This window comes from Phreatobacter sp. (assembly GCF_052440005.1).
Taxonomy (GTDB): Bacteria; Pseudomonadota; Alphaproteobacteria; order Rhizobiales; family Phreatobacteraceae; genus Phreatobacter.
The window spans coordinates 1-43,302 of record NZ_JBQVQL010000034.1 but is presented as its reverse complement, the minus strand read 5'-3'; the positions used below and the strand labels follow the sequence as shown (position 1 = coordinate 43,302).

The 43,302-nt window shown below is 69.8% G+C and carries 45 protein-coding genes and 1 riboswitch; of the genes, 15 read left to right on the top strand and 30 right to left on the bottom strand.

Annotated features, from left to right (window positions below):
* Nucleotides 1-95: 95 nt before the first annotated feature.
* Nucleotides 96-914: a 2-keto-4-pentenoate hydratase gene (locus ACT6XY_RS10490; protein ID WP_444748284.1), complete on the top strand. Its 819-nt coding sequence runs from the start codon at nucleotides 96-98 to the stop codon at nucleotides 912-914.
* A gap of 210 nt (nucleotides 915-1,124) precedes the next feature.
* On the opposite strand, the gene ACT6XY_RS10485 is transcribed toward ACT6XY_RS10490, so the two are convergent.
* From ACT6XY_RS10485 to ACT6XY_RS10455, 7 genes are all read right to left on the bottom strand, one after another.
* On the bottom strand, nucleotides 1,125-2,915 hold the full coding sequence (locus ACT6XY_RS10485; protein WP_444748283.1) for a glucan ABC transporter ATP-binding protein/ permease: 1,791 nt from the start codon (nucleotides 2,913-2,915) through the stop codon (nucleotides 1,125-1,127).
* Between the two features lie 90 nt (nucleotides 2,916-3,005).
* Nucleotides 3,006-4,199 (bottom strand): phosphopentomutase, encoded by a 1,194-nt coding sequence (locus tag ACT6XY_RS10480; protein WP_444748282.1) that lies wholly within the window; start codon nucleotides 4,197-4,199, stop codon nucleotides 3,006-3,008.
* Entirely contained in the window at nucleotides 4,199-5,539 is a 1,341-nt protein-coding gene (deoA, locus tag ACT6XY_RS10475) for a thymidine phosphorylase (RefSeq protein WP_444748281.1), read from the bottom strand. Before deoA ends, ACT6XY_RS10480 begins: the two co-directional genes overlap by 1 nt.
* Nucleotides 5,536-6,273, bottom strand: coding sequence for a deoxyribose-phosphate aldolase (gene deoC / locus ACT6XY_RS10470; RefSeq protein ID WP_444748280.1), 738 nt, complete (start codon nucleotides 6,271-6,273; stop codon nucleotides 5,536-5,538). Before deoC ends, deoA begins: the two co-directional genes overlap by 4 nt.
* Complete coding sequence (locus ACT6XY_RS10465) at nucleotides 6,266-7,066, bottom strand: purine-nucleoside phosphorylase (protein ID WP_444748279.1); 801 nt, start codon at nucleotides 7,064-7,066, stop codon at nucleotides 6,266-6,268. The genes deoC and ACT6XY_RS10465 overlap by 8 nt, the downstream gene beginning before the upstream one ends.
* Nucleotides 7,063-7,464: a cytidine deaminase gene (gene cdd / locus ACT6XY_RS10460; protein ID WP_444748278.1), complete on the bottom strand. Its 402-nt coding sequence runs from the start codon at nucleotides 7,462-7,464 to the stop codon at nucleotides 7,063-7,065. Before cdd ends, ACT6XY_RS10465 begins: the two co-directional genes overlap by 4 nt.
* A 101-nt stretch (nucleotides 7,465-7,565) precedes the next feature.
* Nucleotides 7,566-8,306 (bottom strand): MBL fold metallo-hydrolase, encoded by a 741-nt coding sequence (locus ACT6XY_RS10455; RefSeq protein ID WP_444748277.1) that lies wholly within the window; start codon nucleotides 8,304-8,306, stop codon nucleotides 7,566-7,568.
* Between the two features lie 269 nt (nucleotides 8,307-8,575).
* Between ACT6XY_RS10455 and ACT6XY_RS10450 the strand changes: the two genes are divergently transcribed.
* Together ACT6XY_RS10450 and ACT6XY_RS10445 are read left to right on the top strand one after the other, a co-directional pair.
* Nucleotides 8,576-10,921 carry a penicillin acylase family protein gene (locus ACT6XY_RS10450; RefSeq protein WP_444748276.1) on the top strand — a complete coding sequence of 782 codons (2,346 nt, stop codon included), beginning with the start codon at nucleotides 8,576-8,578 and terminating at the stop codon, nucleotides 10,919-10,921.
* A 115-nt stretch (nucleotides 10,922-11,036) separates the two neighbouring features.
* Nucleotides 11,037-11,237 carry a hypothetical protein gene (locus ACT6XY_RS10445; RefSeq protein ID WP_444748275.1) on the top strand — a complete coding sequence of 67 codons (201 nt, stop codon included), beginning with the start codon at nucleotides 11,037-11,039 and terminating at the stop codon, nucleotides 11,235-11,237.
* Between the two features lie 4 nt (nucleotides 11,238-11,241).
* On the opposite strand, the gene ACT6XY_RS10440 is transcribed toward ACT6XY_RS10445, so the two are convergent.
* Complete coding sequence (locus ACT6XY_RS10440; protein ID WP_444748274.1) at nucleotides 11,242-11,706, bottom strand: Lrp/AsnC ligand binding domain-containing protein; 465 nt, start codon at nucleotides 11,704-11,706, stop codon at nucleotides 11,242-11,244.
* Between the two features lie 130 nt (nucleotides 11,707-11,836).
* Between ACT6XY_RS10440 and putA the strand changes: the two genes are divergently transcribed.
* Nucleotides 11,837-14,929, top strand: coding sequence for a bifunctional proline dehydrogenase/L-glutamate gamma-semialdehyde dehydrogenase PutA (gene putA / locus ACT6XY_RS10435; RefSeq protein WP_444748273.1), 3,093 nt, complete (start codon nucleotides 11,837-11,839; stop codon nucleotides 14,927-14,929).
* A gap of 3 nt (nucleotides 14,930-14,932) precedes the next feature.
* Here putA and dapE read toward each other — a convergent pair whose 3' ends face one another.
* The 4 genes from dapE to dapD form a co-directional block, all read right to left on the bottom strand.
* Complete coding sequence (dapE, locus tag ACT6XY_RS10430; RefSeq protein WP_444748272.1) at nucleotides 14,933-16,093, bottom strand: succinyl-diaminopimelate desuccinylase; 1,161 nt, start codon at nucleotides 16,091-16,093, stop codon at nucleotides 14,933-14,935.
* Nucleotides 16,094-16,106: 13 nt separating this feature from the next.
* Complete coding sequence (locus ACT6XY_RS10425; protein WP_444748271.1) at nucleotides 16,107-16,562, bottom strand: DUF805 domain-containing protein; 456 nt, start codon at nucleotides 16,560-16,562, stop codon at nucleotides 16,107-16,109.
* Between the two features lie 79 nt (nucleotides 16,563-16,641).
* Nucleotides 16,642-17,109, bottom strand: coding sequence for a DUF805 domain-containing protein (locus tag ACT6XY_RS10420; protein WP_444748270.1), 468 nt, complete (start codon nucleotides 17,107-17,109; stop codon nucleotides 16,642-16,644).
* A 22-nt stretch (nucleotides 17,110-17,131) separates the two neighbouring features.
* The gene (gene dapD / locus ACT6XY_RS10415; RefSeq protein ID WP_444748269.1) at nucleotides 17,132-17,974 is read right to left on the bottom strand and encodes a 2,3,4,5-tetrahydropyridine-2,6-dicarboxylate N-succinyltransferase; all 843 of its coding nucleotides are present in this window, start codon (nucleotides 17,972-17,974) and stop codon (nucleotides 17,132-17,134) included.
* Between the two features lie 190 nt (nucleotides 17,975-18,164).
* On the opposite strand from dapD, the gene ACT6XY_RS10410 reads away from it, so the two are divergent.
* Together ACT6XY_RS10410 and ACT6XY_RS10405 are read left to right on the top strand one after the other, a co-directional pair.
* Nucleotides 18,165-19,442 (top strand): hemolysin family protein, encoded by a 1,278-nt coding sequence (locus ACT6XY_RS10410; protein WP_444748268.1) that lies wholly within the window; start codon nucleotides 18,165-18,167, stop codon nucleotides 19,440-19,442.
* Nucleotides 19,443-19,566: 124 nt separating this feature from the next.
* On the top strand, nucleotides 19,567-20,103 hold the full coding sequence (locus ACT6XY_RS10405; protein WP_444748267.1) for a VOC family protein: 537 nt from the start codon (nucleotides 19,567-19,569) through the stop codon (nucleotides 20,101-20,103).
* 4 nt (nucleotides 20,104-20,107) lie between these two features.
* Here the strand turns inward: ACT6XY_RS10405 and ACT6XY_RS10400 are convergent, their stop codons facing one another.
* Nucleotides 20,108-21,118, bottom strand: a complete 1,011-nt coding sequence (locus ACT6XY_RS10400) for an NADP-dependent oxidoreductase (RefSeq protein ID WP_444748266.1) — start codon at nucleotides 21,116-21,118, stop codon at nucleotides 20,108-20,110.
* 243 nt (nucleotides 21,119-21,361) lie between these two features.
* Here ACT6XY_RS10400 and ACT6XY_RS10395 point away from each other — a divergent pair, with 243 nt between their 5' ends.
* From ACT6XY_RS10395 to ACT6XY_RS10385, 3 genes are all read left to right on the top strand, one after another.
* On the top strand, nucleotides 21,362-21,943 hold the full coding sequence (locus tag ACT6XY_RS10395; RefSeq protein ID WP_444748265.1) for a hypothetical protein: 582 nt from the start codon (nucleotides 21,362-21,364) through the stop codon (nucleotides 21,941-21,943).
* Nucleotides 21,944-22,334: 391 nt separating this feature from the next.
* Complete coding sequence (locus tag ACT6XY_RS10390; RefSeq protein WP_444748264.1) at nucleotides 22,335-22,994, top strand: hypothetical protein; 660 nt, start codon at nucleotides 22,335-22,337, stop codon at nucleotides 22,992-22,994.
* Nucleotide 22,995: 1 nt separating this feature from the next.
* On the top strand, nucleotides 22,996-23,412 hold the full coding sequence (locus ACT6XY_RS10385) for a hypothetical protein (protein WP_444748263.1): 417 nt from the start codon (nucleotides 22,996-22,998) through the stop codon (nucleotides 23,410-23,412).
* Nucleotides 23,413-23,503: 91 nt separating this feature from the next.
* Here the strand turns inward: ACT6XY_RS10385 and ACT6XY_RS10380 are convergent, their stop codons facing one another.
* From ACT6XY_RS10380 to rph, 8 genes are all read right to left on the bottom strand, one after another.
* The gene (locus tag ACT6XY_RS10380; protein WP_444748262.1) at nucleotides 23,504-24,121 is read right to left on the bottom strand and encodes a class I SAM-dependent methyltransferase; all 618 of its coding nucleotides are present in this window, start codon (nucleotides 24,119-24,121) and stop codon (nucleotides 23,504-23,506) included.
* 37 nt (nucleotides 24,122-24,158) lie between these two features.
* Nucleotides 24,159-24,467 carry a hypothetical protein gene (locus ACT6XY_RS10375; protein WP_444748261.1) on the bottom strand — a complete coding sequence of 103 codons (309 nt, stop codon included), beginning with the start codon at nucleotides 24,465-24,467 and terminating at the stop codon, nucleotides 24,159-24,161.
* A gap of 115 nt (nucleotides 24,468-24,582) precedes the next feature.
* The gene (locus ACT6XY_RS10370; RefSeq protein ID WP_444748260.1) at nucleotides 24,583-25,095 is read right to left on the bottom strand and encodes a hypothetical protein; all 513 of its coding nucleotides are present in this window, start codon (nucleotides 25,093-25,095) and stop codon (nucleotides 24,583-24,585) included.
* Nucleotides 25,096-25,162: 67 nt separating this feature from the next.
* Complete coding sequence (locus ACT6XY_RS10365) at nucleotides 25,163-25,675, bottom strand: hypothetical protein (protein ID WP_444748259.1); 513 nt, start codon at nucleotides 25,673-25,675, stop codon at nucleotides 25,163-25,165.
* 318 nt (nucleotides 25,676-25,993) lie between these two features.
* Nucleotides 25,994-27,892 carry a phosphomethylpyrimidine synthase ThiC gene (gene thiC, locus ACT6XY_RS10360; RefSeq protein WP_444748258.1) on the bottom strand — a complete coding sequence of 633 codons (1,899 nt, stop codon included), beginning with the start codon at nucleotides 27,890-27,892 and terminating at the stop codon, nucleotides 25,994-25,996.
* Nucleotides 27,893-27,913: 21 nt separating this feature from the next.
* A complete protein-coding gene (locus tag ACT6XY_RS10355; protein WP_444748257.1) occupies nucleotides 27,914-28,315 on the bottom strand; it encodes a hypothetical protein in 402 nt (133 codons plus the stop codon).
* Nucleotides 28,309-28,433: riboswitch (TPP riboswitch) on the bottom strand. Its footprint overlaps the gene before it by 7 nt.
* Nucleotides 28,434-28,490: 57 nt before the next feature.
* A complete protein-coding gene (locus ACT6XY_RS10350) occupies nucleotides 28,491-29,126 on the bottom strand; it encodes a non-canonical purine NTP pyrophosphatase (protein ID WP_444748256.1) in 636 nt (211 codons plus the stop codon).
* Nucleotides 29,123-29,836, bottom strand: coding sequence for a ribonuclease PH (rph, locus tag ACT6XY_RS10345; RefSeq protein WP_444748255.1), 714 nt, complete (start codon nucleotides 29,834-29,836; stop codon nucleotides 29,123-29,125). Before rph ends, ACT6XY_RS10350 begins: the two co-directional genes overlap by 4 nt.
* Before the next feature lie 193 nt (nucleotides 29,837-30,029).
* Between rph and hrcA the strand changes: the two genes are divergently transcribed.
* Both hrcA and ACT6XY_RS10335 read left to right on the top strand, forming a co-directional pair.
* Nucleotides 30,030-31,109, top strand: a complete 1,080-nt coding sequence (hrcA, locus tag ACT6XY_RS10340; RefSeq protein ID WP_444748285.1) for a heat-inducible transcriptional repressor HrcA — start codon at nucleotides 30,030-30,032, stop codon at nucleotides 31,107-31,109.
* Between the two features lie 102 nt (nucleotides 31,110-31,211).
* On the top strand, nucleotides 31,212-31,589 hold the full coding sequence (locus ACT6XY_RS10335) for a VOC family protein (RefSeq protein WP_444748254.1): 378 nt from the start codon (nucleotides 31,212-31,214) through the stop codon (nucleotides 31,587-31,589).
* Between the two features lie 119 nt (nucleotides 31,590-31,708).
* On the opposite strand, the gene ACT6XY_RS10330 is transcribed toward ACT6XY_RS10335, so the two are convergent.
* A complete protein-coding gene (locus ACT6XY_RS10330) occupies nucleotides 31,709-32,329 on the bottom strand; it encodes an alpha-ketoglutarate-dependent dioxygenase AlkB family protein (RefSeq protein WP_444748253.1) in 621 nt (206 codons plus the stop codon).
* On the bottom strand, nucleotides 32,326-33,222 hold the full coding sequence (locus ACT6XY_RS10325) for a hypothetical protein (RefSeq protein WP_444748252.1): 897 nt from the start codon (nucleotides 33,220-33,222) through the stop codon (nucleotides 32,326-32,328). Before ACT6XY_RS10325 ends, ACT6XY_RS10330 begins: the two co-directional genes overlap by 4 nt.
* 373 nt (nucleotides 33,223-33,595) lie before the next feature.
* On the opposite strand from ACT6XY_RS10325, the gene dnaK reads away from it, so the two are divergent.
* Nucleotides 33,596-35,491, top strand: coding sequence for a molecular chaperone DnaK (dnaK, locus tag ACT6XY_RS10320; protein WP_444748251.1), 1,896 nt, complete (start codon nucleotides 33,596-33,598; stop codon nucleotides 35,489-35,491).
* 78 nt (nucleotides 35,492-35,569) lie between these two features.
* On the top strand, nucleotides 35,570-36,706 hold the full coding sequence (gene dnaJ, locus ACT6XY_RS10315) for a molecular chaperone DnaJ (protein WP_444748250.1): 1,137 nt from the start codon (nucleotides 35,570-35,572) through the stop codon (nucleotides 36,704-36,706).
* A gap of 7 nt (nucleotides 36,707-36,713) precedes the next feature.
* Here dnaJ and ACT6XY_RS10310 read toward each other — a convergent pair whose 3' ends face one another.
* Nucleotides 36,714-37,622, bottom strand: coding sequence for a DMT family transporter (locus ACT6XY_RS10310; RefSeq protein WP_444748249.1), 909 nt, complete (start codon nucleotides 37,620-37,622; stop codon nucleotides 36,714-36,716).
* A gap of 176 nt (nucleotides 37,623-37,798) precedes the next feature.
* Between ACT6XY_RS10310 and hisE the strand changes: the two genes are divergently transcribed.
* On the top strand, nucleotides 37,799-38,137 hold the full coding sequence (gene hisE, locus ACT6XY_RS10305; RefSeq protein ID WP_444748248.1) for a phosphoribosyl-ATP diphosphatase: 339 nt from the start codon (nucleotides 37,799-37,801) through the stop codon (nucleotides 38,135-38,137).
* 7 nt (nucleotides 38,138-38,144) lie between these two features.
* Here hisE and ACT6XY_RS10300 read toward each other — a convergent pair whose 3' ends face one another.
* The 6 genes from ACT6XY_RS10300 to ACT6XY_RS10275 all read right to left on the bottom strand — a co-directional run bounded on the left by ACT6XY_RS10300 (nucleotide 38,145) and on the right by ACT6XY_RS10275 (nucleotide 43,016).
* Nucleotides 38,145-38,762 (bottom strand): DUF167 family protein, encoded by a 618-nt coding sequence (locus tag ACT6XY_RS10300; protein ID WP_444748247.1) that lies wholly within the window; start codon nucleotides 38,760-38,762, stop codon nucleotides 38,145-38,147.
* An 11-nt stretch (nucleotides 38,763-38,773) separates the two neighbouring features.
* A complete protein-coding gene (locus tag ACT6XY_RS10295) occupies nucleotides 38,774-39,064 on the bottom strand; it encodes a YggT family protein (protein ID WP_444748246.1) in 291 nt (96 codons plus the stop codon).
* Nucleotides 39,065-39,151: 87 nt separating this feature from the next.
* Complete coding sequence (locus ACT6XY_RS10290) at nucleotides 39,152-40,033, bottom strand: ABC transporter permease (RefSeq protein WP_444748245.1); 882 nt, start codon at nucleotides 40,031-40,033, stop codon at nucleotides 39,152-39,154.
* 10 nt (nucleotides 40,034-40,043) lie between these two features.
* On the bottom strand, nucleotides 40,044-40,835 hold the full coding sequence (locus tag ACT6XY_RS10285) for an ABC transporter ATP-binding protein (protein ID WP_444748244.1): 792 nt from the start codon (nucleotides 40,833-40,835) through the stop codon (nucleotides 40,044-40,046).
* Between the two features lie 118 nt (nucleotides 40,836-40,953).
* Nucleotides 40,954-42,003, bottom strand: a complete 1,050-nt coding sequence (locus tag ACT6XY_RS10280) for an ABC transporter substrate-binding protein (RefSeq protein ID WP_444748243.1) — start codon at nucleotides 42,001-42,003, stop codon at nucleotides 40,954-40,956.
* 200 nt (nucleotides 42,004-42,203) lie between these two features.
* Nucleotides 42,204-43,016, bottom strand: coding sequence for a DUF3108 domain-containing protein (locus ACT6XY_RS10275; RefSeq protein ID WP_444748242.1), 813 nt, complete (start codon nucleotides 43,014-43,016; stop codon nucleotides 42,204-42,206).
* Nucleotides 43,017-43,060: 44 nt separating this feature from the next.
* Here ACT6XY_RS10275 and ACT6XY_RS10270 point away from each other — a divergent pair.
* Nucleotides 43,061-43,302, top strand: a 242-nt coding sequence (locus ACT6XY_RS10270; RefSeq protein WP_444748241.1) for a hypothetical protein, incomplete at its 3' end; no start/stop codon positions are given.

Genomic DNA, 43,302 nt, shown 5'->3' with positions numbered 1-43,302 from the left:
CCGTCGCGCTGAGGCCCTGCGCTTCTTCCAGCCTTCTCAGAACCCCGGCCCACGCGCCGGGGTTTTGTTTGTCCGGCCCCGCCGAGGATCGCGCCATGTCACTCTGCTCCTCCCAGACCCGGATGTTCGCGGACGCGGTGCTCGCCGCCTATCGCGGCCGACGCCAGATGCCGCCGCTGACGCAGGCGGAGCCGACCTTCGCGGTGGCGGACGGGGAGAAGGTCGGCCACGAGGTGGCGCGGCGCCGGGTGGCGGCCGGCGAGAGGATCATCGGCCGCAAAATCGGCTTCACCAACCGCACGATCTGGGCCGAATACGGCGTGTTCTCGCCGATCTGGGGCCCGGTCTACGACAGCACGTTCCACGACGTGGACGGACCTGCGGAGGCGGCCATCGGCCATCTGGTCGAACCGCGGATCGAGCCGGAGATCGTGCTGGGGTTCAAGGCTCCGGTGACGGCGGACATGGACGAAAGGGCCATCCTCGGCGCCGTCGGCTGGGTCGCCCACGGCTTCGAGATCGTCCAGTCGCTCTATCCCGGCTGGGTGTTCCAGGGCGCCGACTGCCAGGCGGCCTTCGGCCTGCACGGCGCCCTGTTCTGCGGCCCGCGCACGGCGGTCGCGGGTGATGCGGAGAGCTGGATGGCGGCGCTGACGGGCTTCGCCATCACCCTGTTCCGCAACGGCGAGAGGGTGGACCGCGGCATCGCCGCCAACGTGCTCGACGGTCCGCTCTCGGCGGTGCGCCACCTCGCCGGGGTGCTGGCGGCCGATCCGCAGGCGACGCCGATCGCGGCGGGGGAGATCATTACGACAGGGACGGTGACGCGGGCCTTTCCCATCGCCCCCGGCGAGAGCTGGTCGACCGAGGTCGAGGGGCTGGACGTGAAGCCGATGAGCCTCAGCTTCGTCTAGGGCACGTCCCGAAAACGGCCACACCCACGACCCGGCGCAGATCCCGTCATCCCCGGCCGAGCGCAGCGAGGGGAAGAGGAGCCACGGGTTGCCGGGCACTTGCGACCTGCGTCGCCGCCTCGGGAGCCCTCGACCCCCTTCCCTCGGCCTTCGGCCTCGCCGGTGATGACGGACAGCGCCCTGGGCGCCCCCCTGGAGACGTTCAGTCGCTCAGCCCGTGACGACCGGCTTCGCCGCCGGGACATCCTCCGCCCCGGCCATGAACTGCGCCCTGGCGAGGTTGGCGAAGATTCCGCCCCGGGCGACGAGCTCCTCGAAGGTGCCGCTCTCCACCACACGGCCCTGGTCGAAGACGAGGATGCGCGAGGCGTGGCGGATGGTGGCGAGGCGGTGGGCGATGACGAAGGTCGTGCGGCCCTTCATCACCTCCTCCAGCGCCAGCTGCAGCTTCTGCTCCGTGGTGGCGTCGAGGGCGGAGGTCGCCTCGTCGAGGATGAGGATGGGAGGGTCCTTGAGGAGGGCGCGGGCGATGGAGAGGCGCTGCCTCTCGCCGCCCGAGAGCGAGCGGCCGCGCTCGGCCACCTCGGTGTCGAGGCCTTCCGGCTGGCGCTTGAGGAAGTCGAGCGCCTGCGCCCGCTCGCAGGCCTGCCAGATCTCCTCCTCCGTCGCCTCGGGGCGTCCGACCTGGAGGTTCTCCTTGATGGTGCGGGCGAACAGCATGGGCTCCTGGAAGACGACGCCGATATTGCGCCGGAGCGAGACCAGCGCGATGTCGCGGATGTCGTGGCCGTCGATGAGCACGCGTCCCGACTGCGGATCGAAGACCCGGTGCAGCAGCGACAGCGTCGTCGACTTGCCCGAGCCGGTGGAGCCGACGAGGGCGATGGTGTCGCCCGGCTTGGCGACGAAGGACAGGTCGAGGACGGCCGTGCGCTTGCCGTCATAGGAGAAGGAGACGTTCTCGAAGGCGACCGTGCCCTCCACCCGGCCGATGTCGATGGCGTTCGGCCTGTCGTGGACCTGCGGCGCGGTGTCGACCACGTCGAAGAAGTCCTTGATCTTCGGCCCCTCGAGGAAGACCGCGTTGATGAAGCCGACGAGGGCCTCGAGCTTGCCGATCAGCATGGTGGCGAAGCCCATGAAGGTCACGATCTCGCCGATGGTGGCGAGGCCGTTGATGTGCAGCCAGGTGCCGACGAGGAAGATCGAGAGGACCGTGAGCGTCGCCGAGGCGCGGGAGGCAACCGCGGCGATCGCCCACCAGGAGAGGACGGGGATCTGGGCCGCCAGCAGCGCGTCGACGGTGGCGCGCATGGCGCGCACCTCGGCCTCGATGCGGGTGAAGGACTGGATCACCGGCACGTTGCCGAGGGCATCTGTGGCGCGTTCGGCGAGGGCGTTGTGATATTCCTGCACCTTGCCCTGCAGCGTCTCCGTCTTGCGCAGCACCCAGCTGGTCAGGATGAAGAAGAAGAACACCATCACGACCAGCAGGCTGCCGAGGCGCCAGTTCACCCAAAGCGAGACCGGCACCAGGATCACCAGGGCGATGAGCGAGGCGCAGTGCTCGCGCAGGAAGGACAGCAGCAGCCACGCCATGGCGTTGGAGCCTTCCAGCATCTGCTTCAGCAGGCGGCCGGAATGGGCCCCGGAGTGGTAGCTCAGCGGCAGGTTCAGCACGTGCTCGAAGAAGTGCTGCATGAAGGCGAGGCGGCGCCGGTGCGACATGCGGTCGGCGTGAAGGGCGACGAGGACGCCGGCGGCGATGGTGAAGAGGCCGAAGGTGACCCAGGCCAGCACCAGCGGCAGGATCTCGGCCCAGGTCACGGTACGGCCGCGAGCCTGGGCGCCGGAGAGCGTGTCGATGATGCGCCCGAACAGGATGGGCTCGGCGAACATGATGCAGGCGAGCACGATGTTGCAGGCGAGCAGCGTCATGCCGAGCCGAGTCTCCGGGCCGAGCTGCCTGAGGACGCGCCAGTAGACGTGGAGGAGCGACATGCGACGGCCTTTTCGACGGCGGAGCACCGGGAGGCGCCTTGTGAAACACGGCCGTCAACGCGCGGCAAGGGGCGTTGTTGCGCCGGATGATCAGAACGCCCGGCCGGCCCCGGTCCAGGGGAGGGCGAGGTGGGCGGCGGCGGTCACCGCCATGTCGGCGAAGGTCTCGCGCCGGCCGAGGGGACCGGCGGGCAGGCCGGGGCCGAAAGCGAGGACCGGCACGTGCTCGCGGGTGTGGTCGGTGCCGGGATAAGTCGGATCGCAGCCGTGGTCGGCGGTGACGATGACGAGGTCCCCCGGCCGCAGCGCCGCCGTCAGCGAGGGCAGGAAGGCGTCGAAGGCCATCAGCGCGCGGCCGTAGCCCTCCGGGTCGCGCCGGTGGCCGTAGAGCGAGTCGAAGTCGATGAAATTGGCCATCAGCAGCCCACCGTCGGACAGCCGCGCCAGTCCTTCGAGGGTGCGCGCGCCAAGCGCCGCGTTGCCCGCGGCCTTCAGCACCTCGCCGGTGCCGACATGGGCGAAGATGTCGCCGATCTTGCCGACCGTGATCACCTCGCGCCCCGCCTGCGAGGCGACGTGGAGCAGGGTCGGCGCAGGCGGCGGCACGGCGTAGTCGCGGCGATTGGCGGTGCGGGCGAAGGTTTCAGGGTCGGTGCCGGTGAAGGGCCGCGCAATGACCCGGCCGATGCCGAGGGGGTCGCAGAGGCGGCGGGCGATGACGCACAGGGCGTAGAGCCGCTCGAGGCCGAAGGTCTCCTCGTGGGCGGCGATCTGCAGCACCGAATCGGCGGAGGTGTAGAGGATGGGCTTGCCCGTCGCCACGTGCTCGGTGCCGAGGCGAGCGATGATCTCGGTGCCGGAGGCGTGGCAGTTGCCGAGGATGCCGGGAAGGTCTCCGTCTCGGGTCAGGGCGTCCGTCAGGGCCGGCGGGAAACAGGGCACGGTCTCGGGGAAATAGCCCCAGTCGAACGGCACCGGCAGGCCGGCGATCTCCCAGTGGCCCGACGGTGTGTCCTTGCCCTTTGAGGTCTCGACCGCATAGCCCCAACGTCCCGCGACGGGCCCGTCGGCCGTCAGGCCCGGAGGCAGGCGGCCGGTGGAGGCCCGCGCCGCGGCCCCGAGGCCGAGGCGGTCGAGGTTCGGCAGCGCGAAGGGCTCATGGTGCGCGGCGAACCACTCCGCGACGTGTCCCAGCGTGTCGGCGCCGGCGTCGCCATAGTCCGCCGCATCCGCACTGGCGCCGATGCCGACGGAGTCGAGCACGAGGATCAGAGCGCGCTCCATCAGCCCACGATCCGGGCCTGGACGAGGGCGCCGACGGCAGCGCCGCCCTCGCCGATGGTGACCGCCCCGGCGATCATGGCCGCGGCCGCGGCCATGGCAGCCTCGTCGCGGCCGTGGACGAGTGCGAGCGGCTGGCCGGCGTCCAGCGTGTCGCCGAGGGCGACGAGGCCGGTGAGCCCCACGGCATGGTCGACCGGGTCGGCGGAGCGGGTGCGGCCGCCGCCCAGCGCCACGACGGCCATGCCGATGGCGCGGGTGTCGATCGCCAGCACCGTGCCGGCCGCGGCAGCGGCAACCGGGCGGACCAGCGGCGCGCGGGGCAGGTGCTTGTCCGGATGTTCCATGAGGTCATGGGGCCCGCCGAGGGCGGCGATCATGCGCTGGAAGGTCTCGGCGGCGCGGCCGTTGGCGAGGACGCGCTCGAGCTTGCCGAGGGCGGAATCGAGATCGGGCTCCAGCTTGCCGAGCACCAGCAGTTCGGCGGCGAGCGCCATGGTGACGCCGTGCAGCCGGGAGACGCCGTGGCCGCCCTCCAGGTGCTCGATGGCGATCCTCACTTCCAGCGCATTGCCGGCGGCGGGGGCGAGCGGCTGGTCCATGGGCGTGACCAGCGCCACCGTCGGCAGGCCGGCGCCGGTGGCGACGGCGGCGATGGAGTCGGCGAGCTCGCGGGAGGCGGCGAAGGCCGGCATGAAGGCGCCCGAGCCGGTCTTCACATCCATGACCAGTCCGTCGAGGCCGGCGGCGAGCTTCTTCGAGAGGATCGAGGCCGTGATGAGCGGGATCGACTCGACCGTCGCGGTGACGTCGCGGACGCCGTAGATCACCTTGTCGGCAGGGGCGAGATCGGCGGTCTGGCCGATGATGGCGCAGCCGACCTCGCGCACCGTGCGGCGGAAGCGATCGTGCGAGGGCGTGGCGTCGTAGCCGGGGATCGCCTCCAGCTTGTCGAGCGTGCCGCCGGTATGGCCGAGGCCGCGGCCGGAGATCATCGGCACGAAGCCGCCGGCGGCGGCGACCAGCGGTGCGAGCATCAGCGAGACGGTGTCGCCGACGCCCCCCGTCGAGTGCTTGTCGAGGACGGGGCCGGGGAGATCGAGGTCGCGCCACGAGAGGGTGCGCCCCGAGTCCGTCATGGCGCGGGTCAGCGCCACGCGCTCGTCCATGTCCATGCCGCGGAAGAAGACGGCCATGCAGAAGGCGGCAACCTGCGCCTCGGTGACGGCCCCGGCACCAATGCCGCCGACTAAAGCGGCGATGTCGGCCTCCGCCAGGGTCGCGCCGTCGCGCTTGGCGCGGATGATCTCCTGCGGGATGAGGGCGGTGCGGCTGTCACTCATGGCGCGGCCTTTCCTGCGGCGAGGAGCTGGTCAAGGAGGCCCGAGGCGCCGAACCGGAAGGTCGCAGGCGTCGCCCAGCCGATCCCCATGATCTCGTCGGCGAGGGTGAGGTAGGTGCGGGCATCCTCCAGCGTGCGGATGCCGCCGGAGGGCTTGATGCCGACCGCGCGACCAGAGGCGCGGATCTCCTCCAGCATGAGCCGCACGGCCTCCGGCGTCGCGGAGACGGCGGTCTTGCCGGTCGAGGTCTTGATGATGTCGGCGCCGGTGCCGATGGCGATGCGCGCGGCGGCGCGGATGAGCTCCGGCGTCTTCAACTCGCCCGTCTCCAGGATGGTCTTGAGGGTGCGGCCCTGCGGCACAACGGCCCTCACGGCGCCGAGCAGGGCGCCGACCACCTCGTGCCGGCCGGCCATGAGCGCGCGCCAGGGCAGGACCACGTCGATCTCGTCGGCGCCGTCGAGAAGGGCCCAGCGCGCCTCGTCGGCGACGCGCATCACGTCGTCATCTCCGGCGGGAAAGTTGACGACGGTGGAGATCCGCACCGGCGTGCCTTTCATGAGGCGGCGTGCCTGCGGCACGAAGCCCGCCCAGAGGCAGACGGCGGCCACGGGGCCGAGCGGCGTCACGGCGCGGGCGCAGAGCCGCTCGACGCCGGCCTCGTCGAGCCCGTTCGAGAGGTCGGTGAGGTCGAGCAGCGCGACGGCGCGGCGGGCGAGGGACTCGTCACTCATCGATGCATTCCGTCAGGAAGCCGCGGATCACCGCCTCCATGGCGGCGGCACCGGCGTTGGCCACGGCCTTGGTCTCGGCATGGGATGGCGCGTGCGGGGCAAGGCCCGCGGCGAGGTTCGTGATCATGGAGAGCCCCGCCACGGCGAGGCCGGCATGACGGGCGAGGATGACCTCCGGGACCGTCGACATCCCCACCGCGTCCGCACCGAGGGTGCGCAGGGCGCGGATCTCGGCGGGGGTCTCGAAGCTCGGGCCGGTCACCCAGGCATAGACGCCCTCGAAGAGCGCCACGCGCCGCCGCGCCGCGCCGCCGGCAATCGCCCGGCGCAGGGCCGGGTCATAGGCGCCGTTCATCGGCACGAACCGGTCGTCGCCCTTGATGCCGATGAGCGGGTTGGGGCCGAACAGGGCGATGTGGTCCTCGATCGCCATGATGGATCCCGGCGGCATGTCAGGCTTCAGGGAGCCCGCCGCGTTGGTGAGGAGCAGGCGGGGGATCCCGAGGGCTCCGAGCGTGTCGATGACCGGCTTCATGACGCGGGAATCGCCGCTCTCGTAGGTGTGGGCGCGGCCCTGGAGAACGGCGATCCGCCGGCCCTCCAGCATGCCGACGACCAGCGTGCCGGCATGGCCGGAGACGCCGACGGGGGGAAATCCCGGGAGGTCGCCATAGGAGAGCGTCACCGCCTCCTCCACCGCCTCCGCCAGGGGACCGAGGCCGGTGCCGAGGACGATGGCGCAGGCGATGGGCGCCTCGCCCACGGCCGCGCGGATGATGGGGGCGGCGGTCATGACAGGTTGTCCGGGCCGAAGGCGTGGGGGAGCAGTTCGGCGAGGGTGAAGCGGGCCCGCACACCCTCGGGCCCGGCCACGTGGATCGCCATGGTGGCCGCCCCGAATTCGCGCAGCCGCTGGCGGCAGGCGCCGCAGGGCGTGCAGAGCTCCGGGCCCTCGGCGAAGACCAGGATCTCGGCGACGGCGCGGTCGCCGGCGAGCAGCATGGCGGCGAGGGCGCCGGCCTCGGCGCAGGTGCCGACGGGATAGGCGGCGTTCTCGACGTTGCAGCCGGCATGGATGCGGCCCGACGCGCCACGGATCGCGGCGCCGACACGAAAACGCGAATAGGGGGCATAGGCTTGGCCCTGCGCCTTGCGGGCCGCGTCGAAGAGCTCGTCCAGTGGCTGCGTCATTGCCTCTCCGTCCCGCCTCCGGACGCGAGGGTGGCCCGCGCCCTTCGGCGGATATAGGGCAAGGCGGCCGGCCCCTGAACAGAAAAGCGCGCTGCGGCGGCTCAGGGCTCGATGACGAGGCCATCCTCGGCGCAGGCGACCGTCGCCTTGTCGCGGTTGGCGAGCATCTGCGGCCCCATATGGGTGAGGATGACGCGCTTCGCCCGAAGGTCTGCGAGCCGGCCGGAGAGGGTCTTCCAGTCCATGTGGTTCTTCAGCGGGATGTCGAAGGTGTAGCACTCGACGAGGAGAACGTCGGCGCCGTCGGCCAGCGGCACCAGGTCCTCGGTCCAGGTGGTGTCGCCGGAATAGGCGAAGACCTTGCCGTCGCGGGCGATGCGGTAGCCCTGGCAGGGGCCGGCGCGCTGATCGTGCACCATGGGAAAGGCCGTGACCCCATTGCCCGCGACCGTTGCCGGCTGGTCGGGCGTCACCTCGAGCCAGGTGATCGCGAAGGGATAGGCGTTGGACGAGGAGCCGGGGAAGGCCGCCTCCATCACCGCCCTGACCCATTCCTGCACGCGCTTCGGACCCGCGATGGTGAGCGGCGCCTTGCGGCGCGCGTTGAACAGCGCGTCGAGCATGAAGAAGGGCAGGCCGCCGATATGGTCGGCATGGAAATGCGTCAGCAGGATCGCCGAGATGCTGTTGGGATCGATGCCGGCGCGCTGCATGGCGAGCAGCGACGTCGCGCCGCAATCGACCAGCATCACCGTTCCGTCGTCGCCCGCCAGGTGAAGGCAGGTCGAGTAGCGTCCGCCGGAGCCGAAGGCGTCGCCGGAGCCGAGAACGGTGATCTTCATGGCACACCCACGGAGGATGACGGGAGGCACGCGCGTCGTGAGGGGCACCGGCCCGGGGCGCCGCGCCCTTGCGGGCATATGAGCACGGGTCGCCCCTGCTTAGAAGCGCCGGTAGCAGGGGATGCCGGCATCAACCTTTCCAAATGCTTCCGGACTGTATCGCCTGTCGATAGGTCCGCATCGTTGCAGGCCTCGTTCGCGTCGGGAAAGGATGACAGGTGCCCAGCCGGTGTGCAGACTCCGGGTCCACGCAGCCACCTGAAACGGCCATGACCCAGACAGAAACGCTCACGATCCCCGGCCTTTCGGCGCCCGGTTCCATCGGCATCGACGCCAGCGGCATCCCCCACATCCGGGCGGAGAACGAGGCCGATCTGTTCTTCCTGCAGGGGTTCTACGCGGCGCGGGAGCGGCTGTTCCAGATCGACCTGTTCCGCAAGCGCGGCCTCGGCCTCCTCTCCGCCGATTTCGGCCCCGGCTACATCGAGCAGGACCGCGCCTCCCGGCTGTTCCTCTACCGCGGTGACAGCGAGGCGGAATTCGCCGCCTACGGGCCGGAGGCCAAGGCGACCTTCACCGCCTTCGCCAGGGGCATCAACGCCTTCATCGCCATGACGGAGGCCGACCCGTCCCTGCTGCCCTTCGAGTTCGGCCTGCTCGGCACCAAGCCGGCCCGCTGGGCGCCGGAGGACGTCTCGCGCATCCGCACCCATTCGCTGTCGCGCAACGCGCTGTCCGAGATCCTGCGCTGCCAGGTCCATGCGAAGGCCGATCACCGCACCGACCTCCTGCGCCGCTGGCTGGAGCCGCAGGTGACCCCGGTCGTGCCTGAGGGACTCGACCCGGCGACGGTGCCGCTGGCGGTGCTGGACGTCGTGAAGCTCGCCACCGCCAACGCGACCTTCTCCAGGGAGCGCCTCGCCGCGACCCTCGAGGATGCGCCGAAGTGGCGCGCGACGACGGACCTGCTCGAGGTGGTCCTCGACGCCCAGTACACCGGCTCGAACAACTGGGCGGTGCATGGCTCGAAGACCGAGACGGGCCTGCCGATCCTCGCCTCCGATCCGCACCGCATCCACGGCATGCCGTCGCTGCGGACGATCTTCCACCTGACCTGCCCGACCCTCGACGTGGTGGGGGCCGGCGAGCCCTCGGTGCCGGGCGTGATGATCGGCCACAACGGGACGATCGCCTGGGGCCTGACCATCTTCTACATCGATCAGGAGGACCTCTACGTCTACGAGACCAATCCGGAGGACCGCGACCTCTACCGCTACGGTGACGCCTGGGAGCGCGTGCGCACGGTCGAGGAGCGCATCAAGGTCAAGGGCTGCGACGACCAGATCCTGACGCTGAAGTTCACCCGCCATGGGCCGGTGGTGCACGAGGACGCGGCGGCCGGCCGGCTCTATGCGGTGCGCGCCGCCTATTTCGAGCCGGGCACGGCGCCCTATCTCGTCGCCCACAAGCTGATGCGGACGAAGAGCCTCGCCGAGTTCCGCGCGGCGGCGGTGACCTGGGGGACCCCCTCCTGCAACCTCGTCTTTGCCGACAAGGCGGGCGACATCGCCTGGATGCCGGCGGGCATCAATCCGATCCGCCCCAACTGGGACGGTCTGCTGCCGGTGCCGGGCGACGGCCGCTACGAATGGGCGGGCTGGCGCGACCGGTCGCAGGCGCCGCTGGTGCACAACCCCGATCGCGGCTTCGTCTTCTCCGCCAACGAGATGAACGTGCCTGAGGGCTGGGACCACAAGGCCTATCCCTTCGGCTTCGAATGGGTGGACTATTCGCGTGCCAACCGCATCGAGGAGGTGCTGGCTTCGGTCTCGCCGCATACGCTTTCGACTTCCAGGGCGCTGCAGACCGACGTCGTCTCCATCCCGGCACGCCGTCTGGGCAAGCTCCTCGCAGGCCTGACGGCGCCGGACGCCGAGACGGCCGCTGCCATCGCCCTGCTGACCGGTTGGGACCATGCGCTGACCAGCACGTCTGCGGCCGGCGCGCTGTTCGAGGTCTGGTGGTCTCGCCACCTTAAGAAGGCGCTGTGGAATGCCGTGGTCACGCCCGAACTCCATGCGCTGATGGTGCCCGGCGACGTGGACGGCACGCTCGCCCTGCTCGAAAATCCCGATGACCGGTTCGGCGGCGATCCCGCGCGGGCGCGCGATGCGCTCCTCGTCTCCTCGCTCGCGGCCGCGCATGCGGAGGTCCGGCAACTCCTCGGTCCGGATCCGGCCAACTGGGCCTGGGGCAAGCTGCACCACGGCTATTTCGAACACCCGCTGTCGTTCATGCTGCCGGAGGACAAGGCCAGGGCCTGGGCGATCGGGCCGGTGCCTCATGCCGGCTCGTCGGTGACCCCGATGCACACCGGCTATCGCGGCACGGATTTCCGCACGATGATGGGGTCGTCCTTCCGCCTCGTCGTCGACCTCGCCGATCTCGACCGCTCGGTGACGATCAACACGCCGGGCCAGTCGGGCGACCCGACCTCGCCGCACTACCGCGATCTCTTCGCCCGCTGGGCCGCCGGCGATTACGTGCCGCTGCCCTATACGGCGGCGGCGGTGGAGGCGGCTCTCGAGAGCAAGCTCGTCTGCCAGCCGGGCTGAACCGATTCAGGTGCTCTATTTCGGCCGGGTAACAATCGACACCGCCTGTGTCGCCCGGCTGAAACCGTGCCGGCCTAGCGTCCGTCCGTCTCGACACGAGGGGATGACCTGGCCCATGCCGAACCGCGACGCCATCGCCAGCCTCAACCAGGCCCTGGCCGCGATCGACGTGATGATCCGCAGTGGCAAGGGCCAGGGCGGCCGTCTCGTCGACATGGCCCGTGAGGCGCGGCAGGCAGCGTCCGCCATCAGCGGCTCGCCGCGTCCGCGCTCGCAGGCCGTTCCGCGGGGCGAGGGCATTCCCGAGAAGGTCTGAGGGCTCAGACGGGCAGGCTGGCGGTCGCCTTGACCTCCTCCATCACCGCATAGGTCCGCGTCTCGCGCACGCCGGGCAGGGACAGAAGCACCTCGCCGAGGAAGATGCGGTAGGCCGCCATGTCGGCCACCCGCGTCTTGACGAGATAGTCGAAGCCGCCGGCAACGAGATGGCACTCCAGAACGTCGGGCGCGCGCGCCACGGCACCGGCAAAACGGTCGAAGACGTCGGGCGTCGTCTTGTCCAGCGTCACCTCGACGAAGACGAGGAAACCGCGGCCGAGCTTCTGCGGGTCGAGCCTGGCGCCGTAGCCGGCGATGATCCCGTCCCGGGTCAGGCGCTTCACCCGCTCGCTCGTGGCGGTCGGCGACAGGCCTACCCGCTCGGCGAGTTCCACATTGGGAATGCGTCCGTCCTCCTGCAGGAGACGGAGGAGCTTGCGGTCGAGAGCATCGAGGGACGTCGTCATCGGACGAATCACTAGCAGAGGCGTCATTGGCAGGGAATAGCCCTGCCAATGGAGCAAAACGTCGTCTCGAAACACGGTTGATCTGCGGATAGCGTGTCGATATCGCCATCGCGCCCGATCGAGGTCCCCCGTGTCGTCCCTTCCCCGTTTCGACGCTCCCTATGCCGAGGCCGACGAGGCCGTCGCCCGCCGCCTGCTCGCGACCGCAAGCCTGCCGCCGGAGGCGGAGGCGCGGATCGACGCGCGCGCCCGCGAGCTGATCGCCGCCATCCGGGCGAAGTCCGGCGGGCTCGGCGGCATCGAGGATTTCCTGCGCGAATATTCGCTGACCACCAAGGAGGGCCTCGCCCTGATGGTGCTGGCCGAGGCGCTGCTGCGCGTGCCGGATTCGCGCACCGCCGACGCCCTCATCGAAGACAAGCTCTCGGGCACCGACTGGGCCCACCGGGCGACGAAGTCGGAAGCCTGGCTCGTCTCGGCCTCGGCCTGGGCTCTCGGCGTCACCGCCCGCGTCATCCATCCCGGCGAGAGCCCCGAGGGGATCCTGGAGACGCTCGGCAAGCGGCTGGGGCTGCCGACGGTGCGCGCCGCCACGCGTCAGGCCATGCGCCTGCTCGGCTCGCACTTCGTCCTCGGCCAGACCATCGGCGAGGCGCTGGGCCGGGCGGGCTCGGCCCGCCGCTTCCGCTATTCCTACGACATGCTCGGCGAGGGCGCGCGCACCGCGGCCGATGCCGAGCGCTACCTCGCCTCCTATCACGATGCCATCGCGGCCATCGGCAAGGCGGCCGGCAACGCGCCGCTGCCGAACCGGCCGGGCATCTCGGTCAAGCTCTCGGCGCTGCATCCGCGCTACGAGGCGGTGAGCGCCCAGCGTGTCATAGCGGAGCTGGTGCCGAAGCTCCTGACGCTTGCCCAGGCGGCCAAGGCGCACGACCTCAACTTCACGGTGGACGCGGAGGAGGCGGACCGGCTGGAACTGTCGCTCGACGTCATAGCCGCCGTCCTCGCCGATCCCTCCCTCGCCGGCTGGGACGGCTTCGGCCTCGCCGTGCAGGCCTACCAGAAGCGGGCGCTCGCCGTGATCGACTGGCTGGAGGCCCTCGCGGTGCGGCTCGACCGCAAGCTGATGGTGCGGCTGGTCAAGGGCGCCTACTGGGACACGGAGGTGAAGCGGGCGCAGGAGCGCGGCCTTCCCGACTTCCCGGTCTTCACCCGCAAGCCGATGACCGACCTCAACTACATGGCCTGCGCCCGGCGCCTGCTCGCGGCGCGGCCGCGCATCTATCCGCAGTTCGCCACCCACAATGCACTCACCATCGCGACCATCCTCGAGGAGGCGGGCGGGGCCGAGGGGTATGAGTTCCAGCGCCTGCACGGCATGGGCGAGGCGCTCTACGACTCCCTGCTGGCGAAGCTTCCCGAGGCGGCCTGCCGCACCTATGCGCCGGTGGGCGGTCACCGCGACCTTCTCGCCTATCTGGTCCGGCGGCTTCTGGAGAACGGCGCCAATTCCTCCTTCGTCTCGGCCTCGGCCGATCCCGCCGTGCCGGTCGAGAGCCTGCTGACGCGGCCGCAGAGCTGGATCGGCAACGCCACGGACGCGCGGCCGCGCAAGCTGCCGCTTCCGAAGGACCTCTATGCGCCGGGGCGGGTCAATTCGGCCGGCGTCGAGTTCGGCGACGCCAAGGCGCTCGCCGGCTTTCTCGCCGAGGTCGGCAAGGGCCCGGCGGGCTTTCCCGCCAGCGCCCGGCCGCTCGTGGGGGCGAAGGCGGTGCGCGGTGCCATCCGCTCCGTGACGAGCCCGGTGGACGGCACCGTCGTGGGGGCGGTTGAGGAAGCAGACGATGCGGTGGTCAAGGCCGCCTTCGACCGCGCCGCGGCCGGCTTCAGGGACTGGAGCCAAACGCCGGTGAGCGCCCGCGCCGAAGCGCTGGAGAGGCTCGCCGATGCGCTGGAGGCGGAGCGCGGCATGTTCTGCGCGCTGCTGGCGCGCGAGGCGGGCAAGACGCTCGACGACGGCGTCGCCGAAGTGCGCGAGGCCATCGACTTCTGCCGCTACTACGCCCAGGAGGCGCGCCGCCACTTCGGCGAGGGCCTCGTCATGCCCGGCCCCACCGGCGAGGAGAACCGGCTGAGGCTGCGCGGCCGCGGCACCATCGTCTGCATCAGCCCGTGGAACTTCCCGCTCGCCATCTTCCTCGGTCAGGTGGCTGCGGCGCTCGCCGCCGGCAACGCCGTCATCGCCAAGCCCGCCGAGCAGACGCCGCTGGTGGCGGCCGCGGCGGTGGCCCTCGCCCACAAGGCCGGCATTCCCGGCGACGCCCTGGCCCTGGTGCCGGGCGATGGACGCGTCGGCGCCATGCTGGTGGCCGAGCCGCGGGTCGCCGGCGTCGCCTTCACCGGTTCGACCGAGGTGGCGTGGAAAATCAACCAGCAGCTGGCGGCGCGGCGCGGGCCCATCGTGCCGCTCATCGCCGAGACCGGCGGCATCAACGCCATGATCGTCGACGCCACGGCCCTGCCCGAGCAGGTGAGCGACGACGTGGTCATGTCGGCCTTCCGCTCGGCCGGCCAGCGCTGCTCGGCGCTGCGGCTCCTCTGCCTGCAGGAAGACGTGGCTGAGCGCATGCTGGAGATGATCCGGGGCGCGGCCGCGGAGCTCAAGATCGGCGATCCCGCCGATCCCGCGACCCATGTCGGCCCGGTCATCGACGAGGAGGCGAAGGCGCGGCTCGAGGCGGTGGTCGAGAGGGCGCGGGCCGAGGGGCGCCTCGTGTGGCAGGCGACCCTTCCCGCGGGTGCGCCGGCCGGGCTCTTCGTCGCCCCGGCGATCATCCGCGTGGCCAAGGCGCAGGACCTTACCGAGGAGGTCTTCGGTCCGGTCCTGCACGTCACCACCTGGAAGGCGGGCCGGCTCGCCGAGCTCACGGAGGCCATCGCCGGCAACGGCACGGGCCTCACCCTCGGCATCCATTCGCGCATCGACCAGGTGGTGGAGGAGGTCGTGGCGCGGCTCTCCCACGGCAACGTCTACGTCAACCGCAACATGATCGGCGCCGTCGTGGGCACACAGCCCTTCGGCGGCTCGGCGCTGTCGGGGACGGGTCCGAAGGCCGGCGGCCCGCACTACCTGCCGCGCTTCGCGCTGGAGCAGGTGGTGACGGTGAATACGGCGGCGGCGGGTGGCAATGCCAGCCTGCTTGCCGGCGGCGAGGGGTGAGGCTCAGGCTGCGAAATAGCGGTCGATGATCCGCCGGTAGACGGCGGTGAGGGCGGTCAGGTCGGCGACCGGCACGCGCTCGTCCACCGCGTGCATCGTCTGCCCGACGAGGCCGAACTCGATGACGGGGCAGTAGTCCTTGATGAAGCGGGCATCCGAGGTGCCGCCGGAGGTGGAGAGCTCCGGCTGCCGCCCCGTGACCTCGGCGATCGCCTCGCTGACCATTGCGACGAAGGGGCCGGGCTTCGTGATGAAGCTCTGCGAATTGCCGCGGGCCCAGGTCACCGCCGCGGTGATGCCGGGCTTCGCGGCTGCGGCGGCGATCCCCTCGATCCAGGCCTTCAGCCCGTCGAGCGTGTGCTCGTCGTTGAAGCGGATGTTGAAGCGGCCGGTGGCGGTCTGGGGGATGACGTTGGTGGCGGCGTTGCCGACGTCCACCGAGGTGATGGCGAGGTTCGACGGCTGAAAATGGGCGTTTCCGGCGTCGAGCGGCCGTTCCGTCAGCCGGGCGAGGATGTCCAGCAGCACGGGAATGGGGTTGGCTGCGCGGTCGGGATAGGCGACGTGGCCCTGCCGGCCCTCGACGGTGACGATGGCGGAGAGCGAGCCGCGGCGGCCGATCTTGATCATGTCGCCGAGGGCTTCCGGATTGCTCGGCTCGCCGACGATGCAATGGTCGAAGCGCTCGCCGCGGGCATGGGCCCATTCCAGCACCTTCATCGTGCCGTTGACGGAGGGGCCCTCCTCGTCGCCGGTGATGAGGAAGCCGATGGAGCCCTTCGGCCGGCCTCCGTTCGCCGAGAGGTGGTCGAGGGTCGCGGCCAGGAAACAGGCGATGCCGCCCTTCATGTCCACGGCGCCGCGGCCAAAGAGCTCGCCGTCGGCGATCTCGCCTTCGAAGGGGCCGTAGCGCCACGCCGCGGCGTCGCCGGGCGGCACCACGTCGGTATGGCCGGCGAAGAGGAGATAGGGCGCCTCCGAGCCGATGCGGGCGTAGAGGTTCTCCACGTCCGGCGTGCCGGGCTCGGAGAAGGTGATGCGCTCGACCGTGAACCCGGCGGGCCCGAGCACCGCCTCCAGTGCCGAGAGGGCGCCGCCCTCCGCGGGGGTGACGGAGGGGCAGCGAAGGAGGGCGCGCGTCAGCGCGACCGGATCAGCACGCATGCGGGAGACGTCCTCAGGCAGCCGGCACCGACAGCGGGTCCGGTCCGTAGCGGTTGGGGCCACGCGTGCCCTGGAAGAAGCCGAGATCGACCAGCGCCCAGAGACCCGCAACGGCGATGGCGAGGGAGAAGAGCATGGACAGGAGGCTCGGGCCGCCGACCTCGATCGGGATGACCATGTTCTTGATCTGGAAGGCGATGTTGAGCGCCATCAGCGCCTGGACGTAGGTCTGGGGATAGTCGCGGTCGTTGGACCGCTTCACCAGCAGGAAATAGGCCGGCAGCGTCATGGCGAGGCCGACGAGGCCGGCGAGGATGGCGGCGCCCCAGATGCCGGCGGCGGCCCAGCCGACCAGGCCGGCGACGAAGCCGAGCACGATGTTGGCGACGATGAGGATGACCATGCCGATCCAGAAGTCCTGGCGGCCGATCCGGCCATCGCCGTTCAGGAAGAGGTGTTGCAAGTTCATGTCAGGTCTCTGCGCTCCCCCGCCGCCGAGACTGGCGGGCGGTGGGGCCAAGGTCAACGCCCAAGGTTTCAAGGGCATGTCATGCGAGGGGGTCCGGCCCGTAACGATTGTCCCCCGTCTCGCCGCGCAGGAGGCCGAGATCGATGACGAGGGCGATCAGCGCCACCAGGACCCAGAGGCCGAGGACGGAGAGGACCGGGCCCATGGGGCCGACGGAATCGAAATAGCCGAGCACCTGAAGGAGGCTGACGAGGAAGGCCGGCAGGAACAGGAAGAGCAGGTAGAGGTCGGAATGGCCGCGGTCATGGGCGCGCTTGATGGCGAGCGCCAGCGATGGATAGAGGAAGGCGAGGCCGACGACGGCGGCGGCCGGGTGGCCGCCCGCATCCATGGCGAGGCGATCGCCGATGAAGGCGAAGACGTTGAGCACCACCGCCGCCACCCAGAAGGGCAGGCGGGGGATGCGGCCCTCGAAGCTCAGGAACAGATGGGCCCAGACGGCGGGCTCCAGCCAGACCTGCCGGTCGGTCCAGTCGATCCTGGCCATGGCGGGAGCCTTCTCTCGGCGGTCAGTCGCGCAGCAGTTCGTTGATGCCGGTCTTGGAGCGGGTCTTCTCGTCGACGGTCTTCATGATGACGGCGCAGTAGGTGGAGGGGCCCCAGTTCTCGCCCGGCAGGGCCTTGCCGGGCAGGGAGCCGGAGACCACCACCGAATAGGGCGGCACGCGGCCAACATGGATCTCGCCGGTCTGGCGGTCGACGATCTTGGTGGAGGAGGACAGGAACACGCCCATCGAGATGACCGAGCCCTCGCCGACCACGACGCCCTCGACCACCTCGGAGCGGGCGCCGATGAAGCAGTTGTCCTCGATGATGGTGGGGTTGGCCTGCAGCGGCTCCAGTACGCCGCCGATGCCGACGCCGCCGGAGAGGTGGACGTTCTTGCCGATCTGGGCGCAGGAGCCGACGGTGGCCCAGGTGTCGACCATGGTGCCCTCGTCGACATAGGCGCCCAGATTGACGAAGGAGGGCATCAGCACGACGTTCCTGGCGATGAAGGCCGAGCGGCGCACGACGCAGTTCGGCACGGCGCGGAAGCCGGCCTTGCCGAATTCGGCGGCGCCCCAGCCGTCGAACTTCGAGGGCACCTTGTCCCACCAGGACGAGCCGCCTGGGCCGCCGGCGATGGTCGTCATGTCGTTGAGGCGGAAGGAGAGCAGCACCGCCTTCTTCAGCCACTGGTGCACCACCCACTCGCCGGTCTCCTTCGAGGCGACCCGCAGCGTGCCGGTGTCGAGGAGGTTCAGGGCGGTCTCGACGGCCTCGCGCACCTCGCCCTTCGTGCCCGCATTGACGTCGGCGCGGTTGTCGAAGGCGGTCTCGATGACGGACTGGAGCTGGGCGTGGGACATGGCGGGTTCCGCGTGGCGTCAGGGTGGGTCGCGCCTTGTCCCCGTGCCGTCAGGTCCTGTCAAGCGAGCCTCCCGCCGCAGCGGCGATGCGGCCTGTGCCGGGGCATGGTGCGCGGACCCCCCTCTCCTGTATGAAGGGGTCAGAAGCGGGCCGATAGGGAGTGCGGCTGCCGCAGCATGTGAGAGATCCTTGTTCCTCGAGATTGCGATCATCCTGGTCCTGACGCTGGTGAACGGCGTCCTGGCCATGTCCGAACTGGCGGTGGTTTCATCCCGTCCCGCGCGTCTCAGGGTCTACAGCGAGCAGGGCAGCAAGGGCGCCGCGACGGCGCTTCAACTCGCCGAGCATCCCGGCCGCTTTCTCTCCACCGTTCAGATCGGCATCACCCTGGTGGGTGTCCTCTCCGGCGCCTTTTCCGGTGCGACCCTCGGCGTGCGCGCGGCGGCCGGCCTCCAGAGCCTCGGCGTGCCCACGGTGGCGGCGGAATGGCTCGGCGTCGTCGCCGTCGTCGTCCTCATCACCTATCTGTCGCTGATCATCGGCGAACTTGTCCCGAAGCAGATCGCCCTGCGCAATCCCGAGCGCGTCGCCGCCGTGGTCGCACCGGCCATGGCGCTGCTGTCGCGGGTCGCGGCCCCCCTCGTCTGGCTGCTCGACCGGTCCGGCAAGCTCGTCCTGGCGGTGCTCGGTCAGAAGGCGGAAGGCGGCGAGAAGGTCACCGAGGAAGAGGTGAAGACCATCATCGCCGAAGCCGAGACCGCCGGCGTGATCGCCCCCGCCGAGGGCGAGATGATTGCGGGCGTCATGCGCCTCGCCGACCGCAACGCCAGCGCCCTGATGACGCCGCGCCGGGAGGTGGAGATGATCAATCTCGCCGAAGCGCCCGAGACCCTGCGCGAAAGGCTGCGCATCACCCGCCGCTCGCGCCTGCCGGTGCAGGACGGCGACGCCGATTCCATCATCGGTGTGGTGCTGGTGAAGGATCTGATCGAGGCCTTCGCGGGGCGCCAGCGGCCCGACGTCGCCGCCCTGGTGCAGGAGGCCCCCGTCGTGCTTGACCGCACGCCCGCCCTCGACGTGCTCCGGACGCTGAGGGCGGCCAGCGCCCACATGACGCTGGTCTTCGACGAATACGGACATTTCGAGGGGATCATCACCGCCACCGACGTGCTGGAAGCCATCGTCGGCGCCCTGCCCGACGAGGATGACGAGGAGCCGGCCATCGTGACGCGCGCCGACGGGTCGCTCCTGATCGCCGGCTGGCTGGCGGCGGACGAGTTCGCCATGCAACTCGGCGTGCCGGTGGACCGCGACGGGGACTTCCACACGGTGGCGGGTTTCGTGCTGCACGAGATGCAGCGGCTTCCGGCCGTCGGCGAAGGCTTCGACAAGGCGGGCTGGCGCTTCGAGGTGGTCGACCTCGACGGGCGGCGGATCGACAAGATCCTGGCGACGCGGCTCGCCTGACCGGCAAGGCCGGTTTGCAGCGATGCACGAATGGGCTTGCCCCCCTCGCGGCGCGGCCCGCCACGTCGCATGTGGAGAGGGACAGCGGCCGCCGGCCGCTCCACCCCAGCCCGGAGGGCCCCCCATGACCACCGCGACCGCCGCAACCCTCACGCCCGCCGAACGCCATCCCGATCCGGTGGCCGCCGGCACCCGCATCGGCCACGTCCACCTCAAGGTCGCCGATCTCGACCGGGCGCTGGCGTTCTACCGCGACGTGCTCGGCTTCGAGGTGATGCAGCGCTACGGCGACCAGGCGGTGTTCCTCTCGGCCGGCGGCTATCACCACCATCTCGGCCTCAACACCTGGGAGAGCAAGGGCGGACGTCCGCCCGCCCCCGGCACGACCGGCCTCTTCCACACCGCCATCCTCTATCCCGACCGCGCGGCGCTCGCCGATGCGCTGCGCCGGCTCGTCGAGGCCGGCATCCGCCTCGACGGCGCCAGCGACCACGGTGTTTCCGAGGCCCTCTACCTCTCCGACCCCGACGGCAACGGCGTCGAGCTCTACCGCGACCGTCCGCAAGCCGAATGGCCGCGCAATCCGGACGGCACGCTCGCCATGGTGACCAAGCGGCTCGACCTCAACGCGCTGCTGGCCGAGGCGCCGGCGAAGGGCTGAGCGCTCAGCCGTGCAGGCGAATGAGCCGCTTGCCGCGGTTGTCGCCGCGATAGAGCGAGGCGATGGCGTCGGGGGCGGCCTCGATCCCCTCGAGGATGTCCTCGGCGTAGCGGAGCTGCCCGGAGCGGATCCAGCCCGCCAGCCGCGCCAGCGCCTCGCCGTAGCGGTGCGCGTAGTCGAAGGCGAGGACGCCCTGCATGCGGGCGCGCTTGACGAGAAGATGCCGCTCGGGGCGCGGGCCCGTCGGCCAGGGGTCCCAGGACGAGACCGAGGCCGTGCCGCAGATGACGACGCGGGCGCCCATGGCGAGGTTTGGCAGCACCGCGTCGGAGATCGGCCCCGAGGTGTTGTCGAAATAGACGTCGACGCCGCCGGGGCAGGCCTTCGCCACCGCGCCGGCGATGTCGTTCACCGCCTTGTAGTCGATGGCCGCGTCATAGCCGAACTCGTCGACGCACTGGGCGACCTTCTCGGGCCCGCCGGCGATGCCGACCGTGCGGCAGCCCATGAGCTTGGCGATCTGCCCGACCGCCGAGCCGACCGAGCCGCTCGCGGTGGACACCACCACCGTGTCGCCGGGCTTCGGGGCGCCGACGTCGAGGAGGCCGAAGTAGGCGGTGATGCCGTTGAGGCCGAGGACGCCGAGGGAGGTGGAGAGCGGCAGGTCGCTCTCGGTCACCTTGCGGGTGACGGCGGAGGCGGGGACCACGGCCAGCTCCTGCCAGCCGAACATGCCTGTGACCTTGGTCCCGGGGGCATAGCCCGGATGCTCCGAGGCGACGACCTCGCCGGAGGCGAAGGAGCGCATGACCTCGCCGATGCCGACAGGCTGGGCATAGTTCGCCACCGCCGAGACCCAGCCCCGCATGGCCGGCTCGACCGAGAGGAACTGGTTGCGCACCAGGATCTCGCCGGGCTTCAGCGCCGCCGGCTCATAGGCCTCGATGCGGAAGTGCTCAGCCTGCGGAATGCCGTCCGGGCGGGCGGCGAGGACGACGCGGCGGGAGGTGGGCATGGGGGTGCTCGCGGCTGACGGGGAGGAGAAGAGAAGCATGGACAGGCCGGCGGCGATATATGGCGGGTGGCCCCTGACGACGCCGTCAGGGGTGGCCCCAGGTCAGGCATGTCACGGATGAGACGCTCGCTTGACTTCAAACAGAACATATGCGGAACATAATCAATCTCAGGTTGCATGCACGTCCCAGATCTCTTGTCCGCTCGCGAACCACGGTTCGCGAACGAGGGGAGGGCTTTTGCCATGACGGCCCGCAAGGAAAGCCTCATCCATGCCCATTGCGACGGTGTGGACTACACCTTCGTGAAAGCCAATCGGATCTCATATGCCTGGTTTGGTGGGCCGCTCGACCATGAGGTGACCGGTCTCGAGCATGGCCCGCGCAAGCTCCACTTCATCGGGCAGCTCGGCCGCCGGGCAATTCCGAGCCTGGGAAGCACCACCATCTTCGAGCTTCCGCTGGTCTACGGCATGTGTTTCAACGGCGGGGACATCACCTACCGGCTCGCCGGCTTCCGCAAGATCGAGGTGCTCGGGATGTCGGAGAGACGGTCGCTGGAGGACTGGCCCTATGCCGGCTTTCCCGATCTCCTGCCCTACGTCCCGCTGGAGCGCGCGGCCGCCACGCCGCGCAGCTATGCCGATTTCGCCAAGCGCTTCCCCAACATGCCGGACCGCCCGGAGGGGCAGTTGATCGTCTGCGTGCCACCACCGGCGACCATCGGCCTGTCGCTGTGGGGGCAAGGTGACCCCGAGGGCGTCACCATCGTCTTCGACTGCGACGTTAAGACCGGGACGGTGCACGCCTACAACGTCACGACGTGATTTGGGACGTCGGCGACGCTGCGCGTGTCTTTCGACGCTGCCGAGCATCAAACGGACTGGCGCTTCCCCTCCCCCGCTTGCGGAGGGGAGGGGTCAGGGGTGGGGGGTGCGACGGCTTGACCGGACTGCGGATGAGCCCCCCACCCAGCCCTCCCCTGCACTCGGGCCAACCTCCGCTGGGCGGGGGGAGGGCATCGATGCCCGTCGGCGCGCCGCTTCAATCGATTGGCAGACGTCGCCGGAGGGCGTCCGGAAGTCTCGCGGCGCCATCAGACGCGAGCGCTTCCCCTCGCCCCGCTTGCGGAGGAGACAACCCGCGGTCAAATAGGAAAATATGCTTTACATAGGACAAGGAACATAGTAGGAACAGTTCCATCACCGGAGTTGGTCGATGGGACAAACGAACGTCGATTGGAGGAGTGTCCGGGCCGAGGCCGAAGAGCTCGCAGCCTGGAAGCGTTTCGCACTGTTGCTGGCATCGGCCCGCCGGGACATCCTGCAGTTCAAGGCGCAGGTTCAGGGCTTGCGCCTTGCCCGGGCGATGGAGGCGTTTGGTCGGGCCGCCAGCGAACGGGCGTTCAATCCCGATCAACCAAGGGTTCCCGCAGGCAACCCGGACGGCGGGCAGTGGACGAGCGTGGTTGGCGGCGCTCTGGGGCCGAGCTCGGACGTCGATTCAGATGAGGCGGGCCAAGAATCAATCGACGTTGCAGCCGATGGTCATCATTTTGTGCCGCGCGCGCTCTTCGAAAAGGAAAATCTCTCACCCGAGACACGACGGGTCTTCGAAGATGCCAAGACAGGCCGCCTTCGCGGCGGCACTCACTATTTCGATGGCCCCCATCGGATCTACAATGCTGCTGTGACTGAACGGTATTCCGAATTTTTGAGGGAGAGAGGGTTACGCTCCGAGGACCTGACGCCAGCCCATGCCCGCCAGTTCGCGGACTCTATCCGAAATTCGACCGATCCTCGTATCCGTGACTTCAATCTATTCCTTTACAGGCGTGAGGCCTGGTACTGGATTCGTCGGCTTCGGCTGCGGGAGTGACATGATGAAATCTGACGCAGAACGAGATGTGGAGGCCAGTGCGTTCGAGAGTCTCTACCGTGAAGTGCTCCAAGTGCTGTCCTCCTTCGGCCGCCATGACGGACGGACGCCGGGAGACTACTATGTCCTTGGTGATTACTGGGGGCATCCCCAGGTGCTCGTCAACGCCAATCTGAAGATGCTTCGCGACGACGTGATAGGGGGCCTGCGTTTGCTGCTAGCCAGCCGACCGGGGTGGGAGATCGTTTTTGCCCTCTGGGAGCCCGGAACGGAAAAGACCTGGCCGCGGATGGGTGTCCGTATCCGCCGTGATGAGGTTCTCGATGGCCTGAGACGCGAATTTCTTCCCGACTCCTACCGCAGCTTTTCCTGCGCGGGCCTCAGGCCTCAGCGCCAGGACGAGATTCCGGTCCGGTAGGTCGTCGGCGTCGCGTGAATGGTGGCGTTCGGAGGAGGTAATGGATCGTCCGGGCAGTCGGCGTCCGCTTTGAGCGGATTTCCTGCCCCCTCTACTTCCTCCTCCCCGTCAGTCCGATCACCGCGGACATGCCGGAATGGCCGGCGCCTTCCTGCAGCTCCATCTCCTCCTCGGTGATGGAGAGATCCGCAAAGTCGCCGAAGGCCTCTTCCAGCATGGCGCGGGTGTAGAGATGCGCGAGGTCCTTCGGCCCGCCGGTGCCGTAATCTAGCTGCTTCGGCGTGTAGCCGACGACGATGAGGAGGCCGCCGGGTTTGAGCGCGCGGCGCATGCCCGCCCATTTCAGCGCCCGGCCCTCGGGCGGCGAGAACTGGGTGAAGATCTCCGCCACCACGTCGAATGCCGCTTCCGGATACGCCCAGGCATGGGCGTCCGCCTCGACGAGAGTGATGGCGACGCCGTGCCCGGCGGCCAGCGCCCGCGCCTTCGCCTGGGCCGTCGGCGAGAAGTCGGTGGAGACGACGTCGAGCCCCTGACGGGCGAGCCAGACGCCGTTGCGGCCCTCGCCATCCGCCACCGCCAGCGCCTTGCCGGACGCCGGCAGCAGCGGCTTGCAACGGACGAGGAAGGGGTTCGGCTCGCGGCCGAAGCGGAACTCCGCGCCGGCGAAGCGTTCTTCCCAGTGGTCGAAGCCGGGTGGTCTGGTCATGGCGGCGGTCCTCGTGTCGGGCCGCGCCATCATCGCCTCACCGTCGGCGAACGTCGATGCCCTGCTGGGCGCAGCGATGGGCGACGCCGGTGGTGTGGATCAGCGCCGCCCTGCGCATCATCTGGTCGGTCTGGCGCATGCACCAGGTCATGTGGGGACGGGGTTCGAGAATTTCCCGCGCGCGCTGCACGTCGCAGCCGAGGCCCTGGGCGCGCCGGATCTCCTGCACGGCCCAGTTGCCGTACTGGACGCAGGACATTTCCTCGTTGCTGAAGATCTGGGCGCCGGCGGCGGAGGGCATCAGCAGAGCGAGGGCGAGCGCGGCGGCGGTCGTGATGGCTTTCATGGGACGGGCTCCCGGTCGAGAGGTTTCGGCGTCGGGTGGGGTTGGTGGCAACAAGACCCGCCGGGCGGTGCGGCCGTCCGGCGGGAGCGCTGCACGTTGCGCGGTGGCTGTGGTCTCAGCAGGCCCGCAGGCGCTGGCGCCAGGCGCTCAGCGCGCCGTTGACCCGCTCCGGCGACTGCACCTGGCACCACTGGATGTGGTGGTTGCGGTTGCCGTGGCTGTTCCAGCCCCGGCAGGCCTGCTGCCGGGCCATCCGGTCGATACGGACCATTTCGTCGCCATAGGCGACGCAGCGGGAGGCGTCGGCGCGGGCGGCCGGGCTGCCGCCGGCGGCGAACTGGCAGGCCTGGAACCGCGTCTGCCAGTTGGAGATGGCCTGCTGCACCCGCTGCGGCGTCTGCGCCTGGCACCAGTTGTAGTGGCCGCCATAGTTGGAATGGCTGGTCCAGCCGGGGCAGCGCATCTGCCGGGCGCGCTGGTCCTGCGCGACCATGCTGTTGGCGTAGTCGGCGCAGCGGTCGCGCTGCGCCTCAGCCGGGGTGGGAGCGAGGGCACAGAGGGCCGCGAGCCCGAGGGCGGCGGCCACGACGAAAGCCCGCTTGATAGCGGCACGGGACGGGGTGAGCATAATCGTCTTCCGATGAGAGGATGATGTGGTGGGCCTGCCGGAGGCGTGGCCTCCGGCGCCGACGCCTTCAGGGCGCGCGGGTGACCGTGCAGCGGATGGAAATGACGGGATTCTGACAGCCGCCGCGGCGCCACTGCGTCACGGCGCCGTTGCCGTATTCGCCGCGCCAGTCCTCGTTCGGTCCGCAGTAGGAGCCGGCGGCGCCATGGGTGCAGCGGTCGGTCGCGACCCGGTAGACCCCGGAGCGCCAGGCGCCGCCCACCTGCACCCACTGGATGTTCCAGGCCGGACGGCCGGCGCCCGCGGCGGGGCTGCCGCTCGCCTGGAACTGGCAGCGCTGGAAGGCCGAGCCCCAGTCCGCCACCGCCTGCTGGACGCGCTGCGGCGTCTGCCGCAGGCACCAGTCGTAATGGGCCTGGTAGTTGGAATGGCCGGTCCAGCCGGTGCAGCGCTGCTGCCTGGCGCGCTGGTCGAAGGACATCTGCTGGTTCGCATAGTCGTTGCAGGCGTCGCGCTGGGCGGCGGCCGGGGTCGGGGCAAGGGAGACGAGAGCCGCGAGCAAGACAAGGGCGGCGGGCACGGCGAAAGTCCGCGCGCGGGGGGCACGATGGGAAATGAACACGGTGGTGATCCGCAATAGGGGACGTCGGGGTATCCCGGAAGGGTGCCCACCATCCTCCGGTTGTCGGAACCGTAGCGCGTTACCCACTGCCGCGAAAGATCGCAGAGGCTTCCGGAACGTAAGTGATGTTACGGAGATACCGGCAGCGGCGCGCGCTGCGCGTCGGATCGGGAGCCAAGCTCCCGACCCTCCCCTCCCCCGTTGCGGGGGAGGGGATCGTCCGAAATCGGCGCGTCCGCCTGAGCGGCCGGCCGCAGACTGCGGCCGACGCGGGCCTCACAGCACCTGGTTGCTGGCCTTCACCGCTTCCGCCGTCTCGACATAGACCTTGCCGCCCATGGCGCGGAACTTCTCCGACATCTGCGCCATGCCCTCCTCGGCCGTGACGGCGTCGGCGCCGGCCACCGCGCGCCGCTCGGGATCGTTGAGGGTCGCCGCATAGTCGCGCACGTCCTGGGTGATCTTCATCGAGCAGAACTTCGGGCCGCACATGGAGCAGAAGTGGGCGACCTTGTGGGCCTCCTTCGGCAGGGTCTCGTCGTGATAGGCGCGGGCGGTCTCGGGGTCGAGACCGAGGTTGAACTGGTCTTCCCAGCGGAAGTCGAAGCGGGCGCGGGAGAGCGCGTCGTCGCGCAGCTGTGCCGCCGGATGGCCCTTGCCGAGATCGGCGGCATGGGCCGCGATCTTGTAGGTGATGACGCCGACCTTCACGTCGTCGCGGTTGGGGAGCCCCAGGTGCTCCTTCGGCGTGACGTAGCAGAGCATGGCGCAGCCGAACCAGCCGATCATCGCCGCGCCGATGCCGGAGGTGATGTGGTCGTAGCCCGGCGCGATGTCGGTCGTCAGCGGTCCGAGGGTGTAGAAGGGGGCTTCGCCGCACTCCTTCAGCTGCTTGTCCATGTTGATCTTGATCTTGTGGATCGGCACGTGGCCGGGCCCCTCGATCATCACCTGGCAGCCCTTCTTCCAGGCGATCTGGGTGAGTTCGCCCAGGGTCTCCAGCTCGGCGAACTGGGCGGCGTCGTTGGCGTCGGCGATGGAGCCGGGGCGCAGGCCGTCACCCAGCGAGAACGAGACGTCGTAGCGCCGCATGATGTCGCAGATCTCGTCGAAATGCTCGTAGAGGAAGCTCTCGCGGTGATGGGCGAGGCACCACTTGGCCATGATCGAGCCGCCGCGCGACACGATGCCGGTGACGCGCTTGGCGGTGAGCGGCACGTAGGCGAGGCGCACGCCGGCATGGATGGTGAAATAGTCGACGCCCTGCTCGGCCTGCTCGATCAGCGTGTCGCGGAACAGCTCCCAGGTGAGCTTCACGGGGTCGCCGCCGCACTTCTCCAGCGCCTGGTAGATCGGCACCGTCCCGATCGGCACCGGCGAGTTGCGGATGATCCATTCGCGGGTGTTGTGGATGTTGCGCCCCGTCGACAGGTCCATGACCGTGTCGGCGCCCCAGCGGATCGACCAGACCAGCTTGTCCACCTCCTCCTCGATGGAGGATGAGACGGCGGAATTGCCGATATTGGCGTTGATCTTCACCAGGAAGTTGCGGCCGATGATCATCGGCTCGAGCTCGGGGTGGTTGATGTTCGCCGGGATGATGGCGCGGCCGCGGGCGATCTCGGAGCGGACGAACTCGGGGGTGATGAAGGCGGGAATCTCGGCGCCGAAGCTCTCGCCATCGGCGATCGCAGCCTGCGCCCCCTCCAGCATGGCCTTGCGGCCGAGGTTCTCGCGCTCCGCGACGTAGATCATCTCCTTGGTGATGATGCCGCGCCTCGCGAACTCGTACTGGGTGATCGGCGCATCGCCGACGCCGCGCATCGGCGGATTGGCGAGGGGGAAGGCGCGGGCGAGATGCTTGCCGGCGTTGCCGTTGTCCTCGGGTTTCACTTCGCGGCCGTCATAGGCCTCGACGCCACCGCGCTCGGCGACCCAGGCGGCACGGATACGGGAGAGGCCCTTCTCCACGTCGATGACGACGGTGGGGTCGGTGTAGGGGCCGGACGTGTCGTAGACGACGACGTTGGGCTCGCCGGCGCCGGCCTGCAGCTGGATCTCGCGCAGCGGCACGCGCAGGTCCGGGGCCGCCTCCGGCACGGCGAAGATCTTGGTGGAGGCGGGCAGCGGACCGGTGGTGACGGCGGCCTTGATGTCCTTGACGGGGGCGTTCATGCGGGGTCTCCCGAGGGCTTGTTATGGCGTGGATGTCTGCGGCCAGTAGCCGGCAATGGTGAGGATGGCGCCGAGGATCAGCCAGACGGCCGCGGCGACCTTCATGGTGCCTTCGCGCGGCATGAGGTGTCGGGCGACGCCGGCCGCCCAGTCGGGCGCGACGATGCGCCAGGCGCCGAGGACGAGGAGGGCGAGGCCGATCAGGGTGATGAGCATGCGCCAGTCGGCGCCGATCACCCGGTGCGACAGGAGGATGGCGAGGCCGGCCGGCATCATCAGGAGGCCGGAAAGAAGGATCAGGGCCGAGCTCTTGGCGAATTCATCGGCGATGATGCGGAAGGTGGTCGGATTCAGGGCGAGTCCCAGCCCGACGGCCAGCATGACCGGCCCGATCAGGCGCGCCAAATAGATCGAAGTCAGCATGTGCGTCCCATCCCTCCGCCGGCATGACCCGGATCAGGTTCAAGGGTCGCTGCGGAGTTCCGGAACGGGAACGGTGCGGCCTCTCAGCCCCCTCGTCGGGGCCCCCCTTGGACGGGACCCAATCTGGACACTTGGCCGGCGAAGTCAAGCGCGCGACGGCGGGGCAGTCCGGACCTCAGCCGCCGAAAACCGCCTTCTGCAGCGCGATGAAGGCGCGGGCGCGATGGGAGAGGCCTTCGCCCGCCGGCGGCAGGCCATGCTTCTGCTCCGCCGTCATCTCGCCGAAGGTGAGGGTATGGCCGTCGGGCAGGAACATCGGGTCGTAACCGAAACCCTTGGGGCCGCGCGGCGGCCAGGCGAGGGTGCCGAAGACGCGGCCCTCGAAGATGCGTTCGGAGCCGTCGGGGAAGGTCAGCGCCAGGGCGGAGACGAAATGCGCCCGCGCGCCGGCGGTGGTGACGTCGCGCAGGGTGAGCTCCCGGTCGACCCGCGCCATGGCGGCGGCGAAGTCGCGGGGCTGGCCGGCCCAGTCGGCGGTGAAGAGGCCGGGCGCACCGTCGAGCGCCTCGACGGCGAGGCCTGAATCGTCGGCGATGGCGGGAAGGCCGGTGGCGTCGGTCGCGGCGCGCGCCTTGATGGCGGCGTTCTCCGCATAGAGCGTGCCGGTCTCGGCCGGCTCTGGCAGCCCGAGTTCGCCGGCCGAGACGAGGTCGATGCCGTGGGGGCCGAGCAGGTCGCGGAATTCGGCGAGCTTGCCGGCATTGTGGGTGGCGACGACCAGCCGCGTGCCGGGGCCGAGCAGGCCGCTCATGCCACCGCCGTCTTCTGCAGGTCGACGAGGCGGGCGCAGCCGCCGCGGGCGAGGTCGAGGAGGTTCAGCAGCTCCTCCTGGCTGAAGGGGGTCTTCTCCGCCGTGCCCTGGATCTCGACGATGCCGCCGGAGCCGGTCATGACGAAATTGGCGTCGGTGTCGGCTTCCGAATCCTCGGCATAGTCGAGGTCGAGCACCGGCGTGCCCTGGTAGATGCCGCAGGACACCGCCGCGACGTGGTCGCGCAGCGGGCTCGTCTTCAGCATGGAGCGGGCGGTCATCCAGGCGATGCAGTCATGCAGCGCCACCCACGCGCCGGTGATGGCGGCGGTGCGGGTGCCGCCGTCGGCCTGGATCACGTCGCAGTCGACGGTGATCTGCCGCTCGCCGAGCGCCTGGAGATCGACGATGGTGCGGAGCGAGCGGCCAATGAGGCGCTGGATTTCCTGGGTGCGGCCGGAGGGCTTGCCCGAGGTCGACTCGCGGCGGGTCCGCTCAAGCGTTGCCCGCGGCAGCATCGAATATTCGGCGGTGACCCAGCCGCGGCCCTGGCCGCGCAGCCACGGCGGCGGCTTTTCCTCGAGCGAGGCCGTGCAGAGCACGTGGGTGTTGCCGAACTTCACGAAGCAGGAGCCCTCCGCATAGCGGGCGACGGCGCGCTCCAGCGAGACCGGGCGCAGCGCATCGGGGGCGCGTTTGGAGGGACGCATGGCGGATTCCGTTCCACGACAGGGGGTCGGCGGGTCATAGGGCCGAAAGGCCGGCACGGCAAGGACGGCGGGGGCCGGGCGGCGACTGCCGGGCTCCACTGCGGCAGATGGTGCTTGATCAATGCCGCGACTGCCACCAGATTTGCGCAGGAGGTTGCCCTTGTCCGCCGAGATCCCGCGCCCCGACCAGAAGCTGCAGGCGCTCGCCCAGTCCGCCGTGGCCAATTCAGCCCTGGCCAAGCTCGACGAGCGCTCGCGCGAGATCTTCCGCCAGATCGTCGAGAGCTATCTGGCGACCGGCGAGCCGGTAGGCTCTCGCAATCTGTCGAAGATCCTGCCCATGACCCTGTCGCCCGCCTCGGTGCGCAACGTCATGCAGGACCTCGAGGAGGCCGGCCTCATCTTTGCGCCGCACACCTCGGCCGGCCGCCTGCCGACGGAGACGGGCCTGCGCTTCTTCGTCGACGCGCTGATGCAGTTCGGCGACCTCGCGGTGGACGAGCGCAACGCGATCGAGGCGCAGGTCGCCGCCTCCGCCCGCGGCCAGTCCTTCGAATCGGTGCTCGCCGACGCGACCCAGCTCCTGTCGGGGCTGTCACGCGGCGCCGGCGTGGTGCTCACCTCGAAGAGCAACGTCAGGCTCAAGCACATCGAATTCGTCCGCATCGAGCCGGAGCGCGCCCTCGTCGTGCTCGTCTCCGAGGACGGTCAGGTGGAGAACCGCCTCGTGCCGATCCCGGCGGGCCTGCCGCCCTCCGCGCTGGTGGAGGCTTCGAACTTCCTCAACGCCCATATCCGCGGACGGACGCTCGCGGAAGCGCGGGTGGAGATGCAGAAGAGCCTCGATCAGGCCCGCAGCGAGCTGGACGGGCTGACGCAGAAACTGGTGGAGGCGGGCCTTGCCTCCTGGTCGGGCGGCGAGCCGACCGAGCGCAAGCTCATCGTCCGCGGCCAGGCGAACCTGCTGGGCGACCTGCGCGCCATGGAGGACCTGGAGCGCATCCGCCTGCTCTTCGACGATCTCGAATCGAAGCGCGACCTCGTCGACCTCCTCGGCCGGGCCGAGACCGCCGAGGGCGTGCGAATCTTCATCGGCTCGGAGAACAAGCTGTTCTCGCTGTCGGGCTCGTCCATGGTGGTGGCGCCCTATCACGACAGCCAGAGCCGCATCGTCGGCGTGCTCGGCGTCATCGGCCCGACGCGGCTGAACTATGCCCGCATCGTGCCGATGGTGGACTACACGGCCCGGGTCCTGTCGCGTCTCATCACCTGAGCGCCTCTGCCTCATTGTCGCCGGGCTGCAATCGGACCATGCTTCCTTGCCGTCGACGGCGGGGACATCTCCCGCCGCGCGCATCCAAGGAGGAGGCCCCGCATGAGCGGCAGGTTCAACTGGAACGAGCTGATGACCAACGACATCGCCAAGGCGAAGGCCTTTTACGGCCAGACCCTGGGATGGACGTTCGACCCGTTCCCGATGCCGGACGGCGAATACTGGATCGCCAAGGCGCCCGACGGCACGCCGACCGCCGGCATCATGCCGATGGACCCGCAGGACACGGAGTCCCAGCCGGGCTGGCTCTCCTACGTGCAGGTCGACGATCTCGACCGGGCGGTCTCGGCGGTGACGAGCAGCGGCGGACAGGTGCTGCAGGAGCCGCTCGACATCCCCAATGTCGGCCGCATCGCCGTGGTCGAGGACCCGGCCGGCGCCGTGCTCGGCCTGATGAAGCCCGTCGCCGCGACGAGCTGAGGGCCAAAGGCCCGGCCCAGGCAAGGCCCCCCACCCTAGCCCCTCCCCTCCGCAAGCGGGGGAGGGGAACTGCACCTCATCCGCGAAGCCCGGGGGATCAGGACAGGCGGATGTCGCCGTCACACCGGCTTCGTCACCCGCCTGAGCGTCAGGTTGATCCGGCCGCCGTCCTTCAGGAGCGTGCTGGTTCCCGGGAGCAGGCGGTCGACTCCGTGATAGGCGAGGCGCGCGGCACCGCCGAAGACCAGTACGTCGCCTGAGGCGAGCTTTACCGGGACCGTCCTGCCGCCGCGTGTCGTGCCGCCGATGCGGAACAGGCCCGTCTCTCCGAGCGACAGCGACACGACGGGCGCTGCGAGATCCTCCTCGTCGCGGTCCTGGTGCAGCCCCATGCGGGCGCCGGGCCCGTACCAGTTGACGAGGCAGGCCTCGGGCGGATGCGGATAGCTTGCCACCTGTCGCCAGATTTCCAGAATCTCCTCCGGAATCGGCGGCCAGGGCTCGCCGGTGGCCGGATGATTCGGCTGATAGCGATAGCCCGCCCTGTCAGAGACCCAGCCGAGCGATCCCAGATTGGTCATGCGCACCGAGAACGGCGTGCCCGTGCGCGGCATGACCGGCTGGAAGAGCGGCGCCTGCCGCAGGAGGTCGCGCAGGGTGGCGAGGAGCGCCGCCTGATCGGCGGGAGCGAGATATCCGGGATACCAGGTGCAGCCCGGTACGACCGGGACCGCCGTCATTGCTGCGGAGCGGGCGCCGGCGGGGGCCGCGGACGGGCGGGGCGGCGCGGCGGCGCGTCCGACGGCGGTCCGCCGACACGGGCGGCGAGGTTCTCGGCGCGCGCCTCGGTGAATTTCAGCGCGCAGAAGGCGGGGCCGATGTCCGAGGTGCCGTAGTTGCGGCAGAGGCGCTCGCGGTTGGCGGGAAAGCCCGCCTGTTCCTGCAGGAACTGCCGGCCCTCGGGCGTGGTGCGCAGCCGCGCCTGGAGAATGCGGCGGGCGTCGTTGAGGCGGCGCTCGGCGACGCCGCGGGCGCGCTCGATCTCGCGGTCTGGCGGAATCTCCCGGTCGTTCGGACCCCAGAGGCCGGCGGGGTCGACGACACAGTCGTCGAAGCTGCAGGCCCCGCCCGGGGCGGTGACGAAGGCGGCATCGGCCATGAGGTCGAGGGTGATGGTGCAGCCGGTGAAATTCGCCTCGAACCGCGGCAGGCCGTCGGGTCGGCCGAGAGGCCTCAGGGCGACCGGCCTGCCGCCGCCGAGATCGGGCGTGCAGATGTTGCGGATGTCGTTGCCGCGCCGTCCGATGACGCCGGTGGCGGCGATCGTGTAGCTCGGCTGGGCCGGCGTTCCGCCGCGCGAGATGACGAGGGCGCCGTGCTGGCCGAGGAATCGCAGCGTCTTGCCGGGAAGGGCGTCCTCCCAGCGGCGCAGGGTGGAGGCGCCGACGCCGCGCGTCGCAAGGCCGCTCGTGCCGTCCATCGTGGTGCGCGGAGCCGCGGGACGGCCCTGCGGCGCTGTCGCGCCCTGCGGCGTCGGAGCGACGGCGCCGGGCAGCTGCATCTGTGCCAGGGCATGCTCCCCGCCGGCGGCGGCAAAGGCGAGAGAGAGCAGCAGGACGGCGCGGCGGGGCATGATTCTTCCGATGGCAACAGCCCCTCACATAACCTGCCGGGACCCTTCGGTCACCAGCCCGTGACGTTGCGCCATGCGAGGCGGGGGTGATGTTGCGCCAAGGACGCACCCTTTGCCGGCGCGACGCGATGCTTTTCCTTGACGGCGAGGTGACCGTGACGCTTGCGGCGCCATGACGCCCCCCCTATATCCGGCCCAACCGGCGGAAAGCGGCGAAGTCTCGCGTCTTTCCGTCCTGCGATCACCAGCTTCAAACCCCAGCTTGACGAAGGGGTCGGCGCGGGCGGTCCCGGCGAAAATCCCTCTTCGTCCGCGGGCCGTCAGCCTCACGGGTGCTTCGGGCCCGGCCGATCCGCTTGAAAAGGAGAAGACCATGGGCAAGGTCATCGGCATCGACCTCGGAACGACCAATTCCTGCGTGGCTGTGATGGAAGGCACCACGCCGAAAGTCATCATCAATTCGGAAGGCGCCAATACGACGCCGTCCATCGTCGCCTTCACCGACGAGGAGCGTCTCGTCGGCCAGCCGGCCAAGCGCCAGGCGGTGACGAACCCCGAGCGCACCATCTTCGCGGTGAAGCGCCTCATCGGCCGTCGCTTCGACGATCCGACGGTGACCAAGGACCAGAAGCTCGTCCCCTACCAGATCGCCCGCGCCGGCAACGGCGACGCCTGGGTCGAGGTCGAGGGCAAGACCTATTCGCCCTCGCAGATCTCCGCCTTCACGCTGATGAAGATGAAGGAGACGGCGGAGGCCTATCTCGGCCAGAGCGTCGACCAGGCGGTCATCACCGTCCCGGCCTATTTCAACGACGCCCAGCGCCAGGCCACCAAGGACGCCGGCAAGATCGCCGGCCTCGAGGTGCTGCGCATCATCAACGAGCCGACGGCGGCGGCGCTCGCCTACGGCCTCGACAAGAAGACCTCCGGCACGATCGCGGTCTATGACCTCGGCGGCGGCACCTTCGACGTGTCGGTGCTCGAGATCGGCGACGGCGTCTTCGAGGTGAAGTCGACCAACGGCGACACGTTCCTCGGCGGCGAGGACTTCGACATGCGCCTCGTCGACTATCTGGCGGCCGAGTTCCAGAAGGAGCAGGGCATCGACCTGCGCAAGGACAAGCTCGCGCTCCAGCGCCTCAAGGAGGCCGCCGAGAAGGCGAAGATCGAGCTGTCGTCCTCGACGCAGACCGAGATCAACCTGCCCTTCATCACGGCCGACGCCTCGGGTCCGAAGCACCTCCAGCTGAAGCTCACCCGCGCCAAGTTCGAGGCGCTGGTGGACGACCTGATCCAGCGGACCATGGAGCCCTGCAAGAAGGCGCTCAAGGACGCCGGCATCTCGGCGGGCCAGATCGACGAAGTCGTTCTCGTCGGCGGCATGACCCGCATGCCGAAGGTCCAGGAGGTCGTGAAGCAATTCTTCGGCAAGGAGCCGCACAAGGGCGTCAACCCGGACGAGGTGGTCGCCATCGGTGCCGCCATCCAGGCCGGCGTGCTGCAGGGCGACGTGAAGGACGTGCTGCTGCTCGACGTGACCCCGCTGTCGCTCGGCATCGAGACGCTCGGCGGCGTGTTCACCCGCCTCATCGACCGCAACACCACGATCCCCACCAAGAAGAGCCAGGTCTTCTCCACCGCCGACGACAACCAGAACGCGGTGACGATCCGGGTCTTCCAGGGCGAGCGTGAGATGGCGGCCGACAACAAGATGCTCGGCCAGTTCGACCTGATGGGCATTCCCCCCGCCCCGCGCGGCGTGCCGCAGATCGAGGTGACCTTCGACATCGACGCCAACGGCATCGTCAACGTCCAGGCCAAGGACAAGGGCACCGGCAAGGAGCAGCAGATCCGCATCCAGGCCTCCGGCGGCCTCTCCGACTCCGACATCGAGAAGATGGTGAAGGACGCCGAGGCCCATGCGGCCGAGGACAAGAACCGCCGCGAGCTCGCCGAGGCGAAGAACCAGGCCGACGGCCTCGTGCACTCGACCGAGAAGGCGCTCTCCGAGCACGGCTCCAAGGTTGCCGAAGGTGACCGCAAGGCCATCGAGGACGCCCTCGCGGCCGTGAAGGAAGCGGTGAAGTCCGAGGACGTCGAGAGCCTCAAGGAGAAGACCAACGCCCTGGCGCAGGCCTCCATGAAGCTCGGCGAGGCCATGTATGCGGCCCAGCAGGACGCCGGCGCCGAGGGCGCCGCGCCGAAGAAGGACGACGTGGTCGACGCGGACTTCACCGAAGTGAAGGACGACAAGAAGAAGAGCGCGTAAGGCCCGCGAGGGTCTTTCCAGCGGGCCCCCGGAGCCAATCCGGGGGCCTTCGCTTGAACGGGGGCAGAAGCTGGGTCGATGTCCAAGCGCGACTATTACGAAACCCTGGGGGTCGGCCGCGACGCCGACGAGGCTGCGCTGAAATCCGCCTTCCGCAAGAAGGCGATGCAGTATCACCCCGACCGCAATCCCGACAACGCCGAGGCCGAGGCCCAGTTCAAGGAGCTGAACGAGGCCTATCAGGTGCTGTCCGACGGGCAGAAGCGCGCCGCCTATGACCGCTTCGGCCACCAGGCCTTCGAGAACGGGGGCGGCGGCGGCCATCCCGGCTTCGGCGGCGATTTCGCCACCTCCATGTCCGACATCTTCGAGGAGCTGTTCGGCATGTCCGGCGGCCGGCGCCGCGGCGCGGGTGGCCGCGAGCGTGGCGCGGACCTGCGCTACAACATGGACATCACGCTGGAGGAGGCCTTCGCGGGCAAGTCCGCCCAGCTGCGCATTCCCACCACGGTGTCCTGCGAGGTCTGCTCCGGCACCGGCGCCAAGCCCGGCTCCAAGCCGAAGACCTGCGGCACCTGCGCCGGCCACGGCCGCGTGCGCGCCTCCCAGGGCTTCTTCTCTGTGGAGCGCACCTGCCCGACCTGCCAGGGCCGCGGCCAGGTGATCGAGGACCCCTGCGCCAACTGCACCGGGTCGGGCCGCATCACCAAGGAGCGCGTGCTCTCGGTGAACATCCCCGCCGGCGTCGAGGACGGCACCCGCATCCGCCTCGCCAACGAGGGCGAGGCCGGCTTCCGCGGCGGCCCGCCCGGCGACCTCTACATCTTCCTCTCCATCGAGCCGCACGCCTTCTTCCAGCGCGACGGCCAGGACCTCTACTGCCGCGCCCCGGTCTCCATGGTGACGGCGGCGCTGGGCGGCGCCTTCGAGGTGCCGACCATCGACGGCGGCCGGGCCCAGGTGAAGGTTCCCGAGGGCACGCAGTCGGGCAAGCGCTTCCGTCTCGGCGGCAAGGGTATGCCGGTGCTGCGCTCCAAGGCGGTCGGCGACCTCTACGTGCAGGTGGACGTGGAGACGCCGCGGGCGCTCACCAAGCGCCAGAAGGAGCTTCTCGCCGAGTTCGAGAAGGAGAGCTCGAAGGACACCCAGCCGGAGACGGCGGGCTTCTTCGCCAAGGCCAAGGCCTTCTGGGACGGGCTCGCCAAGGACGGCTGAGCCCGGCTCAGGCCGGGCGCGTCCCCTCCGCCAGCCGCCGCCAGACCCGCCCGTCGATGGCGACGAGCCCAAGGCCGATCAGCGCCATGCCGGCGAAATGCGTCCAGGCGAGGCGCTCGCCGAGAAACAGACCGGCGAGCAGGATGGCAGAGACCGGGATCAGGAAGGTCACGAGCAGGAGGTTGCTCGGGCCGGCCGTCGCCAGCAGCCGGAAGAAGATGATGTAGGCGAGCGCCGTCGACAGGACGGCGAGCGCGAGCACGGCGAGGATCGCCGGCCAGCCCGGCATGGCGAGCGCCCATGGCCGGTCCACCAGCGCGACGGCCGGGGCCATGACGAGGCTCGTGATGGTGAGCTGCAGCCAGGCTGTGAAGGTCGGCGTCAGGCCGAGCGGCTTGATGCGCCGACCCCAGAGCCCCGAGAAGGCATAGGACAGCGTCGCGCCGAGACAGGCTGCGACCGCCCAGAGGGGCGTGTCCAGCCTCCCCAGCGCCGCCGGCCCGACCAGCACCACCACGCCGAGGAAGCCGAGCGCGACGCCCGCCGCCTTGTTCGCCGTCGCCTTCTCGTCCGTCGTGAAGAGGTGCATGACGACGACGCTGAACAGCGGCGTGGTGGCGTTGAGGATGGCGGCGAGCCCGGCGGGAATGGCGGTCTGGCCCCAGAAGATCAGGGTGAAGGGGATGACGTTGTTGAGCAGCGCCATCACCGCCAGCGTCGTCCATACCGCCCGTCCCCGGGGAAAGTGTTCGCCGGTCGCCCGCAGCACCGCGTAGAGCACGGCGGCGCCGATGACGACGCGGGCGAGGACGAGGGTCATCGGCGGCAGGTCGAAGAGGGCGATGCGGGCAAAAAAGAACGAGCCGCCCCAGAGGACGGAGAGGGTGACGAGGAGGGTCCAGTCGCGCAGGCTCACGGGGGCGTCTCCGGTTGGGACCCGTGTCTAGGCGAGCGGCCGTCGCGCCGCCACCCGGTCTCTGTCAGCAGGCCGCAGGGGACCGTCATTGACAGGTGACAGTTCTGTGCGAGCCTCGAATCGTCCGCAGGACTGGACCATTTGATTCGGCCCGCGCGGGACTGCGAAAGGCCGCCATGTCCGACGCCATCGACCGCCTCCACGCCGCCGTCCGGGAGATCCGCCGGACCGATGCGCCGGCATCGCGCACGGCGAAACTGCTGGCGGGCGGGCGCGCCAAGATGGCGAAGAAGCTGGTCGAGGAAGCGACAGAAGTGACGCTCGACGCGGTGGCCGGCGACCGTGCCGCGGTGGTCCGCGAAAGCGCCGACCTGATCTACAATCTCACCGTGCTGTGGACCGACATGGGCATTGCGCCGGACGAGGTCTGGCAGGAGATGGAGCGGCGCGAGCGCCTCTACGGCATCGCCGAGAAGCTGCACAAGGGCCCGTTGGCGGTCGCCGGGGGCGGCTGAGCCGCCGTCACTCCCTGAGGAAGAGCGGCAGGTCGACCGGCGGCAGGCGCACCTCGCGGTTGACCGCGTTGAGCATGCCGACCGACCGTCTCACCAGCCAGCCGTCGCGGTTGGGGCAGCCGTCGCGGGCGAGCGACTGCGCGGCGCGCAGCGTGCGCACGAGGCGGGCGCGGTCGGGCGTCGGCAGGCCGGCGCGCTCGACGGTGGCGCGGGTGCGCAGGAACTGGGAAGGGTCGGCGCAGATGTCGCCGCGCGACATGAACTGGGCGGCAGCCGGCGCCGCCGGCCAGGCGAGAAACACGAGGAGCGCGGCGGCAAGGAGCCGGGCCAGCCCGGCAGAGAGGCGGGTGGTGTCGCCCTCAAGCGCCACGGTCTTCAGCCGCGCCGTCTTGCCCTGGACGACGGCGACCTGCGAGCGGCCGATGCCGAGTTCGGCGGCGATGAGGTTCTCCAGCGCCGCATTGGCCTTGCCGTCCTCGGGGACGGCCCTCACCCGCGCCTTGAGCACGGCCCGGCCGTCGGCCAGCCGCTCGGCGCCTTCCACCGCGTCGCGGCCACCGCGCGGGGTCAGCCTGACGTCGACCAGGAGGCGCTCGCGCTCGACGCGGTAGGGGAGGGCGTCCATGGGCGTCCCCCCTAGAAGACGTTGGGGTAGATGTAGCGGATGATGATCTGCTGGATCAGGATGATGCCGAGCAGCAGCACGATCGGCGAGATGTCGATCGCCCCCAGATTGGGCATGCGTCGCCGGATGGGCGCGAGGACCGGTTCGGTGAGGGCGCGCAGCGTGGTGTCGATCTGCGCGACGATCTGGTTGCGGTAGTTCACAACATTGAATGCGATCAGCCAGGACAGGACCGCCTGAATGATGATCACCCACCAGTAGAGGTTCAGGGCGATCAGGACGACGTCGAGAATGGCTTTCATGGGTCCGCCGTGGAGGATGAGGATGCCGGACCCGTTTTATGGGGTGTCGGCACGGGCGGGGCAAGCGTGCGGTTGCACGCGCTGCCCTCAGGTGGCGGCGAAGGACGAGCGCTGGGCCCAGCCGGTCATGCGGTTTTCGAGCCAGACGGTGGCCATGTACATGGCAACGCCGAGGATCGCGAGGGCGATGAGGGCGGCGAAGAGCAGCGGCACGTTGAAGTCGGCCGAGGCGCGCGCCATCAGGTTGCCGATGCCGTAACGCGAGGCGTTGTACTCGGCGATGACCGAACCGACATAGGCCAGCGTGATGGCGACCTTCAGCGAGCCGAAGAAATACGGCATCGAGCGGGGAATGCCGACCTTGGTCATGATCTGCAGCTTGGAGGCGCCGAGCGCCTTCAAGACGTCCTCCGTCTCCGGCTCGATGGTGGCGAGGCCGGTGGCGACGTTCACCACGATGGGGAAGAACGAGATCATGAAGGCGGTGAGCACCGCCGGCAGCCAGCCGACGCCGAACCAGATGACGAGGATCGGCACGACGGCGACCTTCGGGATCGAGTTGAAGCCGACGAGCAGGGGATAGAAGCCCGCATAGAAGAAGCGGCTGGCCCCGAGGAGGAGGCCGAGCGCGATGCCGAAGGCGACGGCGAGGCCGAAGCCGGCGAGCGTCATCCAGGCGGTGTGGAAGGAGTGGAAGCCGATCTGGCGGCGGAACTGCCAGATGGCGAGGCCGATGTCGCTCGGCGCCGGCAGCACGAAGGTGGAGACGGCGAAGGCCTTGCAGAGCAGTTCCCACACCAGGAACGTGCCGATGGTGCAGAACAGCGGCGCGAGCTGCAGTGACAGCTTGGTGCGGTCGAGGGCGGAGGCGCCGATCACCTTGTAGAGCAGGTAGGCGATGTAGCCGACGACGCCGATGGCGAGCGCCGCCGGCCAGGAGGTGAGGAGGAACTCGCCGATCGCGTCCATGGCAGGATCCTCAGGCCGTCGACCGGGCGTGGGCGATGCGCCCCCGCAGGTCGTGAACGATGTCGGAGAATTCGGACGTGTAGGTGATCTCGAGGTCGCGCGGCCGCGGGAACGCCACCTCGCGCTCGGCGATGATCTTTCCCGGCCGCGAAGACATGCAGAAGATGCGGTCGGCGAGGAAGACCGCCTCGCGGAGGTCGTGGGTGACGAGGATCACCGTCAGCGACCCGGCCATGCGGGCGTGGAGGTCGCGGATGACGCACCACAGCTCCTCACGGGTGAAGGCGTCGAGCGCGCCGAAGGGCTCGTCGAGCATGAGGAGCTTCGGCTCGTGGATCAGCGCGCGGCAGAGCGAGGCGCGCTGCTGCATGCCGCCGGAGAGCTGCCAGGGGAACTTCGAGCCGGCCCCCTTGAGGCCGACGGATTCGAGCAGCGCCTCGGCCTTGGCGACATATTCCGCCTTGTGCCGGCGCAGGCGCGAGCGGTGCGGCTCGACGATCTCGAGCGGCAGCATCAGGTTCTCGAGTGTGGTGCGCCAGGGCAGCAGCGTCGGCGCCTGGAAGGCCATGCCGGCGATCTTGACGGGGTCGCGCACCTCCTGGCCGTCGACGACGACGGCGCCCGCCTGCGGAAACTGCAGGCCGGTGGCGAGCTTCATCAGGGTGGATTTGCCGCAGCCGGAGGGGCCGACCACCGCGGCGAACTCGCCCTCGTTGACCCGGATGTCCAGCCCGTCGACGGCCAGGGTGCCGCCGGTCGCGTAGGTGTGACTGACACCCGTCAGTTCGACGAAGGGACGCAAGGGATGAGCGCTTTCAGAGCGGTGCATTCACGCAGGGGCAGGGAGCGGCGGCCCGGCGGGGTCCGGGGGGATTGGGGCGGGGGCATTCGCGCACCCCGCAACTCTCGATAAGCAAACCTCAGGCCACCTTGCGGTCGGCAGCCGCCGGCAGCAGGTCGGAGATGAAGACGTCCTCCGGCTTCGGCTTGTTCTTGAAGGTGAAGGTGAGGCCGATCTGGTCGATGGCGGTGGCCATGCGGGCGGGATCGATGCCGCCGATGCCGTTGGCGCGCACCCAGGGCGACAGAACGTAGTTGTCGATGGTCATCTTCAGCCGCTCGGTCTCGGTGTCGAGGCGGGCGACGTCGTTGCGCGCGACCACCAGTTTCGCGCCGGCGGCGGGGTCGGCGATGGTGTCGCGGATGCCCTTGACGAGGCCGCGGTTGAAGGCGGCGACGGCGGCGCGGTTGGAGGCGAGGAAGCCCGGGCTCGCCATGATGCCGTTGCCGTAGAGCTCGACGCCGTAGTCGTACATGTGCAGCACGACGATGTCGTTCTCCGGCACGCCGCGCGACTTCAGGTTGATGTAGGAGGAGTTGGCGAAGCCGAAGATGGCGTCGACCTCGCCGGAGGCGAGCATGGGCTCGCGGACGGGGAAGCCGACGTTCTCGAAGCGCATCTTGCTGTCGTCGAGCTTGTTGACGGTCTTGAAGATCGGCCACTGGGCATAGGCCGCGTCGGGAGCCGGGGCGCCGAACTTCTTGCCCTCGAGGCTCTTCACGTCGGTGGTGATGCCGCGCGACTTGCGGCCGACGATGGCGAAGGGCGGACGGTCGTAGACGATCATGTTCGCCTTGAGGTCGACCGTCGGGTTCTCGTCGCGGAAGCGGATCATCGAGTTGATGTCGCCGAAGCCGATGTCATAGGTGCCGGAGGCGACGCGGGTGACGCCCTCGCGCGAGCCGGAGGCGGCGTCGATCGAGACGTTCAGGCCCTCGGCGCGGAAATGGCCCTTCTCCAGGGCGGTCAGGAACAGGGCCGAGGGGCCCTCGAAGCGCCAGTCGAGGGTGAAGCGGACCGGGGTGGTGGCCTGGGCGTGGACGGCGGGGGCGAAGAGCGGGGCGAGCGATGCGGCGCCGGCGAGCTTCAGGGCCGCGCGGCGGGTGGGCAGGAAACGGAACTCGGACATCGGCGGGCCTTCTGTCGATCGGTGAACTCAAGGCCGAACCCGGGGGGATGGCCGGACGACGGTCGCGGCTCGCGCGGCCACCGTGGTTTTACCGAGGGCAGCAAAGACCATGCCGTAACGGACGGCAACCGATTTCTCGCCGGGCGTCCGGGGTTTTGCTCATGAAGTAGGCAGTTTGGCTAACCGCCGTGCAGGAGGCCTCAGCGACTCACCGACGCAGTGGTGGCGGGGGCGCCGAGTTCGAGCCGCGTCGGCTGGATTTCCGCCATGCCGACCGGCGTGCGGATGGCGATGCGGGCGGGGACGAGGGCCCGGGTTCCGGCGACCGGGACGAGCCAGATCTGCATGTCGCGGTTCGCCTCCATGGGCGCGGTCACCGCCGGGCGATGGCCGGCGATGGCCCGGTAGCGGGCGTTGCAGACGACGGCCGTGCCCTCGTAGCCCGCGACCTTGATGGTCTCGGTCCGGGCGAAGGAGAAGGAGAGGTCGTAGCGCTGGCGGCCGTCGAAGACGGGGAAGGTCTTGGCGCAGGCCTCGGCCACCGCCGTCGGGCCGGTGCCGGGGACGAAGAAGAAGCCGGCCGAGAGCGGGTCGAGGACACCCTGCCTATGACTCGGCGTGACGGGAATCTGGTCGGCCGCCGCCGGCCGGTCCGGCTCGGCCGAATGGGAGCGGATGGAGCCGCCGGCCATGGCCATGCGGATGGTGTCGTTCTGCTGGGTGGTGGCGAGGGTCAGGGTGTAGTTCGCCGGCACGGCACGGCCGCCGGCGATGCGGCCCGAGGCCATGGCCGAGCCACGCCCCGATGCGATGACGCGCGAGACGCCCGACAGGCGCAGCGAGACCGAGGCCTGGTAGCTGTCCTGGGACACGCGCCCCTCGAAACCGGCGATGCCGACCTGAAGGCCGCCGATGAGAATCTCGTAGCGCGCGGAGACCCGCTCCTGCGCGATCGCCGGCACGGAAAGACACGACAGCAACGCGGCGGCGACGGGCAGGGTCGATCGGGACACGGGACACACTCCAGGACCAACGGAGCCGGACAGCGCCACCCGGCATGGCCGCATCAAAGCGCGAAATGGTTAATGGCTTGGAAATCCGGGTGTGGCTTGATGAGGGCAAGTCCCCGTCGGCCGGCCTTGCGCGCGCCGTCGAGGGGCGAGCGAAGGGGGGACGGGGGATTTTGGGAATCGGCTGGAGCGCCTTGATCGGAGAGCGGCGGGCGGCCCTTGCGCTCGTCGCGACGGCGAGCCTGCGCGCGGCCGCGGGGCTCTCGGCCGTGCCCGGACGCCTGCGGGT

What these genes read in the sequence shown, in the direction of transcription:
- ACT6XY_RS10370 (WP_444748260.1), bottom strand. Translation starts at nt 25,095, where the DNA reads ATGCTCACCCCGTCCCGTGCCGCTATCAAGCGGGCTTTCGTCGTGGCC.
- ACT6XY_RS10380 (WP_444748262.1), bottom strand. Translation starts at nt 24,121, where the DNA reads ATGACCAGACCACCCGGCTTCGACCACTGGGAAGAACGCTTCGCCGGC.
- thiC (WP_444748258.1), bottom strand. Translation starts at nt 27,892, where the DNA reads ATGAACGCCCCCGTCAAGGACATCAAGGCCGCCGTCACCACCGGTCCG.
- ACT6XY_RS10405 (WP_444748267.1), top strand. Translation starts at nt 19,567, where the DNA reads ATGACCACCGCGACCGCCGCAACCCTCACGCCCGCCGAACGCCATCCC.
- ACT6XY_RS10385 (WP_444748263.1), top strand. Translation starts at nt 22,996, where the DNA reads ATGATGAAATCTGACGCAGAACGAGATGTGGAGGCCAGTGCGTTCGAG.
- ACT6XY_RS10355 (WP_444748257.1), bottom strand. Translation starts at nt 28,315, where the DNA reads ATGCTGACTTCGATCTATTTGGCGCGCCTGATCGGGCCGGTCATGCTG.
- ACT6XY_RS10445 (WP_444748275.1), top strand. Translation starts at nt 11,037, where the DNA reads ATGCCGAACCGCGACGCCATCGCCAGCCTCAACCAGGCCCTGGCCGCG.
- ACT6XY_RS10455 (WP_444748277.1), bottom strand. Translation starts at nt 8,306, where the DNA reads ATGAAGATCACCGTTCTCGGCTCCGGCGACGCCTTCGGCTCCGGCGGA.
- ACT6XY_RS10420 (WP_444748270.1), bottom strand. Translation starts at nt 17,109, where the DNA reads ATGGCCAGGATCGACTGGACCGACCGGCAGGTCTGGCTGGAGCCCGCC.
- rph (WP_444748255.1), bottom strand. Translation starts at nt 29,836, where the DNA reads ATGCGTCCCTCCAAACGCGCCCCCGATGCGCTGCGCCCGGTCTCGCTG.
- ACT6XY_RS10300 (WP_444748247.1), bottom strand. Translation starts at nt 38,762, where the DNA reads ATGGACGCCCTCCCCTACCGCGTCGAGCGCGAGCGCCTCCTGGTCGAC.
- ACT6XY_RS10290 (WP_444748245.1), bottom strand. Translation starts at nt 40,033, where the DNA reads ATGGACGCGATCGGCGAGTTCCTCCTCACCTCCTGGCCGGCGGCGCTC.
- ACT6XY_RS10325 (WP_444748252.1), bottom strand. Translation starts at nt 33,222, where the DNA reads ATGCCCCGCCGCGCCGTCCTGCTGCTCTCTCTCGCCTTTGCCGCCGCC.
- ACT6XY_RS10390 (WP_444748264.1), top strand. Translation starts at nt 22,335, where the DNA reads ATGGGACAAACGAACGTCGATTGGAGGAGTGTCCGGGCCGAGGCCGAA.
- ACT6XY_RS10335 (WP_444748254.1), top strand. Translation starts at nt 31,212, where the DNA reads ATGAGCGGCAGGTTCAACTGGAACGAGCTGATGACCAACGACATCGCC.
- ACT6XY_RS10485 (WP_444748283.1), bottom strand. Translation starts at nt 2,915, where the DNA reads ATGTCGCTCCTCCACGTCTACTGGCGCGTCCTCAGGCAGCTCGGCCCG.
- ACT6XY_RS10425 (WP_444748271.1), bottom strand. Translation starts at nt 16,562, where the DNA reads ATGAACTTGCAACACCTCTTCCTGAACGGCGATGGCCGGATCGGCCGC.
- ACT6XY_RS10490 (WP_444748284.1), top strand. Translation starts at nt 96, where the DNA reads ATGTCACTCTGCTCCTCCCAGACCCGGATGTTCGCGGACGCGGTGCTC.
- hisE (WP_444748248.1), top strand. Translation starts at nt 37,799, where the DNA reads ATGTCCGACGCCATCGACCGCCTCCACGCCGCCGTCCGGGAGATCCGC.
- ACT6XY_RS10330 (WP_444748253.1), bottom strand. Translation starts at nt 32,329, where the DNA reads ATGACGGCGGTCCCGGTCGTACCGGGCTGCACCTGGTATCCCGGATAT.
- ACT6XY_RS10295 (WP_444748246.1), bottom strand. Translation starts at nt 39,064, where the DNA reads ATGAAAGCCATTCTCGACGTCGTCCTGATCGCCCTGAACCTCTACTGG.
- dapD (WP_444748269.1), bottom strand. Translation starts at nt 17,974, where the DNA reads ATGTCCCACGCCCAGCTCCAGTCCGTCATCGAGACCGCCTTCGACAAC.
- ACT6XY_RS10350 (WP_444748256.1), bottom strand. Translation starts at nt 29,126, where the DNA reads ATGAGCGGCCTGCTCGGCCCCGGCACGCGGCTGGTCGTCGCCACCCAC.
- dnaJ (WP_444748250.1), top strand. Translation starts at nt 35,570, where the DNA reads ATGTCCAAGCGCGACTATTACGAAACCCTGGGGGTCGGCCGCGACGCC.
- cdd (WP_444748278.1), bottom strand. Translation starts at nt 7,464, where the DNA reads ATGACGCAGCCACTGGACGAGCTCTTCGACGCGGCCCGCAAGGCGCAG.
- ACT6XY_RS10400 (WP_444748266.1), bottom strand. Translation starts at nt 21,118, where the DNA reads ATGCCCACCTCCCGCCGCGTCGTCCTCGCCGCCCGCCCGGACGGCATT.
- ACT6XY_RS10465 (WP_444748279.1), bottom strand. Translation starts at nt 7,066, where the DNA reads ATGACCGCCGCCCCCATCATCCGCGCGGCCGTGGGCGAGGCGCCCATC.
- dapE (WP_444748272.1), bottom strand. Translation starts at nt 16,093, where the DNA reads ATGCGTGCTGATCCGGTCGCGCTGACGCGCGCCCTCCTTCGCTGCCCC.
- ACT6XY_RS10395 (WP_444748265.1), top strand. Translation starts at nt 21,362, where the DNA reads ATGACGGCCCGCAAGGAAAGCCTCATCCATGCCCATTGCGACGGTGTG.
- ACT6XY_RS10375 (WP_444748261.1), bottom strand. Translation starts at nt 24,467, where the DNA reads ATGAAAGCCATCACGACCGCCGCCGCGCTCGCCCTCGCTCTGCTGATG.
- dnaK (WP_444748251.1), top strand. Translation starts at nt 33,596, where the DNA reads ATGGGCAAGGTCATCGGCATCGACCTCGGAACGACCAATTCCTGCGTG.
- deoA (WP_444748281.1), bottom strand. Translation starts at nt 5,539, where the DNA reads ATGAGTGACAGCCGCACCGCCCTCATCCCGCAGGAGATCATCCGCGCC.
- ACT6XY_RS10280 (WP_444748243.1), bottom strand. Translation starts at nt 42,003, where the DNA reads ATGTCCGAGTTCCGTTTCCTGCCCACCCGCCGCGCGGCCCTGAAGCTC.
- deoC (WP_444748280.1), bottom strand. Translation starts at nt 6,273, where the DNA reads ATGAGTGACGAGTCCCTCGCCCGCCGCGCCGTCGCGCTGCTCGACCTC.
- ACT6XY_RS10480 (WP_444748282.1), bottom strand. Translation starts at nt 4,199, where the DNA reads ATGGAGCGCGCTCTGATCCTCGTGCTCGACTCCGTCGGCATCGGCGCC.
- ACT6XY_RS10450 (WP_444748276.1), top strand. Translation starts at nt 8,576, where the DNA reads ATGACCCAGACAGAAACGCTCACGATCCCCGGCCTTTCGGCGCCCGGT.
- ACT6XY_RS10440 (WP_444748274.1), bottom strand. Translation starts at nt 11,706, where the DNA reads ATGACGACGTCCCTCGATGCTCTCGACCGCAAGCTCCTCCGTCTCCTG.